General features: G+C 63.5%; 62 protein-coding genes and 3 pseudogenes (2 of these 65 only partly in view). 31 read left to right on the top strand and 34 right to left on the bottom strand.

The genetic code is table 11. The features are described 5' to 3' along the window. The 3 genes in view from ACFQMF_RS06155 to ACFQMF_RS06145 are tightly spaced (at most 32 nt apart) and all read right to left on the bottom strand, a layout consistent with a single transcriptional unit that may run on beyond the window. Positions 1–198: the beginning of a hypothetical protein gene (locus tag ACFQMF_RS06155; RefSeq protein WP_256408437.1), read on the bottom strand. The gene continues 579 nt to the left of window position 1, outside the view; only the first 198 of its 777 coding nucleotides appear in the window; the start codon lies at positions 196–198; its stop codon lies beyond the left edge, outside the window. Between the two features lie 32 nt (positions 199–230). Next, the gene (locus ACFQMF_RS06150; RefSeq protein ID WP_256408438.1) at positions 231–1,910 is read right to left on the bottom strand and encodes a DUF8186 domain-containing protein; all 1,680 of its coding nucleotides are present in this window, start codon (positions 1,908–1,910) and stop codon (positions 231–233) included. Further along, positions 1,904–2,269, bottom strand: a complete 366-nt coding sequence (locus tag ACFQMF_RS06145) for a hypothetical protein (RefSeq protein WP_379791705.1) — start codon at positions 2,267–2,269, stop codon at positions 1,904–1,906. Before ACFQMF_RS06145 ends, ACFQMF_RS06150 begins: the two co-directional genes overlap by 7 nt. Before the next feature lie 1,469 nt (positions 2,270–3,738). On the opposite strand from ACFQMF_RS06145, the gene ACFQMF_RS06140 reads away from it, so the two are divergent. After that, positions 3,739–5,055, top strand: coding sequence for a phage NrS-1 polymerase family protein (locus ACFQMF_RS06140; protein WP_256408440.1), 1,317 nt, complete (start codon positions 3,739–3,741; stop codon positions 5,053–5,055). 101 nt (positions 5,056–5,156) lie between these two features. Here the strand turns inward: ACFQMF_RS06140 and ACFQMF_RS06135 are convergent, their stop codons facing one another. Then, positions 5,157–5,501 (bottom strand): DUF7718 family protein, encoded by a 345-nt coding sequence (locus tag ACFQMF_RS06135; protein WP_256408441.1) that lies wholly within the window; start codon positions 5,499–5,501, stop codon positions 5,157–5,159. Positions 5,502–5,527: 26 nt separating this feature from the next. Further along, positions 5,528–9,202 carry a type IV secretory system conjugative DNA transfer family protein gene (locus ACFQMF_RS06130; RefSeq protein ID WP_256408442.1) on the bottom strand — a complete coding sequence of 1,225 codons (3,675 nt, stop codon included), beginning with the start codon at positions 9,200–9,202 and terminating at the stop codon, positions 5,528–5,530. Positions 9,203–9,388: 186 nt separating this feature from the next. Here ACFQMF_RS06130 and ACFQMF_RS06125 point away from each other — a divergent pair, with 186 nt between their 5' ends. The 3 genes from ACFQMF_RS06125 to ACFQMF_RS06115 all read left to right on the top strand — a co-directional run bounded on the left by ACFQMF_RS06125 (position 9,389) and on the right by ACFQMF_RS06115 (position 11,770). Next, the gene (locus tag ACFQMF_RS06125; RefSeq protein WP_256408443.1) at positions 9,389–10,324 is read left to right on the top strand and encodes an ArdC-like ssDNA-binding domain-containing protein; all 936 of its coding nucleotides are present in this window, start codon (positions 9,389–9,391) and stop codon (positions 10,322–10,324) included. 587 nt (positions 10,325–10,911) lie between these two features. Next, positions 10,912–11,514: a hypothetical protein gene (locus ACFQMF_RS06120; RefSeq protein WP_256408444.1), complete on the top strand. Its 603-nt coding sequence runs from the start codon at positions 10,912–10,914 to the stop codon at positions 11,512–11,514. Beyond that, the gene (locus ACFQMF_RS06115; RefSeq protein ID WP_256408445.1) at positions 11,492–11,770 is read left to right on the top strand and encodes a hypothetical protein; all 279 of its coding nucleotides are present in this window, start codon (positions 11,492–11,494) and stop codon (positions 11,768–11,770) included. The genes ACFQMF_RS06120 and ACFQMF_RS06115 overlap by 23 nt, the downstream gene beginning before the upstream one ends. On the opposite strand, the gene ACFQMF_RS06110 is transcribed toward ACFQMF_RS06115, so the two are convergent. Both ACFQMF_RS06110 and ACFQMF_RS06105 read right to left on the bottom strand, forming a co-directional pair. Beyond that, positions 11,767–12,162 carry a PIN domain-containing protein gene (locus ACFQMF_RS06110; protein WP_256408446.1) on the bottom strand — a complete coding sequence of 132 codons (396 nt, stop codon included), beginning with the start codon at positions 12,160–12,162 and terminating at the stop codon, positions 11,767–11,769. The two genes, ACFQMF_RS06115 and ACFQMF_RS06110, sit on opposite strands and share 4 nt — an antisense overlap. Continuing rightward, the gene (locus ACFQMF_RS06105) at positions 12,159–12,407 is read right to left on the bottom strand and encodes a hypothetical protein (protein ID WP_256408447.1); all 249 of its coding nucleotides are present in this window, start codon (positions 12,405–12,407) and stop codon (positions 12,159–12,161) included. Before ACFQMF_RS06105 ends, ACFQMF_RS06110 begins: the two co-directional genes overlap by 4 nt. Before the next feature lie 251 nt (positions 12,408–12,658). Between ACFQMF_RS06105 and ACFQMF_RS06100 the strand changes: the two genes are divergently transcribed. The 3 genes from ACFQMF_RS06100 to ACFQMF_RS06090 all read left to right on the top strand — a co-directional run bounded on the left by ACFQMF_RS06100 (position 12,659) and on the right by ACFQMF_RS06090 (position 15,474). After that, entirely contained in the window at positions 12,659–14,263 is a 1,605-nt protein-coding gene (locus ACFQMF_RS06100) for an ATP-binding protein (protein ID WP_379791715.1), read from the top strand. Positions 14,264–14,658: 395 nt separating this feature from the next. Then, on the top strand, positions 14,659–14,961 hold the full coding sequence (locus ACFQMF_RS06095; RefSeq protein WP_256408449.1) for a hypothetical protein: 303 nt from the start codon (positions 14,659–14,661) through the stop codon (positions 14,959–14,961). Beyond that, a complete protein-coding gene (locus ACFQMF_RS06090) occupies positions 14,962–15,474 on the top strand; it encodes a PIN domain-containing protein (protein ID WP_256408450.1) in 513 nt (170 codons plus the stop codon). Positions 15,475–15,549: 75 nt separating this feature from the next. Here ACFQMF_RS06090 and ACFQMF_RS06085 read toward each other — a convergent pair whose 3' ends face one another. Together ACFQMF_RS06085 and ACFQMF_RS06080 are read right to left on the bottom strand one after the other, a co-directional pair. Further along, positions 15,550–16,779, bottom strand: a complete 1,230-nt coding sequence (locus ACFQMF_RS06085; protein ID WP_256408451.1) for an RNA-guided endonuclease InsQ/TnpB family protein — start codon at positions 16,777–16,779, stop codon at positions 15,550–15,552. 3 nt (positions 16,780–16,782) lie between these two features. After that, positions 16,783–16,929 carry a DUF2080 family transposase-associated protein gene (locus tag ACFQMF_RS06080; RefSeq protein WP_379791700.1) on the bottom strand — a complete coding sequence of 49 codons (147 nt, stop codon included), beginning with the start codon at positions 16,927–16,929 and terminating at the stop codon, positions 16,783–16,785. 281 nt (positions 16,930–17,210) lie between these two features. Here ACFQMF_RS06080 and ACFQMF_RS06075 point away from each other — a divergent pair, with 281 nt between their 5' ends. Then, positions 17,211–17,783 carry a hypothetical protein gene (locus tag ACFQMF_RS06075; protein ID WP_256408453.1) on the top strand — a complete coding sequence of 191 codons (573 nt, stop codon included), beginning with the start codon at positions 17,211–17,213 and terminating at the stop codon, positions 17,781–17,783. A 186-nt stretch (positions 17,784–17,969) separates the two neighbouring features. Beyond that, positions 17,970–18,143 (top strand): AbrB/MazE/SpoVT family DNA-binding domain-containing protein, encoded by a 174-nt coding sequence (locus tag ACFQMF_RS06070; RefSeq protein ID WP_256408454.1) that lies wholly within the window; start codon positions 17,970–17,972, stop codon positions 18,141–18,143. Positions 18,144–18,233: 90 nt separating this feature from the next. Here the strand turns inward: ACFQMF_RS06070 and ACFQMF_RS06065 are convergent, their stop codons facing one another. Then, the gene (locus ACFQMF_RS06065; protein ID WP_256408455.1) at positions 18,234–18,467 is read right to left on the bottom strand and encodes a winged helix-turn-helix transcriptional regulator; all 234 of its coding nucleotides are present in this window, start codon (positions 18,465–18,467) and stop codon (positions 18,234–18,236) included. 91 nt (positions 18,468–18,558) lie between these two features. Here ACFQMF_RS06065 and ACFQMF_RS06060 point away from each other — a divergent pair, with 91 nt between their 5' ends. The 3 genes from ACFQMF_RS06060 to ACFQMF_RS06050 all read left to right on the top strand — a co-directional run bounded on the left by ACFQMF_RS06060 (position 18,559) and on the right by ACFQMF_RS06050 (position 22,076). Further along, positions 18,559–19,980 carry a transposase gene (locus ACFQMF_RS06060; protein ID WP_256408456.1) on the top strand — a complete coding sequence of 474 codons (1,422 nt, stop codon included), beginning with the start codon at positions 18,559–18,561 and terminating at the stop codon, positions 19,978–19,980. Then, positions 19,981–20,328 (top strand): type II toxin-antitoxin system VapC family toxin, encoded by a 348-nt coding sequence (locus tag ACFQMF_RS06055; protein ID WP_379791713.1) that lies wholly within the window; start codon positions 19,981–19,983, stop codon positions 20,326–20,328. A gap of 869 nt (positions 20,329–21,197) precedes the next feature. Next, positions 21,198–22,076 carry a DNA-binding protein gene (locus ACFQMF_RS06050; RefSeq protein ID WP_256408457.1) on the top strand — a complete coding sequence of 293 codons (879 nt, stop codon included), beginning with the start codon at positions 21,198–21,200 and terminating at the stop codon, positions 22,074–22,076. Positions 22,077–22,485: 409 nt separating this feature from the next. Here the strand turns inward: ACFQMF_RS06050 and ACFQMF_RS06045 are convergent, their stop codons facing one another. The 3 genes from ACFQMF_RS06045 to ACFQMF_RS06035 are packed head-to-tail and all read right to left on the bottom strand — an operon-like array spanning position 22,486 to position 23,959. Further along, the gene (locus ACFQMF_RS06045) at positions 22,486–22,947 is read right to left on the bottom strand and encodes a GDP-mannose mannosyl hydrolase (protein WP_256408458.1); all 462 of its coding nucleotides are present in this window, start codon (positions 22,945–22,947) and stop codon (positions 22,486–22,488) included. A 50-nt stretch (positions 22,948–22,997) separates the two neighbouring features. Then, positions 22,998–23,423: a toxin-antitoxin system TumE family protein gene (locus tag ACFQMF_RS06040; protein ID WP_256408459.1), complete on the bottom strand. Its 426-nt coding sequence runs from the start codon at positions 23,421–23,423 to the stop codon at positions 22,998–23,000. A 2-nt stretch (positions 23,424–23,425) separates the two neighbouring features. Beyond that, positions 23,426–23,959, bottom strand: coding sequence for a DUF7342 family protein (locus tag ACFQMF_RS06035; RefSeq protein WP_256408460.1), 534 nt, complete (start codon positions 23,957–23,959; stop codon positions 23,426–23,428). 204 nt (positions 23,960–24,163) lie between these two features. Here ACFQMF_RS06035 and ACFQMF_RS06030 point away from each other — a divergent pair, with 204 nt between their 5' ends. Continuing rightward, positions 24,164–24,754 (top strand): hypothetical protein, encoded by a 591-nt coding sequence (locus ACFQMF_RS06030; RefSeq protein ID WP_256408461.1) that lies wholly within the window; start codon positions 24,164–24,166, stop codon positions 24,752–24,754. 81 nt (positions 24,755–24,835) lie between these two features. Further along, a complete protein-coding gene (locus ACFQMF_RS06025; protein ID WP_256408462.1) occupies positions 24,836–25,132 on the top strand; it encodes a hypothetical protein in 297 nt (98 codons plus the stop codon). Positions 25,133–25,159: 27 nt separating this feature from the next. Here the strand turns inward: ACFQMF_RS06025 and ACFQMF_RS06020 are convergent, their stop codons facing one another. Next, positions 25,160–25,606: a type II toxin-antitoxin system VapC family toxin gene (locus ACFQMF_RS06020; RefSeq protein WP_256408463.1), complete on the bottom strand. Its 447-nt coding sequence runs from the start codon at positions 25,604–25,606 to the stop codon at positions 25,160–25,162. Further along, positions 25,607–25,879, bottom strand: coding sequence for an AbrB/MazE/SpoVT family DNA-binding domain-containing protein (locus ACFQMF_RS06015; RefSeq protein WP_256408464.1), 273 nt, complete (start codon positions 25,877–25,879; stop codon positions 25,607–25,609). A gap of 160 nt (positions 25,880–26,039) precedes the next feature. Between ACFQMF_RS06015 and ACFQMF_RS06010 the strand changes: the two genes are divergently transcribed. After that, the gene (locus tag ACFQMF_RS06010; RefSeq protein WP_256408465.1) at positions 26,040–26,951 is read left to right on the top strand and encodes an NAD-dependent epimerase/dehydratase family protein; all 912 of its coding nucleotides are present in this window, start codon (positions 26,040–26,042) and stop codon (positions 26,949–26,951) included. A gap of 1 nt (position 26,952) precedes the next feature. On the opposite strand, the gene ACFQMF_RS06005 is transcribed toward ACFQMF_RS06010, so the two are convergent. From ACFQMF_RS06005 to ACFQMF_RS05975, 7 genes are all read right to left on the bottom strand, one after another. After that, a complete protein-coding gene (locus ACFQMF_RS06005) occupies positions 26,953–27,279 on the bottom strand; it encodes a DUF5615 family PIN-like protein (protein ID WP_256408466.1) in 327 nt (108 codons plus the stop codon). Beyond that, entirely contained in the window at positions 27,279–27,554 is a 276-nt protein-coding gene (locus ACFQMF_RS06000) for a DUF433 domain-containing protein (protein WP_256408467.1), read from the bottom strand. Before ACFQMF_RS06000 ends, ACFQMF_RS06005 begins: the two co-directional genes overlap by 1 nt. Before the next feature lie 244 nt (positions 27,555–27,798). Then, positions 27,799–29,034 carry an RNA-guided endonuclease InsQ/TnpB family protein gene (locus tag ACFQMF_RS05995; RefSeq protein ID WP_256408468.1) on the bottom strand — a complete coding sequence of 412 codons (1,236 nt, stop codon included), beginning with the start codon at positions 29,032–29,034 and terminating at the stop codon, positions 27,799–27,801. Positions 29,035–29,354: 320 nt separating this feature from the next. Next, entirely contained in the window at positions 29,355–29,723 is a 369-nt protein-coding gene (locus ACFQMF_RS05990) for a plasmid pRiA4b ORF-3 family protein (protein ID WP_256408469.1), read from the bottom strand. Between the two features lie 51 nt (positions 29,724–29,774). After that, positions 29,775–29,984, bottom strand: a complete 210-nt coding sequence (locus tag ACFQMF_RS05985) for a hypothetical protein (RefSeq protein WP_256408470.1) — start codon at positions 29,982–29,984, stop codon at positions 29,775–29,777. After that, entirely contained in the window at positions 29,977–30,240 is a 264-nt protein-coding gene (locus ACFQMF_RS05980; RefSeq protein WP_256408471.1) for a hypothetical protein, read from the bottom strand. Before ACFQMF_RS05980 ends, ACFQMF_RS05985 begins: the two co-directional genes overlap by 8 nt. Before the next feature lie 91 nt (positions 30,241–30,331). Beyond that, entirely contained in the window at positions 30,332–30,631 is a 300-nt protein-coding gene (locus ACFQMF_RS05975) for an amphi-Trp domain-containing protein (RefSeq protein ID WP_256408472.1), read from the bottom strand. A 298-nt stretch (positions 30,632–30,929) separates the two neighbouring features. Here ACFQMF_RS05975 and tnpA point away from each other — a divergent pair, with 298 nt between their 5' ends. Together tnpA and ACFQMF_RS05965 are read left to right on the top strand one after the other, a co-directional pair. Then, on the top strand, positions 30,930–31,319 hold the full coding sequence (gene tnpA, locus ACFQMF_RS05970; RefSeq protein ID WP_256408473.1) for an IS200/IS605 family transposase: 390 nt from the start codon (positions 30,930–30,932) through the stop codon (positions 31,317–31,319). Positions 31,320–31,321: 2 nt separating this feature from the next. Continuing rightward, positions 31,322–32,491 carry a transposase gene (locus ACFQMF_RS05965; RefSeq protein WP_256408474.1) on the top strand — a complete coding sequence of 390 codons (1,170 nt, stop codon included), beginning with the start codon at positions 31,322–31,324 and terminating at the stop codon, positions 32,489–32,491. 12 nt (positions 32,492–32,503) lie between these two features. On the opposite strand, the gene ACFQMF_RS05960 is transcribed toward ACFQMF_RS05965, so the two are convergent. Beyond that, positions 32,504–33,475, bottom strand: coding sequence for a phosphoadenosine phosphosulfate reductase family protein (locus tag ACFQMF_RS05960; protein WP_256408475.1), 972 nt, complete (start codon positions 33,473–33,475; stop codon positions 32,504–32,506). A gap of 125 nt (positions 33,476–33,600) precedes the next feature. On the opposite strand from ACFQMF_RS05960, the gene ACFQMF_RS05955 reads away from it, so the two are divergent. Then, positions 33,601–34,947 (top strand): alkaline phosphatase family protein, encoded by a 1,347-nt coding sequence (locus ACFQMF_RS05955; RefSeq protein ID WP_256408476.1) that lies wholly within the window; start codon positions 33,601–33,603, stop codon positions 34,945–34,947. A 15-nt stretch (positions 34,948–34,962) separates the two neighbouring features. Here ACFQMF_RS05955 and ACFQMF_RS05950 read toward each other — a convergent pair whose 3' ends face one another. After that, positions 34,963–35,730, bottom strand: coding sequence for a hypothetical protein (locus ACFQMF_RS05950; protein ID WP_256408477.1), 768 nt, complete (start codon positions 35,728–35,730; stop codon positions 34,963–34,965). A 129-nt stretch (positions 35,731–35,859) separates the two neighbouring features. Between ACFQMF_RS05950 and ACFQMF_RS05945 the strand changes: the two genes are divergently transcribed. Together ACFQMF_RS05945 and ACFQMF_RS05940 are read left to right on the top strand one after the other, a co-directional pair. Further along, positions 35,860–36,429, top strand: coding sequence for a TIGR04206 family protein (locus ACFQMF_RS05945; RefSeq protein WP_256408478.1), 570 nt, complete (start codon positions 35,860–35,862; stop codon positions 36,427–36,429). A gap of 96 nt (positions 36,430–36,525) precedes the next feature. Then, positions 36,526–37,449: a ZIP family metal transporter gene (locus tag ACFQMF_RS05940; RefSeq protein ID WP_256408479.1), complete on the top strand. Its 924-nt coding sequence runs from the start codon at positions 36,526–36,528 to the stop codon at positions 37,447–37,449. Between the two features lie 203 nt (positions 37,450–37,652). On the opposite strand, the pseudogene ACFQMF_RS05935 reads toward ACFQMF_RS05940, so the two are convergent. Then, positions 37,653–38,234 (bottom strand): annotated as a pseudogene (locus ACFQMF_RS05935) (zinc ribbon domain-containing protein); the annotation flags it as partial. Between ACFQMF_RS05935 and ACFQMF_RS05930 the strand changes: the two are divergent. Then, positions 38,229–38,450 carry a hypothetical protein gene (locus ACFQMF_RS05930; protein WP_256408480.1) on the top strand — a complete coding sequence of 74 codons (222 nt, stop codon included), beginning with the start codon at positions 38,229–38,231 and terminating at the stop codon, positions 38,448–38,450. The pseudogene ACFQMF_RS05935 and the gene ACFQMF_RS05930 sit on opposite strands and share 6 nt — an antisense overlap. On the opposite strand, the gene ACFQMF_RS05925 is transcribed toward ACFQMF_RS05930, so the two are convergent. Both ACFQMF_RS05925 and ACFQMF_RS16290 read right to left on the bottom strand, forming a co-directional pair. Continuing rightward, positions 38,429–39,709, bottom strand: coding sequence for an RNA-guided endonuclease InsQ/TnpB family protein (locus tag ACFQMF_RS05925; RefSeq protein WP_256408481.1), 1,281 nt, complete (start codon positions 39,707–39,709; stop codon positions 38,429–38,431). The two genes, ACFQMF_RS05930 and ACFQMF_RS05925, sit on opposite strands and share 22 nt — an antisense overlap. Positions 39,710–40,143: 434 nt before the next feature. Continuing rightward, a complete protein-coding gene (locus tag ACFQMF_RS16290) occupies positions 40,144–40,290 on the bottom strand; it encodes a hypothetical protein (RefSeq protein WP_256408482.1) in 147 nt (48 codons plus the stop codon). 405 nt (positions 40,291–40,695) lie between these two features. Between ACFQMF_RS16290 and ACFQMF_RS05915 the strand changes: the two genes are divergently transcribed. From ACFQMF_RS05915 to ACFQMF_RS05905, 3 genes are all read left to right on the top strand, one after another. Next, positions 40,696–41,211 (top strand): transposase, encoded by a 516-nt coding sequence (locus ACFQMF_RS05915; protein ID WP_256408483.1) that lies wholly within the window; start codon positions 40,696–40,698, stop codon positions 41,209–41,211. Between the two features lie 387 nt (positions 41,212–41,598). Further along, the gene (locus ACFQMF_RS05910; protein ID WP_256408484.1) at positions 41,599–41,850 is read left to right on the top strand and encodes a hypothetical protein; all 252 of its coding nucleotides are present in this window, start codon (positions 41,599–41,601) and stop codon (positions 41,848–41,850) included. Continuing rightward, on the top strand, positions 41,847–42,077 hold the full coding sequence (locus ACFQMF_RS05905) for a PIN domain-containing protein (RefSeq protein ID WP_256408485.1): 231 nt from the start codon (positions 41,847–41,849) through the stop codon (positions 42,075–42,077). The genes ACFQMF_RS05910 and ACFQMF_RS05905 overlap by 4 nt, the downstream gene beginning before the upstream one ends. Positions 42,078–42,121: 44 nt before the next feature. Here ACFQMF_RS05905 and ACFQMF_RS05900 read toward each other — a convergent pair whose 3' ends face one another. Continuing rightward, the gene (locus tag ACFQMF_RS05900; protein ID WP_256408486.1) at positions 42,122–43,366 is read right to left on the bottom strand and encodes an RNA-guided endonuclease InsQ/TnpB family protein; all 1,245 of its coding nucleotides are present in this window, start codon (positions 43,364–43,366) and stop codon (positions 42,122–42,124) included. 295 nt (positions 43,367–43,661) lie between these two features. Here ACFQMF_RS05900 and ACFQMF_RS16285 point away from each other — a divergent pair. After that, positions 43,662–43,862, top strand: a pseudogene (locus tag ACFQMF_RS16285) (nucleic acid-binding protein); the annotation flags it as partial. 47 nt (positions 43,863–43,909) lie between these two features. Here ACFQMF_RS16285 and aroC read toward each other — a convergent pair. Both aroC and ACFQMF_RS05890 read right to left on the bottom strand, forming a co-directional pair. Further along, the gene (gene aroC / locus ACFQMF_RS05895) at positions 43,910–45,097 is read right to left on the bottom strand and encodes a chorismate synthase (RefSeq protein WP_256408487.1); all 1,188 of its coding nucleotides are present in this window, start codon (positions 45,095–45,097) and stop codon (positions 43,910–43,912) included. Positions 45,098–45,202: 105 nt separating this feature from the next. After that, the gene (locus ACFQMF_RS05890) at positions 45,203–46,336 is read right to left on the bottom strand and encodes a S1C family serine protease (RefSeq protein WP_256408488.1); all 1,134 of its coding nucleotides are present in this window, start codon (positions 46,334–46,336) and stop codon (positions 45,203–45,205) included. Positions 46,337–46,417: 81 nt separating this feature from the next. On the opposite strand from ACFQMF_RS05890, the gene ACFQMF_RS05885 reads away from it, so the two are divergent. The 5 genes from ACFQMF_RS05885 (at position 46,418) to ACFQMF_RS05865 (ending at position 50,544) form a co-directional block, all read left to right on the top strand. After that, complete coding sequence (locus ACFQMF_RS05885) at positions 46,418–46,639, top strand: hypothetical protein (RefSeq protein WP_256408489.1); 222 nt, start codon at positions 46,418–46,420, stop codon at positions 46,637–46,639. 77 nt (positions 46,640–46,716) lie between these two features. After that, complete coding sequence (locus ACFQMF_RS05880; RefSeq protein WP_256408490.1) at positions 46,717–47,493, top strand: enoyl-CoA hydratase/isomerase family protein; 777 nt, start codon at positions 46,717–46,719, stop codon at positions 47,491–47,493. Between the two features lie 508 nt (positions 47,494–48,001). After that, positions 48,002–48,571 (top strand): hypoxanthine/guanine phosphoribosyltransferase, encoded by a 570-nt coding sequence (hpt, locus tag ACFQMF_RS05875; protein ID WP_256408491.1) that lies wholly within the window; start codon positions 48,002–48,004, stop codon positions 48,569–48,571. Between the two features lie 411 nt (positions 48,572–48,982). After that, positions 48,983–49,660: a type 1 glutamine amidotransferase domain-containing protein gene (locus ACFQMF_RS05870; RefSeq protein WP_256408492.1), complete on the top strand. Its 678-nt coding sequence runs from the start codon at positions 48,983–48,985 to the stop codon at positions 49,658–49,660. A 50-nt stretch (positions 49,661–49,710) separates the two neighbouring features. Continuing rightward, a complete protein-coding gene (locus tag ACFQMF_RS05865) occupies positions 49,711–50,544 on the top strand; it encodes an SRA domain-containing endonuclease (RefSeq protein WP_379791690.1) in 834 nt (277 codons plus the stop codon). Positions 50,545–50,549: 5 nt separating this feature from the next. On the opposite strand, the gene ACFQMF_RS05860 is transcribed toward ACFQMF_RS05865, so the two are convergent. The 4 genes and pseudogenes from ACFQMF_RS05860 to ACFQMF_RS05845 form a co-directional block, all read right to left on the bottom strand. Then, positions 50,550–50,849 (bottom strand): transcriptional regulator, encoded by a 300-nt coding sequence (locus ACFQMF_RS05860; RefSeq protein WP_256408493.1) that lies wholly within the window; start codon positions 50,847–50,849, stop codon positions 50,550–50,552. Between the two features lie 57 nt (positions 50,850–50,906). After that, positions 50,907–51,215, bottom strand: a pseudogene (locus tag ACFQMF_RS05855) (cupin domain-containing protein); the annotation flags it as partial. Between the two features lie 117 nt (positions 51,216–51,332). Then, positions 51,333–52,220: a VOC family protein gene (locus ACFQMF_RS05850; protein WP_256408495.1), complete on the bottom strand. Its 888-nt coding sequence runs from the start codon at positions 52,218–52,220 to the stop codon at positions 51,333–51,335. A gap of 74 nt (positions 52,221–52,294) precedes the next feature. Continuing rightward, positions 52,295–52,657: a DUF5658 family protein gene (locus ACFQMF_RS05845; protein ID WP_256408496.1), complete on the bottom strand. Its 363-nt coding sequence runs from the start codon at positions 52,655–52,657 to the stop codon at positions 52,295–52,297. A gap of 101 nt (positions 52,658–52,758) precedes the next feature. On the opposite strand from ACFQMF_RS05845, the gene nth reads away from it, so the two are divergent. Next, positions 52,759–53,277 carry the 5' portion of an endonuclease III gene (gene nth / locus ACFQMF_RS05840; RefSeq protein ID WP_256408497.1) on the top strand. It continues 165 nt past the right edge of the window, so 519 of the gene's 684 nt are visible here — the first part of the coding sequence; it begins with the start codon at positions 52,759–52,761; the stop codon falls past the right edge of the window.

The following is a 53,277-nucleotide window of genomic DNA, read 5'->3' as shown; positions in this document are numbered from 1 at the left end:
TGCGCGTTCGGCAAACGGCTCACCCGACGGCCCAATCACCGCGAGCTGGGTGGCGTCCGTACCGGGCTCATACTCAACGACTAGCTCGGTTCCTTCAACGGTGACCGTCGAGAGCGCGCCCGATCTGGGCTCATCCGTTCGACTGTTAGCACAGCCGGCGGTCGTGAGGACGCTGCCGGTTGCGATCGCTGTCAGCACAGTGCGTCGAGTCGATGGTGGAGGGGTGTGGCTCATGTACGTGACTCACCGGAAATGAGGTGTGCAATCTGCCGGCCAGCGATCCAGGCGACAGCGATCGGAACGCCGACCCAGAACGCCGTCTCAAGCAGCTGGACCCAGCCAGCGAGGGTACCGAGCGGGTGCCAGCGAACGGTATCGCTGGCGGCGGTGTATGCAGGCGATGTCGTACGCCATGATGCCGGCTCGAAGCGGACCGTGTACAGCCCCGGCTCGGAAACGGTTCGTGTAGCGGTGCCGTCCGGACCGAGCGTGACGGGCTCGCCGTTGATCGACAGAGTTCCGTCCGGCCCGTCGGCGACGATCGGCTTGGGTGCCGCTGATTCGGTCACACGGAGGGGTGCGCCCGTCTGCGAATCCCGGACGGTAATACGAAGTGTCGCCGCCGAACCCGAGGAGTCGATCAGACGGACCGACAGATTCGGTTCCCGGATCGGACGTGCAGTTCGGGTGACCTCACTGAGCGGCGCCGAGACACCGCGAACGATACCATGCACCTGAACGTGCTCAGGATCGAGCGTCTCGTTTCGTACGGCCAGCCCGTACGACCGGGTGTACTCGTCGGTGACCACCCCGACAGAGACGTTCGGTGGGAGCCGGGTCGCCGGCGACCGGGTGGTGACGCCCCACACGGCAGTGACGGTGGGACCGTCACGGACGGGCACGGCGCGCGGGCCAATCTGAGCGGGGAACGCCGCCACCCGTAACGGCCGTACTGCCGACGGTCGCGTCGTAGTCGTGGTGGCCCGGCTAAATATTAGGTGGTCCCATCGCGGATCGCGAGCCGTGTAATAGCGCCAGACGCCACGGACGCGATCGGTGGCGTCGCCCGACAGCGTGAGGCTATGCCATGGGTTTCCCTGATAGACGGCGAGGCCACCCTGGCCATCAGGGTACTGGACGGTGTACGCCTCCGGGGTGAGTCGATACACCCACACGGACCGTGTGTCGCTGACGGTGACCGTCTGTGTGAACGTGGTTGTACGGGAGCCGGTCACGGTGATCGACACCGCGATCTCGGCGGTGACGGTGAGCGGCTGTTCGCCAGTCTGGGTCGTGTTGTACGACAGCGTCGGCGTCTGTGTCCCGGTCGTTGACGCCACCTGCTCGGTGCCGATATCGAGCGTGACAGTTCGCACCCTGTGGCTGCGCACCGACCGGTTCGGACCGAGATTGTCTCGGACGCGGTAATCGACGAGCGCCCGCACCGTCCCGGTGGGCGCAATATACTGCCGGGTGGTCGTTGGGTCGAGATGCACCCGCGTCGCGGGATAGACCGCAAACACAGTGGCGTGTGCGTCGGCAATCGCGCCCGCAGACACAGGGTCGGCGTGCGGTGGATAGACGCTAGTATCGGCGCTACCGGGCTCTAACGCCGGAAACGCCGCAGTCGTCATGCGGGCAGCATGGGCGGGCGGCGCGGCGTACGTCAGGTCGGTACACGTCGCGAGCTGTTGGGTCGGAGTCGGGGACTGGCCGTACGTGGCGTTGTACGCGGCCGGCGTCAGACACGGATCCGTGTCGCGGGCGTCAACCGTCCGGGTTGCGTTGGCCGGTGGTGGATCTGCGGCTGTCGATCCCGCGGTGACCGCCAGCACTGCCGTCAGCGCCACCACCCCGATCGCAAGCCGGTGGCCCCGGTTGACTGTAACCCGCATCGTCTGGGCTACCACGGGATTAGGTCAACACACTCCGCGAGCGGGAGGTTCATTACGCTGCCGGCGACGGTGTACAGCGGCCCCAATATGACCAAAATCACGGTTGAGCGCAAGGCCGTCCGCTTGTGGCGCTTGAGCCCCTCACGCTGTTCGGGTCGGAGCGTAAACAGCTCGATCAACGAGTCGGCCTGCCAGACGACGACGAGGCCCAACAGACCGATCGCGGTCGTAAGCTGAAAGAATCCGGAGATCATGCCGGGAAGCCGGTCAACCTCACAGACAGCACTCTCTTGAGCAGCCGCTGGCTCAACCGCGACGAGGGTGATGAACAGACAGCCTACTGCAACGCGGCGACAGGCCGCGCGGACCGGCACACGAACAGGAAGTCCTGAAGAGGTACCAGCAAGCATTGGCGGGGAGCGTGTGTGATGCTTGGTATCACTGCACATGGTAACAATTCAGACACACAGTAATAAATTTTGTCCAGCGTCAGCTGGTGAATAGCCGTCTTAACCAACAACAGTGTGAATTCCACGGGTTTTGTTGGTTAATATAGGGCGGCTAGAGATGTCGTCGTCCAACAGAGCACCGCGGAGAGGATATTAAGAGCCGGCACAGGAGTTAACTCGTCGATTTGACCTCCTCCCACGGCTTCTGCCGTGGGATTCCACACGCGGTGGGCATCCCGGTGATGCCGTACCCGGTGGCAAATTTTCCCTCGTGGGTACTCCGGTTTGCGGGACTCTGGTTTGGCCCCATACGGGGTCTGACGTGTTCGCCCTCACAGGCCGTATCGACTCCCAGCGACCGTAGTCTCTCGGTTCGCCCGAGACCGCGGGCCAGGCCATCGACCCGACGCACCGCCACGCGGCGTGGCGGAGCGTCCCCAGTCGGCGCAGGGTTGCTTTTTGACTGCCCTTGCGGGCCACGGAGACGCCCTCGCGGGAACGGTGTGGTAGCCTTTCGTCCGGCGGGCAGACCCCAACCCAACTGCCAGTTTTTCGCCGTCTTGTCTCTTCTTCGTACGGTTCCTGGTAGATTAAGCGTTGGGGATGCAGACAGCCATCGGCAGTGGACTGGCGGGCCGTGCTGTCGCTCGGACCCACCCGTGAACGGGTGGGCTTCCGCTCGCTACGTGTCACTTCGGACGAGGTTGCTGTCGAGTTTCACGGATGCTCCCCGCCGCAGTAGAATGCCGATTAGACGCGTGAAAGCGAGTGTACCGGGCGGTCGACAGACCCGCGAATCAGATCGCCGTCGGTAACGCATCACACGCACAGGCGGCGTGGATACGCGAACGAAGGCCGACACCGCCCGATGAGCCTATCACCCACTTGGGCTCTCTGTGTTGGCCCCACCTGTACACAGTATGTTTGGACGTTGATACCCGATCGTCGTACTGCCGGATCACCCCGGACACCATGGGGGTGGTACCGAGGATCTCATATATCGACATCAAAAGATGTCCGACGCGAAGGCGGATGTGGTCGCTCACCACGGGCGCGCCAGCAGCCCAGTTGACCCGTTGCCGTCCGGCGATTTGGCGAGCCGCCGAGCGGGTGAACGCGACAGCACCCGTCGGCATCTCCACGCTGCAGGGAGTTGATGCATTCCGTGGACGTGTTTCACCCGTTTTCACGGGGGATAGTGCGGCGGGGGCGCCTGTCTGTCGATCGGCCGATTTCCCCAATTTCTGGCGATCTCGCGGGGGAAATTCTTGACGGCTACGCTGTGGGTTGTGCTGCTACTCAAAACGGGCGGGAACGGTCCGTGCGACCCGACTGGTCGCCCGAGCAGCACAGACTATTTGGATGTTGCGTGTGATCAGTACACATGATCTGCGATGGGAGTTCCACCCACGGCCGACACGCTCCCCGACGCGCTCGTTGACCGTGACCAGTGGGTCTGCTGGCGCTCACATGAGCGCGATGGCAAACCAACCAAGGCACCGATCATCCCCGGGACGACACAGTTTGCGTCGACGACCGATTCTGACTCCTGGCGGAGCTTCGCGACGGCGCGAGAGGCTGTGACCACCACCAGTGTGGCGGGGCTCGGCTTCGTGTTCACCGCTGACGATCCGCTCATCGGGATCGATCTCGACGACTGCCGGGATCCAGCGACAGGTGAGCCCACGGCGTGGGCCAACCGAATCATTGGTGCGCTCGACTCGTATACCGAAGTGAGTCCTTCCGAGACGGGGTATCACATTCTCGTATCTGGGACGCTCCCTGCGGGGCGGAACCGTGCCGGCGATCTCGAGTTGTACGACCGGTCGCGGTTTTTTACCGTCACTGGCGATCACGTCAGCGGGACACCCACAACAATTACACAGCGCACAGCTGCCGTCGAGACGCTCCACACCACAGAAATAGCAGACACGGCTGAGGATGCAGCAACCACCTCAGAGGAGAGACGTACAGAGCAGACAGCTGCGAACGCATCATCGGATGCAGATGCTGCTGCGACCGGAGTGGCTGCGCTTTCAGATGAGGAACTGCTGTCACGTGCCACCAGCGCCGCCAACGGCGAGAAGTTCACGCGGCTCTGGAACGGCACTACAAGCGGCTACGAGAGCCACTCGGAGGCCGACATGGCGCTGTGTCGGCTGCTCGCCTTCTGGACCGGCTGTGATGCGGCCCGGATCGACCGGCTGTTTCGCCGGTCGGGTCTCTCCCGCGAGAAGTGGGATGAGGTCCATTACGCCGACGGCAGCACCTACGGCGAGAAAACGATCGACCGCGCAATCAGCCACACTGACGACGTCTATACGCCACCCGAAACGAAGGCAGCCGAGCCGTCGACCACTACTACGGCAGCGTCCACCGGAGCCACCGAACAGCCACCGTCACCGTCCGAGCCGGTCGACGACGATACTCACTCGCCGACGGCGACAGAATCCGGATCGACTGCAGTAACAGATCCGAACACGGGAGCAGCCGAATCACCTGTGGACGAGCCGCTTCCGGCCGGCCACCCACAGCGGATGCAAGCACGGCGTGAACGGATCGAAGAACTCACCGACCGCGTGGAGACGCTGTTGGCGGAGAACGAACGCCTCCGGGCAGAGCTGCAGACAGAACGGGAGCGGCGTCAGGAACTCGAAACAGCCATCGAAGAGTCGAGTGCGGATAGCTGGTGGCAGCTGTGGCGGCGTTAACTCTCGCTCTATAATTTGTAGTCGCAGTCAACGTGTTCGTTTTGGGCCCCATCCAGTCACCAAAAACCAGTCTTAGGCGTCGGAGTCGTCCGTTTCCTGTTCTACCAGGTCGCGTACGCGGTCGAAGTGGCTGTTGATGTGCTCAGGCATTGACTCGAACTCTTCGTCGCCCACAGGTCGCGCCCGTCTTTCACTCCGTGCCATTGTTCGAGCCTCTTGACGAATTTTTCGACGTTCTCACGTAAATCCTCTTCGGCGGCATCGAAACCTTCGTTCGCCGGGAGCGACGGCGAGACATCCTCCGACCGGATTTTCTCGCCATCGCGGTAGACGTCTCGATGCAGGCCTTCCTCGGTGATGTCGTGGCCACCGGCTGCGGCGCGGTCATGATCGTAGCGGACGACCTCACGCCAGTCGCCCTCCAGCCAGTATTCCAGTTGGATCATGAAGCGCGTAACCCCGTTCAGTCAAGCTAGTCGTCACTCAGATGTGTATCCCGCATTGATTGGAACGTGTATACGTCGGTGAGGCCCGGCTGATCAACTGTGAATGCTGCGGGCCGAGTCTGTTTGCCGTAGGTTTTTGTCACCCGGGGGTCCCCATCAGGCGGCGTGTTGAGCGCTTCAATAACATCGTGGGCCGCCTCTCGATTTTTGACAATCCAGATGGCAGCCTCCGGGTCTTGGGCAGCGAGTTTGTCGTAATCCTCGGGGATGGCCCGGCTGGCGTCGTTGTTGATCCGCTCGGCTTCGAGGGCGGCGACCACCCCACCCGTCTCATCGACGGCGGCCGCATCGAGTCGCCCCTCGGCGACCTCGAAGTACTGCTCGACATCGACGGCCGGTGAGTCCGGATTCTCGACGTACTCGGCGGTGAGAAACTGCGTCCCGACCTCAACCATTGCGACGTGAAGACTCGACTCACTGAGGTCGCCAGCCCCGGCGCCGTGAGCGACCCCTTCGCGGTGGCGCACGCCGATCGCGTCACGCCCATCGGGAGTCACCGTGTACAGCGTATGAGGATACCGACAGTCACGGCTAATGAGACCTGCTTCGCGGAGCTCATCGAGTTCGTCGGCGGCGATGCCGACGTACTCACGGAGCCGGCGCATGCTGTCGCGGGTGATGTCGTATTCGAGGTCGGGATCGTACCGGCCCTGGTGAGCGGAGTACACCGCTTGGAGAAAACGGAGTCCGGCATCGCTGACTGGGCTCTGTTGGCGTTCCGCGTAGGTGAGCTTGAGCGGTAGATCACAGATGGGACAGTCGTCGCGATCAACCGAGTCAGGATCGTGACAGCAGCCGATCGCTGCCCGGAGTCCGTCCGGTGAGGGATCGTACCGCGTCTCACAGGCGACACAGACGAGCGCGTGCCGCTGGTCGTCGTAGGTGACCGGATCGGGGAGCCGCTCCGTGTACGGCAGCGCGGAGTCGATCCGCGGTGACGCCGCAGTGGTGGGTTCTGGCTCTGTCTCGGCCTCGGTATCGGGCACATTGTCACCAGTTCCTGTCGTCGCTGTCGTCGTCGTCAGATCGAGGCCATGCGTCTGGCGCGTCCGATCCCGACACGTCTCGATCCGGGCAGTGACTGCGGTTTCACGCGCCGGCCGGAACCCGTCCCCCTCCGGATGCCCCGGCGGCAGCGGCGCACTCGCGATTAGAAACGGATAGGGCGGCGCTGTGTTGAACGGCGCCGGAAGTCGCACCAGCCACTCGCCGCGGCTGAGCGCGCGCAACCGATTCCCGATCGCCGTTGGATCGTGTTCGGCCGTCGCGAGCCGCTTCGTGAGTGCGTCATCGACCGGTACGCTCCCCGTGACAATCGTGGAGACGTTGTTGAGCAGCTCGACGTACGCCGTCTCATTCCGAACGCGCAGCTGGCCAGGGAACTGTGTGGCGAGGGTGACACTACAGCCGAACGACCGCCCCTGGGCGAGTAGCTCATCGACGATGCCGGAGGTGACGAGTTGCGCCGCCTCCTCAAGATACAGGTTGACCAGCGGTCGATCGTCCGAGCCCGTGGTCTGAGCACGGCGCTGGAGCGCGGTCCACAGCTTCGAGAGCACCGTCCGTGTGAGCGCCTGCTGGCTGGCATCCCGCAGGCTCCCCGTGTCGATAATAACGACCGCGTTTTCGTCGATCACGTCTCGGAGATCAAAATACGGATCGTCGGCGTCCGGAACGTGGTTGAACAGCTGGCTGAGCCGATCATCAAGCGGGATCTTCTCGATGCGGTTGTGAACACCCTGAAGCAGCTCGTCGAACGTCTGCTGGCTGTTGGCGGCGACATTGTATAGCATTGACTGGAGCTCGTCGTCCACCACTGGCGGCGGCTCGCCTGTTTCGTGGAACCGGGCGGCGGCCTGCTGGAGCTCCCGATGGGCGAACGCGTCGCTCCCATGCACTGGGTCGAACAGCGCCTTCACGAGCAGGCGGATAATGTCGGGCGAGCGGACCGCCTGGTGGAACCGCTCGGGCCCCATGATCCCTTCGAGAATCTCGATGTAGTGATCCGTGAGATCCTCAACGGCCGTTGTCCGGTCGATCCCGGCCGTGAGCTGATCACGAATATCGAACACCGAGAGGGCGGGCAGCGTCTCCCCACAGTCGAAGTAGTAGACGTTCTCAAGGGTGTTGTACTCGGCGTAGTGGGCGCGGCAGTAGGCCGTCGCCATGTCGTCGCCTTTCGGCGTGACAAGAATGTCGGCGCCGTCCGTGGCCGCGTGGTTCGCGAGCAGTCCTGTAAGCAGGCTGGTCGATTTCCCCGAGCCAGTCTTGCCGAACCACGCCACGTGAAACGGTTGGAGGGCGGGTGGAACAGCAATCGGCTCACTGGTGGGCTCACCATCTTGATCGAGCGGCTGGCCGAGCGTGAGTCCGGGTGTCTGATAGCGGTCGAGTTGGCTGGCGGGCGGCGGCGGGAGTGCTGTCCGGTCGGCAGCGGCCGGGTCCATGGCGCGGTCCCCACCCGTGGTGAGTGCGGGGCCGTCCAACAGACAGGCGGCTGGCGCGGTCGCAGCATCCATCACCAGCCCACGGCTGCGGTTCGCCGTCCACGGGAGTGTCGTTCGCGCCGTCTCGTAGGTCGGCTCGTGAACCGTTCGTTCGCGGATGGCGTCGGTGACCGGCGCGACCGCCTCCCCTGTCCGTATCCGGCCGTCGATGGTGTAGTAGTCGCCGCTGAGTGTTTCGAGGGCGGTCGCCAGCCGGCGGGCGAGCGACCGTGCGTCGGGGCCGGCGATCACACACCGGGCGTTCACGCAAAACGCGTGTTGGGGGTCAGCTGCGGCGATTGACTCCTGCCGGCCGGCCGTGGCTGGATCGGGCCGGTTGGGGGTGGCTGTGGCCGCCCGCTCTCGGGCGTTTGTAGCTAGCACGTCACCGACCAGATCATCAACAAGCCGGCTCCCCATGGTGTCACGGCCTTCATCGAGTTGGCGCTGTCGGTCGCGAGCGTCGCCACGCCAGTCGCGATAGCGCCGGCAGACGACCTGGTAGATGACGGCAGCGGTCGTGTCGGCGAGCGTCTCTGCAATCACCGCTAGCGGCGGCCGCGTGTCATCCGCATCTTGAAACGCAGTCAGAGGGGTGAGCCGCGTCTGCCAGTCGTCACGCCGCTCGGCGTCACCCACCCACTCGACGGCAGCCAATTCGGCGCTCGGGTCTGCGTCGTCGTCGGCTGAGGCTGTCTCCTCCGAGGGTGAGTCACCGACATCTGGGTCTGTGGTCTCATCAGTGGGAGCGGAATCATCGCCGATGATGGTCTCATCGGCGTCTGGATCTGTGGCTTCAGCGGGCGACTCCGTCAGCGAGTCCACCGGGTCGGGCGTGGCCGGCGTGAGTTCGTACTCGTTCGGGCAGGCGGTGCGTAACCCTTCTCGGAGTGGTTCGACGGGTGCGTCCTCGATCCCGGCGTACAGCATGAGATCGGCGTCGGTGCCTGGGGGACGCTGGAGGCGAAACTCGATGGTTGGTGGGGCCGGCCCACTGAGCCGACTCAGCCAACTACCGGTGCCGGTGTCCGCGTCGATGCTGTGGAGACGACAGAACCCCTGTTCGACGGCGTCAGGCGACAGCTGCGTGTCGGTCGGTCGGAGGCGGAGGTGCGTGGCGTCCTGCGGCGGGGTGGGGTCTTGGTGATCCCCCATGCGGTGTAAAATGTGATTTCAAAGTTGTTAATCTTATGCCAATATTGGTAGTATCGGCGTTGCTGTCACCCTCAGAGAGCCAGTATGGCGTATCCTGGGGAGGTGTCGCCTCCACGTGTGTCGTCTCGGCTGGCTGGCGAGTGGAATTGTCGGTGTTTGTGGCGCTCCCGAGGGGCGGGAGCGCACATGGCCGAATCCCACCCCGCGAGCGGGCCCGTCACGTTCGGTGACGCCGACGCCCGCGCCGACCAGATGCATCAGGCGATCGATCAGTGGCTCCACGAACTCGTCAATAGCGTTGACGAGGCGCGTGCGAGTGAGGCGTTCCAGCGGTGGCTCGACGTCCAGAGTCAGTTCCACGACTACTCGCACCGAAACACGCTGCTCATCACCCTGCAGTGTCCGGAGGCAACGAAGGTTGCCGGCTATCGAACCTGGCAGGAGGAGTTTAACCGGCAGGTGAAAGAAGGCGAATCCGCAATCTGGATTTGGGCGCCGCTGATCTCACGTCAGTGTCCCGACTGTGGGAACAGTCCTTCTTATCACGCGGACAGCGACTGCGCGTACGATGAGACACCACCCGATGAGTGGGATGAGGGCGTGGTCGGGTTCAAACCCGTTCCCGTCTTCGATATTTCACAGACCCAGGGGGAACCCCTGCCCGAGCTGGAGACGGCGGCTCAAGGCGAGGCCGATGAGCTGCTAGCTGGACTGCTCGCGGCAGCCGACGCACTCGGTGTGACGGTCGATGTGGTGAGTGCTGGTGCGTGGCCGCACGGCGACGCCGACGGCGTCTGTCGGCATGTCGACGACACACCCCACATTCAGGTGCAGGAGGCAGATCCTGCAGCCGTCGCGGGGACGCTCCTCCATGAGTACGCCCACGCGCTGTTGCATGACCCATCGGATACGGCCGATCACGAGGCACGCGAACTGGAAGCCGAGGCGGTCGCGTACGTCGTCGGGCGCCATTTCGGGCTGGAGATGGACGGATCGGCGCTGTATCTTGCCGCGTGGAGCGATGATGACGCAGATCGGCTCCTCGAGCGGTGTGAACGGATTCGAGCGACAAGCACGACAGTGATCGAGGCGATTGCCGAACAGCGCGATCACACTCACTAACAAGCGCCTGCGCGACAGCCAGCATTGGTGGCGGCCAGACGATTTGTAGAGACTAGAAGGCGAATACACCCGCGTTTAGGCGGGTGATGAAGCCGACATGGTGGGCAGCAATTCACCAGCCGAACGTCTGTCCCGAGTTTCACATACCGAGGTGTAATTGAGAAGCCACTCTATGCGGAGGTAGGAGTCGGTCGGAACGGAGCGGATTCCGAACCGTCCTTTGGAGGCGGCCTGTCCGCCCACGTAACGAGGCAGTATCCGAAAGGGCAGTCGGTGAACGCCACATCCTTGAAGGGTGTGTCGCTGCCGACTGCTCAAAGCGCGCGACACGATACCCCCAACTCCGTTGATTCCTGCCAGCGTCCCCGTGGCACAAACAACACTGGGACGCCGTACACGGTCGAGGATAGGGGCAACGGCCATTTGGCATGGCCAGCAGTCCACCAGTCCGATACTGTGGGACCAACCGTGCCCGAAAGGACTGGGAGTCTGGTGATTGGACTGCGAACCTGAAACTCCCACCGCTCGGGATCCCTCCGCGTTAGCGCGGAGGAGGATGTCAATCGGTCTCCGGAGAACACATACCCATGAGTGGAATCGAGCTTCGAGATAACACACTCGTTGTCAGACGCGAGCCGAACCAACTTGACGAGCTCGCAATTGCGTTCTCAGAGCTCCTCGATCAGATCGGCATCACACACGTGTACATCACTGGGTACGTGTCGATTCTCGCAGGGCGTGCACGCTCAACCGAGGCTGTCGACGTGCTCATCGAGCCGATCGATGAGTCAACGGCGGAAGAGCTTGCGACAATGCTCGAAACGGAAGGATACTGGGGACCAGTGATGCCGCTCACGTCGATGTACGAGATGCTTGCGAACGGCGATCCGATCTGGGTCGCCCCAACGGGTCAGGTGACTCCGCATCTTGAACTGAAGATCGTCGGCGATGAGTTCGACCGCGCATCGCTCTCTCACGCGATTACCGCGCAGATTGATGGCAAATCGATCCCGATCGGCCCGCTTGAGCTCCAGATCGCGTACAAATTGTCGCTTGGCGCCCAGAAGGATATCGAAGACGCAGTCCACCTGTACACCCTCTTTGAGGAAACGCTTAGTGGGTCGCGGCTTGAAACGTGGGTACACCGACTCGATGTCGACGCCGAATATGACCGACTCAGAGACGCCTGATCAGCTCGATGCGAAACACGACCGCAATCGTGAGCAACGCATCGCGGCGATCAAACGCTGGGTGTCGTACATTCAATCGGAGCCGCCCGAGGTGTGGGGGCCACAGCAGAACGCGGTGGTCAACGGTCAACTGACTGCCGCTCAACACGCGGCGACCTCAGCAGCGCATCAGCAACACGTGGCCGATGTTGCCCAAGATATTCTTGCGATCCAAGACGAGGACAGCGACACGACAGACTTGAGGACAGATCGTTAGTACGTTTCAACCGGGACACCGAGTCGGTTGAAGTCCTCGACGTTGGCTGTGAGGACTGCGTCATTGAGGACATCAGCCATCGCGGCGATGTAGCCGTCGTTCGCCCCGACACCCGCGTTTTCACCGGCGCGGTCGTCTGCCGCCGCGAGGAGTTCACCAGCTCGCCGCGCGATCTCGTCGTCAACCTCGATACGCGGATATCCGAGCAGCCGATTGCGCAGCGCCTGTTCGGTGGTGGTGCTGCGGGCTGTCGCGACCCCATAGTAGGCCTCCGCGACGACTGGCGTCGGTAACCACTGCATCTCGCCGGTTTCGACGAGTTCTGCCCCCTTCGAGAACGCATTCGGATCTTCCGCCATGAGGTCGAAGAGGTACGACGAGTCGATGATCATTCGGTGGTTTCGCTGGCGTCAAAGGCGGCCTGGGCAGCATTCAATCGGTCGCGGTCACGTCTGCGCAGATCCGTCACCGCTTCTTTGGCTGTGTCGGCCTCGTCCTCAGTTAGGAGTCCGGCGACATCGCCCGGGTGCGGACCACGCGTCATGCGACGAAGCGTTTCTTCCATCGTTTCGTCACCCTCCTTGTGTGCAGTCAGCCACTCGTGGTATTCCTCCGATACTCGAATGGTTTTGACCATGAAATATATAGGGATATATGTGTTTAAGAAGGTTGTGACGTAGATTGCATTAATTTTATTTCAGAATTTATATGTATACTTTCCACCGATCCCACCGCCTTAACACAGGGAGTAGTGCTCTCGGAGTCTGCTGGCTGGTTCGGCGTCCAGTAGGGTTTGTATGGTGCTCCGAGGGGGTGGACACCATGTCCAACCAGTCATCGTCCCCAGAGCGATCTGGGACCGAGACGCGGGGTACCGAGACGGTTGAGATGACCACGGCCGATGAGGTCGCCCAGTATCTGATCGAAGACCAGATGGCGGATCTCACGGATGCGGTTCGTGAGGCCGTCCAGAACGGGGTTGACAGTCCCGGGTCGTCGCGGGTGCTCGTGAGCGTCACGCCCGAGCGCACGGTTGTGTGTGATGACGGGACGGGCGTCGATCTGGGGAGCGAGAAGGGGACGCGGGACCTCTCCGTGCTTGGCGCGGGGACGAAAGAGCGAGCAGACGACACCACCCTCGGCGAGTGGGGGATCGGGACAGGTGCGATCATCGCGAAAGGCGCCGTGCGCATCTGGAGCGGGCGACACGCGCTGTGTTTCGACTATCAGGGTCAGCGGACGACAGAGCCGTTCGCAGCGGTGGCTGGCCGTGAGGGTGTCGTTGTTGAGACGGAGCACGCGTTCGACGGTGTCTGCGTGACCATCGATCACTACACGGGTGAGGTGCCCAATCCGGAGAGCTACCGATGGCGCCGGATCGTCGAGCGCCTCCGTGAGCGGTTCGCGTATCTCACCTTCCGGACCGACGTTACGGTCGTTGTCAACGGTGAGCCCGTCGATCGCGGGCATCCGTTTGCGGCCGTCGCTGACAGTCGGGTGTCCGTAACGCGTGAGACCGACGACGCGTATCTGGCGATCGAACATGCGCCTGAGGACGGATTGGACGTGTACAGCAACGGCCTCTTGGTGACCACCGATCACGACGTCGGCGTGGGTGGTGTCGTCGTCTCAAAGGGGAACCTGACGCTCAACTTCGGCCGCACAGCGGTTCAGTCGGGGTGTGAGCGGTGGGACCGGATCCAGGATGCGATCGCCGACGCCCGGATCGTGCTGTACGACCAGGTGGGCGATGACGCGCTCGACGGTCAGACGCGCGATACAATGGCCGAACTGCTCGTAAGTGATGCGACACTCCGCGAGCGCTGGCAGGATCGGGATCTCTTCCAGCTGGTGACCGACACCCCGGTGAGTCTCACCCGGATTCAGGCGGCTCCTCAGATTGCGTTTCAGGAGGGCGCCAGCCACGGCGGGGATGCACTCGTCGAGCGGGGTGCCATTATCCTCGATACGACCGATCCGGCCACCAAGCGGTTAGCGGCGGCGGCCACAGAGAGCGACGCCGAGATTGCGCTGCCGTCGCGGTTCGACGTCGCGACACGTGCTGAGGAGGCGGGCGTCTGGCAGGGGTACAGTCGGCTGGCGGACACTGAGCTCGCAACACGGCAGGCGCGATACCTCTTGTTCGCGCGGGCGCTGGCCGACACAATCGGGATCGATCGGACGATTTACTGGGGTGAGGCGACCGCCGATGCGTGGACAGACGGGCACACCCGGATCGTGCTGACAGATTCGGCAGTGACGAGCTCGAAACGCGCCGTGTGGACTCACGATCTCTTCCTCACCCTGTGCCACGAGGCGGCCCATGACCGATCGGACAAGCGCCGAACAGCCCACGGGCGACGGTTCGAGAGTCGGTTTCGCGAGCTCGTCGAGGATCCCGCGGTGCGGACGGCGTACACCGAACTGGTGACGGCAGTCCACGAGCGAGGGTTCCAGCCGGTGTTCCGCGAGCGGGGCGTCTCGCTCGGATAACGGTGCGGTTTGTGTGGCTCCCAACGGGTGGGAGCCATGTTCACCCACATAGTATCGATCGGTATCGGTCGCATCGCTCGCTTACTCGATCAGCCGCCGTGGGGATCGTGTTCACAGCCACCGAGAACACGAGCACAGTTCCCACACCACGGAGACGACTCGTCGTCTGTGAGCGCTGTAGACGGATTCAACCGGGGAGTTGGTGATGGCGACCTATGAAGCGTGTCCACGCTGTGGGGCGCCGGTCGCGATCGTCGTTGTGCGTGGTCCACAGACCGCAATCTGTCGTCCGTGTGGGCATCGGGTGTTGCCGCCTCGGGGTGAGTAGCACCGATGCAACGCTCACATTGTACACACAAAAAGAACTATGCATACTGGCTCACAACGTACACATAATGAGTAGCGATAAGAAGCGCGTCCAGTTTCGGGCGCCCCACCGCCTGATTGATCGCACTGACGCGCTCGCAGCTGTCCTTGGCGAGGATCGCACAGACATCCTCGTGACCGCCCTCCGCGAGTATCTTCAGGAAGCAACCCATGATGACGCACTCATCCAGGAGATCGCAGCCGCCTACTACGATGAGCAGATCTCGTTTGAAGAACTCAAAGCACTGGTTGGCGCCGAAGAAGCGGCGAACCTCCGCGTGTTGAAACAGCAGCTGGATGAGGACTTCATCGACGAGATCGCCGACGCCTAGATGTCCCGGCTTGTCGCCGACGCCTCCGCGCTCGTCTCTCTCGGGATCGTCGCTGATACCGATCCTGACCCACTCGCGCTCGCTCTCTCCCAATACGAGGTTATTGTGCCAACCGCGGTCATCGCGGAGCTCGAAGAGGTTGCCTCGTACGAGGATGTCCATGGCGGTGCTGCAACCGCTGTCCTCGACCGCACTGCGCAGTTTGAACGACAGTCTGTGGTACTCGACGCTGGCTTCCCACTCGATGATGGGGAGAACGCTGCTGTCTCCCTTGCAAACGACCTCGACGCCGCGCTGTTGCTCTGTGATGAATTCACCCAGATCGGGCTCATCCATGCGTCGCTCGCTGATACCCGGCTTGTCACGACACCGACATTGTTGTCGATTCTCGTTCGCACCGGTCAGCTGTCAGCCGCCGATGCACGCACGCTTCTCGACAACATGAGCGACGCCCGCAGCTGGGACGCGAACAGCTATGTCCAACGGGCCCGCTCATTGCTCGAAGAGTCGTGATTAGCGTCGTTTTTTGTCTCTACTACGATGCAACATCCGGCTGAACAGCCGCCTTACTCTGTGAACTACCCCACCCTACTCGCTCACGGCTGACGCGGTTCGCTCCTTGAGGGTGGGGCTTCCTGTTTCCACGACGCGCTTTGCAGACACAACGGTGTCCACAGGGAGCGCAGTCTCCACAGGCGTTGATTCGGAGTGAACCACTCCTATTTCTTCGAGGCCGCGAGAAAGAATATTACACGCCGCGTTCGCATCTCTGTCCGCTTCAAATCCACAGGCGGGACACGAGTGTTCGCGCACCCACAGCGGTTTATCTGTCTTGACACCACAGGACGCGCACTCTTTGGTCGTATCTTTCGGATCAACCGAGACCAAGTGCGTTCCCTCACGCTCGCATTTGTATTCGAGCATCCGAAGGAACGCCCCCCACGCCGCGCCTGCTCGATTCCGTGAGTTGCCGGGGAGTTCGATCAACCCTTTCACATCCAAGTCCTCGACGGCCACAAGGTCGTATTCTCTCGCGTAGTGGTTCGATAACTTGTGAAGGAAGTCGCGTCGCTTTCGCTTGAGATCGGCGTGTCGCTCGGCCACAACTCGGCGCTGTTTCTCCCAATTCGCAGAGCCGTGTTCCTTCCGTGAGAGTTCGCGTTGGGCGCGTTCGAGTCGTTCGCGTTCGTTGCTGAAGTCGGGGCTGTCAATGGCGTACCCATCGGTATCGTGGGCGTACTTGAGAATCCCCACGTCGATGCCAACGACCTTCTCGGGCATCTCTGGTTTTTCAGGCGTGACTTCCCCCACATCGATGCCGAAGGTTGCGAACCACTCTCCCGTGGGTTCTCGTTTGACCGTGACCTGTTTGATAGTCGCGTTCCCGGGCATGTCGCGGTGGAGGTGAATAGGAATCTCACCGATTTTGCTCAACCACAGCGTAGGCCGACCACTCGTATTCTTGAGTTCGAAGCCGGACTGGTTATAGGTGAGCGAACGGTACTCTCGGGGCGGTTTCCACTTGAGCATCCCCACAGCGCGTCCGTTCTCTTTCTGCGCTTTGAGTGTGGAGAGGTTGTCGTAGACGCGCTTGACGACCATCTGTAGGACTTTCGAGTGAACGTCCCCGAGGCCGTCCCACCGCGATTTGAGGTCGGGGAGCTGCCCCTGTACCTCGTAGCGGGCCGGAATGTCATCTTCCTCGTTGAGCAGGTAGAGGACGTGGTTGTAGAGTTGCCTACAAGTATCGACGTGGGACAGAAGCGTCTCGGTGAGGGCTTCCGGCGGGTCAAGTCGATACTTGTAATTATATTGCATGGTTTATTCGCCTGGGTCGGGTTCGGAGACGCGGACGACTTTCACGTCGGCCCCCCGCCAGCGTTTCGGGACGATGACATGGGCACTATTCCCCGACGGTTTTGCCGTTCCATCGAGGATTTCCTCGCCTTCGATTTCAAATCTATCCATCATCTGTGTATAGACTTTGGATAGACATAAACGGAATGGTGGGCCTGTGGGCCGCGAGTGTCGCGGGTGTATGAGAACCGTGCGGCGCTGTATCCCCTCCCTACTGCGCTACTCGGTCGCTTCGCTCCCTGCGTTGCTCCTTGAGGGAGGGGACTTAGCGCCTAATTCCAGTTAATTCTCACAGCTCCCCACGTGGGGACACCTACTAACAGCTCGCGTCGCTCGTGGTGTTTGTGTCTCGCCGCGATGGGTGCCGGCGAGACAACCGCCGGCGTGATTCGATGTCGACCCGCTGTCAACTCCGGTTCGTTCGGACCCTCGACGATGGCCGGACAACCGATCCGACCGCGCCAGTTGCACAGGTGTACACTCATTCTGACGGGTATCCAGCAGGCATCCTCGGACAACTCCACCAACTCAAACAGTTGTTGGAGGCGACGACCAGCGTGCGGGGGCCGGGGTACGCGGCCGCCCAGTACGTGTTCCTCGACATGCTCACGACGCTGCCGCTGTATCTCGATCCAACGCGAGATGCTGATCGACGTGTTGACGCGCAGTCGCCCGTCGACGTCTGTGATCCGGCTCGGATGCAACATCTCTCCCAGCCACTGTTTCTGCTCGGCCACGGGATTGAGGATCCCCAAGCGGGCATCCATGGGGATGAGGAGTATCTGTACATCGTCGCGATCCCGCCCTACGAGCTGGCACAGGTGGAGCCGCCCGCGTGGCAGGTGGCCGTGAGCGAGCCGTGCGGTTTCCCGCGGTGGGACGATCAGACGAGCGACGCGTTCACCGAGGCCACGTGGCAGTTCGAGGGATCGCTCACGGACGCGATCAACTCCTTCTGTGATTAACCTACACTGGTAGCGATCTGCGGGGTCTGTTGGATAACAATCCGCGGCTGTGACCAGTTGCTGATCGAGACTTCACCGGTTCTCTTTCCCCACCACATGTGGCGCAACATGTATTTTATGCGAGCGTATACCGCTGCGTATGGCAACTGACGACCCCCCGAGGAAACCACGGTCAGCGACCGGGGGATGGTAACAATCCCGGCAGCCATCCGTCGGCGTCTTGACATTGAGCCTGGCGACAAGCTTCGGTGGACGACTGACGACGAGGGGACCCTCTTTGTGGAGGTCGTCAAGCAGCGCTACGGCGCGTTCGATGACTTCGAGCCAGTCCCGATGGGGGGTGGTGGATCTGACACGTAGCGAGCGGAAGCCCACCCCTTTCAGGGATGGGTGCAAGCGATAGGCACAGAGAACCAGTCCACAGCCGACACTCTTGCCGTGATTCCCGCGTCATGATTGTTCGGTGGGCCACCAGACGACAGCGCGACTGCCAACTTTCCATCGCTCTACTTGACCTTTCTCTTCCAACTCTCGAAGCCGCCGAAGAACGGTCCGTTTCGGCGCATTCACCACGTCTGCTAACAATCCGGCAGTTGCCACTGGCTTGTCTATCTGGTTGAATCCATCTAACACTGTTTTGCCTGTCAGCGTTCGTGGCCGACCACCGCTCGATTCCTCACTCATGTACTAGCGTTGTACGGCATCAGTCAAAAACACTGGACATACTCGAAATCGTAGCCTTTACACTATTGTCGTACGTGAGACAAAATAGACGATGGCGGCCACAACCGGTGAAAAGCGAACGCGAACTAACATCTTCACTCTCGCTCCCCGCGAGGAGTGGAAGAAGGTGTGCCTCATCGAGTTGCTAGACTCGGCAACCGCCCTTGTCAACATTGTCACCTACCACCGCTGCCAAGCTCACTTCGACGACAATCAGACGCGAAGCGACGTGTGGAATGCCATCACGAAAACCGAGATACGAAACCGCTTCCGTCCAGTCCTCGGTCGGGCGATCACTGATAAGATGCTCGACAAATGTGATGAACAGTGGAATGCATTTTTCGAGCAACTCGACAACTACTACGACGGTGAACGCGACGACAAACCCGGCGTCCCCGGCTACTGGAAAGACGACGACAAGCGCGTACTGAAAGCGTGCATCCGTAACGACGCCTACACTGTCGAGTGGGGCGAACACAGCCGGATCGAACTCGCACTCGGCAGCGAGTTAAAAGAGAAGTACGGCATTCCACTCAACAAACGCATTCGCGTTCCGATAAAGGGCAATCCACAGTACGACGGTCACGGTGGGCGCTTGGAGTTGGTGTACGACCGATCCGCCGAATCATTCACGGCAAAGCAGCCAGTCACATTTCTGCATGACACAACACGGGCCACGGATTCCAGCGACAAGGGATGCGTGGCCGCCGTGGATGTCGGTGCGAACAACTTCGTCGCCGTCACCACCACCAACGGCCACCAGCGCGTCTTTCACGCCCGTCCACTATTCGACCGCTTCCACCACTACACCGAACGAATCGGTGAGTTACAGTCTCAGCTTCCTGCACAGACGGATAGCAGTCGGTTGGTAGAGAAACTGTATGCGAAGCGCACGAGACACCGCAATCACGCTCAAGATGCGCTCGTTCGCCACCTCACACGTCTCTTCTCAGAGTGGGGTGTTGAGAAAGTATTTGTCGGGAAGTTAGATGATGTCCGTGAGAAACACTGGTCAGCGACAGTCAATGAGAAGACGGATCTGTTCTGGGCGCACGGTCGCTTCCGTCGCAGAATGCAGACCGTCCTAGAGGGGCAGTGTGGCATCAGTGTCGAAGAAAAGTCAGGGGCAGGTACATCCAGTCACTGCCCACGCTGCGATGAAGAGGCGCACGTCTCGCGCAACGGCGACGTGTTCCAATGTGGCGGATGTGGTTTTGAAGGCCACAGTGATGTGGTGGGAAGCGAGAATTTCCTGCAAAGCATGGTGGATGGCGATGTTGATTTCACCGGAAGAAGGCCGATGGCACGGCCTGTGGACTCAGGTCGGAACGGGCCTGAGAGGGGACACCAGACAGTGCCCCGCCTCGAGTGGGACGATCACTGCTGGCGACAGCGTGGTCACGCGACCAAAAAGGAGCCCACAAACCAGAGTACCCGCAAGGGGAATCTTGCCTCAGAGTTAGGACCGGCCTGAATCACCCACCGAGGAATCCCACGGCTTCAGCCGTGGGAGGATGTCAAGAACTACATCGCCCTCGAAACGCTCAACTGGATACACAATCGGAAGCGACACGAGACGGCCGTCGAGACATATGAGCGGCTAAATCAGTCTGCTGGGTTTGAACTGCTCCACGCGGCCCAGAAGGATTTCACCACCGCTGTAACTCTCTTCCAGACCGATGAGGGCCTATCTTTCGGCGACGCGACCATTGCTGCATATATGGAGCGAGAAGAGATTGAGTACCTCTATTCGTTTGATGGCGACTTCGACACAATCCAGGGTATCACCCGGCTAGAGACGCCAGACAATCCCTTCCAGTGAAGGATGGTGTCGGATTCAGTCTGATCCCGCATGTCAAGTATTTCCTTGTCTCTCTGTGTTATCACATCGTTTGGGAATACACGGCAGCCATCGCAGACCGACTACAGATTTCGTAATGATGGGTGCCGACGAGTGTAGGTAAATTAACCAACACTGGCAGTGATCTGTTGGTTAAGCAGAGGCCCCCCGCAGCGGCCTCTGTTCACCGCCGAAACGAGAGATTATACCTTCCGCTTTTCTGGATCATACATTCTCTGTTAAGTGTCATCTGAACTGAGTTTCAATGTGGGTGCAGTGTTGCCGGCCGGGATCGCGGGGACATCAACAATGACAGTACTCGGTGTGGCTATCGCCTTCATTCCCAGATTAACAATCACGTGTGTTATTCGGCCCGCCATCTAACGATCAAGGTGGCCTCACTCGTTCTGCATCTACTTGGGCAGTGGCTGGACCCAGTGTCGCGGTCGGCTGGACAGGTGTGTCCGTACCGGCCCGCCCCGCTCGCCGCTGCCGCCCTCCGCGTCGCTCGCGACCGACCATTCCGGGCGGGCTTCCGCTCCGGTAGGTGCGGTTCCTGCCGGGCTAAAGTGCATGTGCCCTCGACGCCAGCGGGAAAGAGCGGGGGGCTGCGCGGCGTGGCTGCTCACCCCCCACGCTTTCTCCGCTGGCCGCTCGCTCCGGGCGGGTCGGCGCGCGGTGCTGGGTGGGGCCACCTCATGCAGGCGCGCTCTCGCTCGCGCCTTCGCGAGCGCCCTACCGGGCGCGAGCGAGAGCGCGCAGATGGTTCTGTCGGTCGTTGTCGTCGGAAAACCGCGATGTTGGAGCATCGCGGAGTCGGCGCGCGAGCGCCTTCGGATCGGTGAGATCCAATGTCTAGTAACAACTCGAGTCGCAAGGTCGTTACGGTGGATGAACAGGCATTCGAACGACCCGAAGACGCCGGCGTCGACGAGGACGGCTTCGAGGTCGTCGACGACAAGCCAGCGTTCCGGGCGACGGTCCAGCAGGAAACGCAGGCGACGGTGGATGCAAACCACCCTGACGCGGGGGTTGACAGACTCTCGCTCGCAGCCGAGGAGCGAGCAATGGCGCGCGAGGCCGAGAAAGCACGCACCCGCGCACGGTGGGATCGTCGACAGACAGCTGACAGAGAAGCCCGGACGCGGCAGGTCGCAGCTGAGGGATGTCGCCAGCGGCGCGAGACGTTCGCCGAGCGGCGTGCCGCCGTGGACCCGTGGGCAGATCCGGCGCGGGCGGATCCTCGCGAGTCGCTCACCCAAGAAAAGCTTGCGCAAGTGAACAAGACCGCCAGACGGATCGCTACCAATCGGACAGGGTGGACGGCTGCGGCGGTGAGCAGGCGGCTCGCCACACAGGTCGCTGACGGACAGGATCTACCGACGGCAACCGTGCGGGTCGCTGAGCAGGTGCGGACGGCGCCCGGGACCGTCATTCCGATCGACGCGGTCGGCGACGTTAATCGCTCTACGGTGAGCATCACCGGCGAGTGGGTCGAAGACTGGGAACCGACAAGTCCGGCCATTAGCCAAGTCGGGTTGCTTGCGGATGACACCGGTCAGATCAAGGTAACCGTCTGGACAAAGTCAGATCAACCACGCATCGACGAGGGCGAGCGTATCCGGATCTTCAATGCCAAGACGAGCTGGTACGAGGGCCGGGTGTCGGTGGCGCTGACGCGGCGCTCACAGCTTGGCTTCCCCGAGCGCGACCGGTGGTGGGAAAGGTAGGCCAACGTCTCCCCTTTTTGCCGGAGGATCGGCATGGTGAAGCATCAATTGTCACGCCGGCGGGCCCGCTGATCGGTGTGGACGCACCAGCCAGCCACACCCCACCACCCCGCCCACCGCTCCGTGCTCGCTCCCTGTGGTCGCTGCGCGCGCAGCCACAACCTCGCTACAGTTGGGAGGCTCAAACGGATATTGTTGGACGAACAAGAACGAATCAAGTGCCGACTCAGGGGTGCGATCGGGGCATCGCGCCGACCGGCTACACCGCAGACAGCGGCTTCACCTCAATTCCGATCCGCGAAGTAGTGATTGGGATACGACTATAACCATCCACTCTGTCGAGGTCGTCGACGATCACACACGTACGACAGGGGAGTTGATACCAACTCTCTGACTATCGGATCGGTACTCAAAACCAGCCGTTCACCGTTTCGGCCGCCTCGACATAGGCTCGGACGTACTCGTGACACGGGTCAGGCGGCGATCGGAACACCCGAAACGCGTCGTGCTGGTCGTCCGGTTCTGGCTCACCGTCGATGACATCGACCACGTACCCGTTCGCCAGGTAGTGTTTCGACTCGACGCCCGGCACGTCCGACGTGTCGTACAGGTGTTCGAACGCCCCGAGCGACTCGACGATCTCGACTTCGATCCCGAGTTCCTCGGCGGCGACCCGGCCAACTGCCTCGCGTCGCGTCTCGCCTTTCAGCACGCGCCCGCCGGGGATGAACCAGTACCCCTTCGCCGGCTCGTTCGTCCGGCATCCGAGCACCACACCGCCGTCGCGCCTGATCACCAGATCGACGGAGACGATCGGCGCGTTGGCGACGATCGTCCGCCAGTCGTCGGCGGGGATCCAGTCGTCGTCCATACGTGACGGAACGCGCGTAGAGCCAAGAGTGTGTTTTCTCGGAGCACCGATCAGCGCCAGAGCGTTCCGAGTCGGTTCTGAACCCACGGGAGGACCGTCGTTTCCAGAACACGCGTGAGGTCTGTCGGATAGGTCCGGTCGACTGCCGCGTCCGTCCGGGCATCGGGAAGGGGATGGAAGTGATCGCGTGCGTTATATGGCTGGTCGTGTCTGTCCCAGCGACACCGACGCCGGTCGCCCGCGAACGCCTCGAGATACGAGACATGGAACTCGCCGTTCGTGTAGGCACGGATTTCGAGGGATATCTCGTCGATGTCAGCCGGGTACCCCTCCGTGTCGAGCCGAACGACCAGCGTCTCGGGTTGGGTGGCCGGAAACAGCGATGTCGCGTCGACGGCGTCTTGACGCCCGAGTAGTCGGCCGATGTATCGGAGCGTCGCCTCGTCGACGGTGCGAGACCCGTCCGTATCGCTCACGGTTACGCCGGTTCCTCTTCGAACGACGAGTCGCCGGCACGCTCCTGTCGAACCGCTTCCAGTCGTTCGATCCGTCTCCGAACCGTTCGCCACTCGCTCAACGCGAGCCAGACATCTTCGACATCGTCGTAGTCGGCGTGATCGAGCGCGTCGACCGCACTCGGGTCATCCACGCCGAACTGCTCTCGGAACGCCCGCTCTTCGGCGGTGAGCTCACCGAGCGTTTCACGCAGGTCGCTCATCGACCGCTCCCCGAGGCGATCGCGGAGACGCCACTCGAAGTACGATTCGTTCCGCACGTACGTGGCCGGTGTGTTGGAGACGAGGTCGACGACGCCGATATCGGCGAGTCGGCTGAGGTGTCGGCGGGCGGTGTCCGGTGCACAGGACGCGCGCTCCGCGATCTCCGGGACGCCAGCGGGATCGTACAGTTGGAGCGCGACGCGGTACACCCGCTCGTCGGCCGGGGCGGCTGTGAGCTCCTCGCTGAACCCCGACGCAAGTTTGAGGTTCGCGGGTGGATCGCCGGCGGTCATGGCTGTATACTCGCGATCAAACGAAATAAATCTGCTGTAGACTATTCAATTAGCGTCGAATACAAATCACGGTCCTCTCTGCGCGTGCTGAACGTGCTCGCTTTCGGATGGAAGCTTCGGGAACGGGAGTCGTCTCTCAGAGATGTCGAGACGCGATTGCGACTGGTCGGCAGTTCCAACAACACGGACCACCACCGACCGACTATGACGCTCGATCCGGACGCGGTTGCAGACGACTTCGCCACGGGCGACACCGCCGAGACGAATCGGATCATCGACGCGATCGACGACCTCGAAACGAGCGAGCGCTACCGGCTGTACGACGACCTGCTTGACGCGTGCCAGCCCGTGTTCGCGGACGCGGAGGACGGCTACGTCCGCCAGTCGGTCGTCCGCGCGCTCCGCGAGGCGTATCCGGGCGTCGAGCGGACCCCCGGCGGCGTCGACGAGCTCAATGTCGAAGACGCGTCCCGGACCGATGTCGCCGCTCAGCGCGGCCGGCACGTGACGTTCCTCCTCGACGCACTCGACGATCCCGACGGCCGCGTCCGAGTCACGGCCGCCGACGCGTTCGACCTGCTCGCCGTCGGGCTCGGCATGGCGGGTCTGGCCGACGAGCGTGATCGGATCGCGGCGGATCTTAAGTCGCTCGCGGCGAACCAGCCCGAAGAGAAACGGAAACACACCGAACAGGCGCGCGAGGCGCTGGAGCAGCTCGGCGTCGCTGGGATGCTCGCCGACGCGCTGTCAGAAGGAAACGACGAGGGGGTGGACGACGCGAGCGTCGACGGCTAACCCCACGGGCCACCTCGGACTGCGTGACCACCACGATAATCGGTATGAAGATTGAGTACGTTGCGGACACAACTAACTCGCATGTCAACGGCGGTGCAAGTGGACGAAGACGCGAAATCCAAACTCGAGGAACTCCAAGCGGAGATCAAATTGAAAACTGGAAAGAAGGTCACACAGCAGGAGATCCTCACACAGTTGATCGAGTCGGCTGTGGAGTCCGAGACGGAGTTTGTCGACTCGTTTCGCGACGGAGCCCGGAGTTTGAGTGAGAAGGAAATCGAAGCGCTCAATCAAGGACGATTCGCGTCCGGTGTGGAGACGGACGAGGAGGATATCGACGACATACTCTACGGGCAGGGATCACGTACGAGAGATTGACGGAGGAACTTCCTTGTCACCCGTGGGTCAGACCGCGTGGAACTCTTCGAGCACCGATTCCGGAACGGGATTGGTGTACGAGAACGGCTCGTCAGTACACAGTGCCTCGAAGTCACGATCGGTCGTCACCAACCGATCGGCGTCGGCTTCGCGTGCGAGCGCGATGTAGAAGCAGTCGTACACGTCGTGGTTTTTCTCCACGCTGATGTCGTACGCGTTGAGAACGGTGTCTGGTGAGACGTCGATTGATTCTGTCGGATGCTGAAGGAGCGACCGAACGGCATTTCGAGCATCGACCGTGGACAGCCCAAGGTCTCCGAGCACCCATTGGACGCGGAGCGGGGGATAGCCGAACAACAGGAGCGTGTCGGTTCCCTCCAGCGCGGGAACGAGATGATCGGCGATGTAGGGATGTCCGGGGTGATCATCGATCAGCTGAATCGCGAGGGCGTTAATATCCGGAAGGATCCGCATTTACTCCTCCCCGAACGTTGCGCGTCCGACGTCGCGGAACGCGTCGTCGCCCCACTCGTCTCGCGAGCGACCCGTCGACACCGTCTGAAGTTCGGGGAGCTGGCGGACGAGCCGAATCGTATTTCCTCCACGGACGACAGTGAACGCCGTTCCGCCCTCGATCCCGAGGTCGTCCCTGAGCGGCTTGGGGATCGTCAGCCGCCCTCGATCGTTTATCTCGGCTTCGCCGTACTCCTCGCCGCCGTTAGTGTCGGCGTCGTCTGGTGTGCTCATCGAATCATCTCGTCGGATCTACGTGATTCGATCAACATAACATGTGATGATTTATTTAATCGGATCGTACCTGTTACACAGACGCTGTCTGATACTTCAAAACGAACGGCAAGCAGAGAGAACCGAAGCGCTAAACCGACATCTCCGAGGAGACGTACGTATGAACGACAAACGCGTCCTCGTCACGGGCGGCGCGGGCTTCATCGGCTCGAACCTCGCGAACCGCCTCGCCGCCGACAACGACGTGATCGCCGTCGACGACACGTACCTCGGCACGCCCGAGAACCTCGACCCCGAGGTCGAGTTCGTCGAGGCCTCCGTGCTCGACAGCGACTACCCCGCCGACGTCGACGTCCTCTTCCACCTCGCCGCGCTCTCCTCGCGGAACATGCACGAGGAGGACCCCCGGCGCGGCTGCCGTGTCAACGTCGAGGGATTCGTCAACGCGGTCGAACGCGCCCGAAAAGAAGGTTGCGAAACGGTCGTCTACGCCTCCACCTCCTCGATCTACGGCAGCCGCACCGAGCCCTCGCCCGTCGACATGGACGTGGAGGCCCACACCGCCTACGAGGCCTCCAAGCTCGCCCGCGAGCGCTATGGGGAGTACTACGCCAACCACCACGAGATGAACGTCGCCGGGCTTCGGTTCTTCTCCGTCTACCAGGGCTTCGGCGGCAACGAGAAGCACAAGGGCGAGTACGCGAACACGGTCGCGCAGTTCGCGGACGCCATCGCGAACGGTGAGGCCCCCGAGCTGTTCGGCGACGGCAGCCAGACCCGCGACTTCACCCACGTCTCGGACGTGGCTCGCGCCTGCGAACTCGCCGCGGATCACGAGCTGACGGGCGTCTACAACGTCGGCACCGAGGAGGCGTACACGTTCAACGAGATGGTCGCGATGATCAACGACGCGCTCGGCACCGATATCGACCCCGAGTATATCGAGTGCCCCTTCGACGGCTACGTCCACGACACGATGGCCGACTACTCGCAGTTCCACGCGGCGACCGGCTGGGAGCCACAGATCAGCTTCGAGGAGGGCGTCGAGCTGGTGTGTGAGCCGTACAAGTAGGTTAGATCCACCCGTTCGGAACGACCTCAACGATCTCAGTTCGGTCGGAATACGCCTCGCCGATCCGTCGGATCGCAGTCAGAACGTCGCCCACGGGCGGCTGGTCGAGCTGGTGGAAGTACAGGCACCCGCATCGCTCTGAGAGTTCAAAGAAGTCATCGTCCGCGGTCAACACGACGTACCCGTTCTCGCGGGCGTACGCCGCGATGTCGGGATCGGTCGCACGCGGATCGAGCGCGTCGCGAACGGTGACTGCTTGAAGATCGGGCACTTCGATACAGGCATCGACATAACGGCGTGCGACGTTCTGGTCGCAAAGTAGCCGCATTACTGCGGTGCGCGACTCAGGTCCTCTAATCGCTCACGCATCTCCGTCTCCTCTTCGGCGATCGCCTCCATCTCGTCGGGATTCGACTCGTAGTACTCGAGGGCGGCATCGATCTCGTCGGCCGTCAGATCGAACTCCTCGGCGACGGCCGCCGTCGACCAATCGTGCCCGCGAACGAGAGATCCTACCTGATACACGCCGACGCGTGTCCCCTCTATCCGCGGTTTCCCGCCGAGCACGTTCGGCGTCGAGACCACGGGGATGGTCACGCTCATATCCGTAGTTTCTCCGGGAAGCGTCATAACGTTTTGGCGGAACTCTCGTTCGGTCTGCACCGTCGCTCTGTCGCTACAGTTCTGCACCGACATCCCCATGCGTCTCCGGATCGGGCACGTGTTGTTCTGTTACGTCTGCTGGCTGGTGCCCTGACCAAGCCCCCCGCCCCGCCGCGCTCGCTGGCGACGTGTGAATGCTCGTCCGCCGGTCCACTGTCGTCGATTTCCTTCAGGATCGCGTGAACTACCCCACCCTACCGCTCGGGCTGACGCCCTCGCGCTTGAGGGTGGGGCTTCCTGTTTCCACGACGCGCTTTGCATCCACAACCGAGGACACAGGGAGCGCAGTCTCCACAGGCGTTGATTCGGAGCGTCCCGCTCCTAACCGCTTCTTCACACCGCGAGAAAGAATGTTCCGCGCCGCGTTCTCGTCTCTGTCCGCCTCGAACCCACACGCCGGGCAGGAGTGTTCGCGCATCCACAACGGTTTCTCGGTCGAAACGCCGCAGGATGCACACTCTTTCGTCGTTCCGCGCGGATTCACAGCAACGAAGTGCGTTCCTTCGCGTTCGCACTTGTATTTGAGCATCCGCAGGAACGTCCTCCACGCCGCACCTGCCCGGTTCCGCGAGTTGCCCGGTAGTTCGACCAACCCCTTCGCGTCCAAATCCTCGACGGCCACGAAGTCGTACTCCCGAGCGTAGTAGTTCGAGAGCTTGTGTAAGAAGTCGCGGCGCTTGTTCTTCAACTCGGCGTGGCGTTCTGCCACGATCCGACGCTGTTTCTCCCAATTGTCCGACCCGTGCTGTTTCCGCGAGAGGTCGCGCTGTGCGCGTTCCAAACGCTCGCGTTCGTCGGACAGGTCGAGGGATTCGACGGCGGTTCCGTCGGTGTCGTGGGCGTACTTGAGAATCCCCACGTCGATACCGACGTAGTTCTCGGGATTCTCCGGCTTCTCCGGCGGGTCGTCGGCTGTCTCGATGCTGAGAATGGCGTACCACTTCCCGGTAGGTTCTTGCTTGACCGTGACGGTCTTAATGTCGGCGTCGTCGGGGAGGTCGCGGTGGAAAGTGAGCGGGATTTCTCCGAGTTTTGAGAGCCACAGTCGCGTCCGACCGCCCGTGTTCTTGAGCTTGAAGCCGGATTGACTGTAGGTGAAGCTGCGGTACTCGCCCGGTGCCTTCCACTTGAGCGTCCCGACGCGGTAGCCGTTCTCTTTGCGCTCTCGTAGTGTCGAGAGGTTGTCGTACAGCCGTTGTACGACCTTCTGTAGTACCTTCGAATGAACGCCTTTCAGGTCGCTCCACCACTTCTTGAGACTCGGCAGGAGCTTCTGCTCGGAGTATGCCGAGGTGTCGTCGGTGCGGTTGAGTCGGTGGAGAAAGTGGTTGTAGACCTGTCTACAGGTATCGACAGTCCACGCTAACTGTTCTTCGAGAGCGTCGGACGGTCGGAGTCGATACCTGTAGTTGTAGTTCACGAGCGTTCTTCGATGAGTTCGTCAAGTTGTCCGCGAACGAACGACGAGAGGTTAAGATGGTTCTCCTCGACCCACTCGGCTTGGTCTTCGCGGATGGTGATGTTCTTCCGCCTCACTATATACGCATTATGCGTATCTATGCGCATAGTTGTTTCGATTGCGTGGGCCTGTGGGCCGAGCGTCGAACGTGTTTGAGAACCGTGCGGCGTTGACGAGACGCTTCGCGTCTCGTCCGCGCACGAGGGCTTTCTCTCGTGAACGCTGTATCCCCTCCCTACTCACTCGCTTCGCTCGTTCGTTGAGGAAGCGCCCTTAGCGCCTCAATTCAGGTAAAACCGCCACTCGTCGCCGTAGTCGTACAGGTAGCAGACGCGGTCGCGCTCGTCGAGATCCAGTCGATCGACCATCTCGTCGACGGTCGTCTCGCCGGCGTCGTACGCCGTCTCGTCGACGCCGAATGCGGTCGGCTCGCCTGACTCGTCGAACTCCCGTGGCGACTGAAATTTGATCTCGCTGTTCCAGTACGCCTCGCCCGCGCCGATGAACCAGAGGTGCCCGCGGTCGAGCCCCATCGCGTCGTTAACCGTCCGTTGAAACTCGGTGAGCGCGCGGTTCCCCCTGACGACAACGTCTCGCCAGAGGCCGGTCGAGTCCGGATCGTGCTTCACGCGGAATCGGTAGGTGGTCACGGTCGGCTCGATAGCTTAGTACGCGGTGATAAAACGACGCGTTCGGAACGCTCAGTGCCCCTCGACCGCGCTGCCGGCCGCGATGAGGAACCCGGTGATCGCGGTGATCAGCGCGACCGTCCCGATCGCGACGGCGCCGATCCGGAACGTGTCGCCCGACAGCCGGTCCGCGATCAGGAACAGGAAGACGGTGGTCACGAAGCCGATGAGGACGAGCGTCCGCCCGAACCGGGCGGCGTCGATGCCGGGTTCGCTAGACACGGTTGAGGAGCTCCTTGAGGACGCCCTGGTACTCATCTTCCGTCGCGGCGTTGCCGAGCGAGTGGATCGACTGGCAGATCCACAGCCCGGCGGTGAAGTTGATGAACGCCGCCATCGAGACGATACCCAGCTGGCCCTCGACGAACAGGCCCGAGACGACCGCCCCGACGAACCCCAGCGCCATGAGGGCGTGCGTGACGAGCGAGCGGGTGCCGAAGTCGGCCAGCTGTAACGACAGACGAGTGCCAACGGCCATACCGATCGGTTGTGGCTCGGGGTGTAAAGAGGTAGCGAGTCGCGGGGTCGTACCGGCGGTCGCCGCGAACGACGCGGACGCGGCCGGTCGGTCACTCGACGTCGGGCGCCGTCTCGTCGCTCCGACCGGGGAGCTCCAGCTCGATCTCGAGCTCCGGCTCGCCGACCCCCTCGAAGTCGATCTCGAGTCCGACCGGCTCCCCGAACGCGAACGGGAGCTCCCACTCGTCGGCGACGATCGTCAGCTCGTCGTCGTCGCGGAGCTGCTCGCCGAGCCCGATCAGGAACTCGCCCGCCTCGCTCGCGTCGAGCCGGTACTCCTGCTCGAAGTCGCGGCCGGTTCGAATGACTGTGCGCTCTGTCTCGTCGGCGGTGGGTTCGGTGTCTGTCATCGCGGTGGTGGTACTCGGCGGTCACGGCGTGTCCGGTCCGCCCGCTCGGGCCCCCTCGATTTGGTGGGCCGCGGGAGACGCTCGAAACGCGGGCGAACCGCGTGACCTTCGGCGGTGGCTACGCGCGTTCGAATCAAAAGGGACGCGGTCCCTCGCGGGCGCTACATGAGAGAGGGGAACGCCCACAACTTCAGTTGTGGGATGAATCCGGTTATATATGACACAATCCATCCTCAATAGCCGACTAAGAGTTGATAAAGCCATAACATCTAATATGAAATGGTATTTATCTGGTGGTATGCCACGGGGGTATAGTCGAGAACGAACGTCGGTTCACGGTCTCCACTATCACTTCGTGTGGTGTCCGAAGTACCGCAAGCCGGTACTAACGGACGAGGTTGTCGACCGTCTCAAACAACTCATCGAAGAGAAGGCCGACGAACTCGACCTCGACATCCTTCGATTGGCAATCCAGCCCGATTACGTACATCTGTTCATCACGGGCAACCCGAAACTCACTCCGAACAAAATCATCCAGCAGATCAAAGGCTACACTTCACGAAACCTCCGTGAGGAGTTCGACTTCGGACTCCCCTCGCTGCGGACACGCTCGTACTTCGTCTCCTCAGCGGCCGAAGTGTCAATTCAAACCATCGAGGAGTATATTGAAGCACAGACTGGACAATAACGATGCGCCGAGAGGTCACTACTACAGTACGGGTCAAGCTCCATTCGCTGACCGAGCGGAAAGCCCGACTCGTCGAACGTGAATACGGTGCGTTTCAAGATGCCGTTCACGGTGACGACGTGAATCTCTACTCCGCCACCAAGCAACAGGCGGGCAAAGTCCGGTCGAATAAGAACCCACGAAACGACACCGAGCAACCAATTGTCCTTCGGAACGACTGCATCACCATCGAACACGATGAGGATACGGTTCTCTCGTCGTGGTGGTTCAAACTCCCTGTCTATAACCCCGAGAAAGAACGCGGGGATAGCATCTGGGTGCCCGTTCACGTCCCAGAGAAAGACACGCACCTCCTCGAAGACAAGTGCATCTGCGACTCGGAGCTTGTCTATCGGGACGATGAATGGTACGTTCACCTCGTCTGCAACCGGTCTGTGGCCGTCGCAGACGAGTATGACGACGTACTTGCCGTCGATATGGGAGCGAAGTGGATAGCCGTTAGCACATTCCTCTCCGACCGCGATACACAGTTCCACGGCGCGGAAGTGCGTCGTGTCCGCGAGCACTACAAACAACTTCGCAAGAGCATCGGGAAGGCGAAGGTCCGCTCAGGGGCACGGGTCATCAAGCGCCTTGGAGACAAGGAATCCCGGACAGTCGAACATGAACTGCATCAAGTAGCGAACGAACTCATTACCCGCGCGCGTGAACGTAACGCAATCATTGTGTTCGGTGATATGACCGGGTTGCACTTCGACATCGACGAGGGACGGTATGTGAACGACAAGATCCACAAGATGCCGTACGCGAAGATGGCGAACATTCTCACGTACAAAGCCCATCTTGACGGGCGTGAGTGCGTTCCAATCAAAGAGTACGATACGTCTGTGACGTGCTGGCGGTGCGGGTCGCAGCACACGAGTCGGGAGGTACAGGGTCGTGTCGAGTGTCACGACTGTGGATTGGACGACAACGCCGACAAGAATGGTGCGACGAATATCGGTAAACGAGCCGTCGGTAAGAACATTCAGAGTCCGCTATCGACGGCAGGGGCTGTTGTGGCTCAGCCCGAAACGCAGGTCGTACTCAAGGGAACCAACGATGAGATGGAACCTGCGAACTCCCCAGACGACGTGGAGCTAACCCTCAGTGAGGGAAATCCACGACGTTAGTCGCGGGAGAAGTCACATGTAGCCGAGGTCGCGCAGCCGCTCCATCAGGTCCTCCTTGTCCTGCGCGCGGCCGGCGCGCTCGGTCGTCCCCTCCAGGTCCTGGAGCCAGGCGGGTTCCTCGGTCGTCTTGTCGGTCGAGACCTCGCTGCCGAGCGAGCGGAACCCGGCGAAGTACTTCGGCGAGATCGGCACGTCGGCCTGCGTGACGCCCTCGGGGAGGTCCTCGGCCGACTCCGGGACGTACCCCTCGTCCGGGAAGGCGTCGACCGTGTCGGGGACGACGTAGTCCCAGAACGCCTCCCACACGTCGGCCTCGGCGAACTGCAGGATGGGCTGGATCCGGTCGTGCGGCGGGAACAGGTCGGGGTCGTGGCGCGGCGAGAAGAACGTCTCGTCCGCGCGGGCCTCCTGCTCGTCCCACCGGACCCCCGAGATCACGCCGTCGATGTCGTGCTCTTCGAGGGCGTCGTTGAGCGCGACCGTCTTCAGCAGGTGGTTCCCGACGTAGGTGTCCAGCAGGAACGGGAACGTCTCCTCCTCGTACTCCAGGATCTCGCGGACGTGATGTTGGTTGTGCTCCGAGAGCGCGTCGACGGGGATGTCGTCGCCCGGCTCCAGCCCGTGTTCCTCAACGTACGCGCCGACGTCGTCGTTGCGGGCGTACACGAGGTCGATCTCCCACTCGTCGGCCCAGCGCTCGACGAAGTCGGTGATCGAGTCGAAGTGCTGGAAGTGGTCGATGAAGACCGCGGTCGGCTTCTCGTAGCCGTACTCCTCGGCCACCTGGTTGATGAAGTACAGCGTCAGCGTGGAGTCCTTCCCGCCGGTCCACATCACCGCGGGGTTGTCGTACTGTTCGAGCCCCTGCCGGGTGACCTCGATCGCCTTCTCGATCTTGTGCTGGATCGACGGGTAGTCCGCTGGGTTCTCGCCCTCGCCGTCGGCGTAGTCGACGTCGACGCTCGCCGGGAAATCATCGCTCATACGGGCGAAGTGTCCATGCGGATCAAAATAGGCCTTCTGAAATCCCCGGCGACCACCAGTCGCCCCATGTTCCGACTGAACGCCGGAACACAAGGGATATGTCGGCGGACGCGAACGCTCAAATAATGGGCCTGTTCGACCGGCTGCGCGGCGGCGACGACGAGCGCGTCGTCTTCCTCGGCATCGACGGCGTACCGTACGACCTCGTCCAAGACCACCCCGACGTCTTCGAGACCCTCACCGACATCGCCAAGACCGGGTCGGCCGGGCGCTTGGAGAGCATCGTCCCGCCCGAGTCGAGCGCGTGCTGGCCGAGCCTCACCACCGGCGTCAACCCCGGCGAGACCGGCGTCTACGGCTTCCAGGACCGCGAGGTCGACTCCTACGAGACGTACGTCCCGATGGGACGCCACGTGAAGGCGACGCGGCTGTGGGACCGCGTCACCGACGCGGGCCGGGACGCGACCGTGCTCAACGTCCCCGTCACGTTCCCGCCGTCGACGCGGATCCAGCGCCAGGTCTCCGGCTTCCTCTCGCCCGGGCTCGACGCGGCCGCGAGCGACGACGCGGTCCGACAGGTGCTCGAAGACCGCGACTACCGGATCGACGTGAACGCGAAGCTCGGCCACGACGACGACAAGCGCGAGTTCGTCGAGAACGCCCATGCTACCCTCGACGCCCGCCGAGACGTGTTCGCCCACTACCTCGACCAGGACGACTGGGACCTCTTCTTCGGCGTCTTCATGAGCACCGACCGCGTCAACCACTTCCTGTTCGGCGACTACGCGACCGACGGCGAGTACGAGGAAGAGTTCCTCGACTTCTACCGCAAACTCGACGGCTACGTCGGGGAGATCCGCGACTCGCTCGACGACGACACCACGCTGATCGTCGCCTCCGACCACGGGTTCACCCGACTGGAGTGGGAGGCCAACTGCAACCAGTTCCTCGCCGACGAGGGGTGGCTCTCCTACGAGGCCGACGACCACGACTCGCTGGCGGACATCGACGACGACACCAGGGCCTACTCGCTCATCCCCGGCCGCTTCTATCTCAACCTGGAGGGCCGAGAGCCCGAGGGCGTCGTCCCCGAGTCGGAGTACGAGGCGGTCCGCGACGAGCTCCGCGCCGACCTCGAATCGCTCACCGGCCCCGACGGGCGACGGGTGTGCAAGCGGATCGTGGACGGGGAAGACGCCTTCGACGGCGCGCACGACGAGATCGCGCCCGACCTCGTCGTCATCCCGGCCGACGGCTTCGACCTGAAGTCCGGCTTCGGCGGGAAGGAGGCCGTCTTCACCGAAGGGCCCCGGAACGGGATGCACAAGTTCGAGAACTCGCTTTTGTACACGACCGACCCCGACGTCGACGTCGCGGGGGCGAACCTCTTCGACGTGGCCCCGACGATCCTCGACCTGATGGACGTCGACGTCGACGCCGACTTCGACGGCGAGAGCCTGCTCGGGGACTGAGGGGAGACCGGCTCTTCAAATCCGTTCGGTCGGCGTCGAACACCGCATACAGAGCACGCCGGTGCCGGCCCAGTTGACGTCGTTCGACCCGCAGTTCGGACAGCGGTGCGTCTCGTTGCCGTACTCCGTCGTCCCTCGCGGCGCCGCGAGGTGGCCGTCCGCGACCGCCGTCTCGACGAGCCCCGCGAACCGCTGCTTCTTGAAGCGAGCGCGGTGCGCGAGGAAGTCGCCCGCCCGCGATGGGTCCGGACCGTGCAGGTCCGCCCACTCGATCGCGATCTCGCCGTTCGCCTGCCCGCGGGCGACCTGCTTGATCGTCGCGGCCGCGGCGCCGAACAGCGGGGTCGTCGCGAGCGCCTGCGGCGAGTCGATCGCGTCGGCGGCGGCCGCGTACCGCTCCGCGGCGTCGTCGTAGGCCGCGTCGGCGCCGTCGAGCCCGCCGACGACCCGGAAGTCGGCGACGAACTCCGCGAGACAGGCGCCCTGTCCGGGCGCGTCGAGGACCCGTTCGAAGTCACGCGTCGCGGCGATCCCCTCGACCGCGCGCTGGGTCGCGCGGGCGTCGACGCCCGCCACGCGGTAGGCGACCGTCGCCGCGCACAGCTGTTGGAGCCCCTGCCCGATCCACCCCTTCTCGTCGGGGGCGAACGGGTCGAGCCCCTCGCGCGGGTCGGCGAGGACCCGTCGTCCGCCCCGCGTGTATCGGTTCCCGGCCGTCTCGTACTCGCGGGCCGCGAGCGCGTCGACCGCCGCGTCGTGGTGGCCGCCGTCCTGCGTGTTCACACCGGTCCTGCGGGCGCCATCGGATTATCGGTGACGGTCATCGAGGCGCGGCGACCGGGTGACTGCCGCGCGGCTTCCGGACTCGCCGCGTCCGGACGTTTCTTCCCGACGCGCCCCCGAGACGCCGCCATGTCCGGGGAGCCGTCGAGGGAGTCCGCCGTCGACCGAGCCGACGCCGACCGGTCTGTCGACGACTCCGAGTCGGGGGCGCACGGTCCCGTCTCGCGGGCGGGGTGGGCGCTCGTCCTCGCGCTGCTCGCGGTGCCGATGGCCGTCATCCCGGCCGCCGGCGACCTCACGGTCGTGAGCCTCTGGGGGTTCCTCAACGCGGCCGCCCCCGGGTCGGGGGCGGCGGTCGGCGGCTACCCGGTCTGGGACTACTTCCTCGACCAGTCGCGGTCGTTCGCGGCCCTCCCGGCGTCGATCCGCGCGTGGCCGCTCGCGATCGGCTTCCACGTCCTGGCGGCGTCTAGCGCGGCGAGCGGCGTCGTGGTCGGACGGGAGGACCGCCGGGTCACCGGCGGACTCCTCGTGCTGGCGGCGACCGCGAGCCTGTGGGTCTCCGTGGGGCTCGCGACGCGGTTCGGGGTCGGGATCACGGCCGGCCCGCTCGCCGTGCTCCCGGTGGGCGCGGTCGCGACGCTCGCGGTGGCCGTCGTCGCGTACGGCGGCGACCTCCGCGCGATCGTCACGCGGTAGGTCTCCGTCACCGGTCCGACCGGCGGCGGCGACGTCGCGACGCCGCGCTCGGGCGCACCGCACGCCTTTATCAACGCAGCCCCGAAACCGGGGGGCATGACGACGCTGACGAACCTCGTCGCCGTCTCCGGGATCGCGGGGGTCGTGACCGGGCTCGGCGCGCTCCCCGTGTTCTTCCGGGCGCGGGTGACGCACCGCGTCTACGACGCCGCGCTCGGTCTCGCCGCGGGACTGATGGTCGCCGCCAGCGTCTTCGGGCTGATCCTCCCCGGCACGGAGGAGGGGACCCTCGCCGCGGTGATGGCGGGCGTGCTCCTCGGTGGGGCCGTACTCCTCGGCGGGAACTACGCGATTCCGCACCTCCACGCGCAGTACCGCGAGTGGCTCCCCGAGGGCGGCGCGACCGGCGACGACGTCGCGGCGATGCCGACGAGCGACGGCGCGCTGGCGATGACCGCGGACGACCCGCCCGGGGCGTCCCCGGTCGCGCCCGGTGCGACCGACCCCGCGTCGGCGCCATCGGAGAACGCGGGAACGGACGCGGCGGCGGACGAGGCCGCCCGCGAGGTGACCCTCCGGAAGGCGCTGCTGATCGGCGGGGCGATCACCCTTCACAACGCGCCGGAGGGGCTGGCGATCGGCGTCGCCTTCGCGTCCGGGTTGGAGGAGGTCGCGCTGCTGCTCGCGGTCGTGATCGGCCTCCAGAACGTCCCCGACGGGTTCGCGTTCGCGGTGCCGATGGCGGACACCGGGATGTCGAACCTGCGGGTGCTCTGGTACACCACCCTCTCCGGGCTCGTCCCGCAGGTCGTCGCCTCAGTGTTCGGCTTCCTGCTCGTCGGGCTCGCGGCCGGCCTCTTCCCGGTCGCCGCCGGCTTCGCCGCGGGCGCGATGCTCGCGGTCGTCTTCCGGGAGCTGATCCCCTCCTCGCACGGGCACGGCCACGCCGACGCCGCGACCGGGGCGTTCATCGTCGGGTTCGTGCTGCTCGTCGCCGTCGACGCCGTCGTCGTGGTCTGAACCCTCGCCGACAGACATTAGCGGGTCGCCGCTTTCGGAGCGCTAACTTCACCTCATCCTGTTTCCGGCCAAATCGGCCGCGGCGGCGGGCGATAATGGCGACGGAGGCGATCCCGGCGTCGGCGTGTACGCTCACGCGGAGGCGTCGAACTTGACATCCTCCCACGGCTGAAACCGTGGGATTCCTCCGGTGGGGATGTTGGCTATGCCGTCCCCACGAAGGCAAGTTTCCCGTCGCCGGTACTTCGGTTTGTGCGCTCCTCGCTGGGACTTGCCCTCTCGGGAGAGTGTAGTATCTCCGACCAGTTATGGTCGTCCCATGTGAGGCGCACGGGCCGTGCCATCGACCCGACATTGTTGCCAGCCTGTCGTTCGAGGAACGTCCGCGACGCGTGGAGGTCAGCGTGACCTTCGTATCCACACGAACACCGGAACACGTCGCCCTCCCGTTCTGTATCATCACGTTCGCCACACTGCGGGCACGCCGCCGTCGTGTATGCTTCTGACCCGACTTCGACCGTGATTCCATACTCTTCAGCGGTCGTGGCGAGACGGGCGATGAACAAGCGATACACCCAGAACTGGTGCGTTTTCTCGTTCAGCTCTGCCGACCAGTGTTCCGACAAGACATCGGTGAGGTCGCCCGCGTATACGGTTGCCACGTCCTCGTCGTACAGCCGTTCCAGCAGGTCGCGGACGAGCGCGTCCTGTGCGTGGTCGCGTCGTCGCGTCCGCGGGACCGCGAAACGCTTTCGACGGTCCGACGCGTGGTTGCGGCCATGTCGACCACGACCGTCACCGCGCCCGACGCCGACGAGACGTGCGCGTACTGCGGCTCGCGCATCTTCGAGCACGACCCGATCTGCGTCCGCGACTGCGAGGCGGACTGCGGCTCGCCCGCCTACTTCTTTGACATCCTCCCCGCGCTGAAGCGCGAGGATTCCCACGGAACCGCACCGCTGAGTTGGGATATTGTGGTTTACGACGTAACCCGTTCTTGAGGTGCAAACCCACCAGTCTCCTTGTCAAACAGGAACGTCGATGGCTGTGCCAACCAGCCGTTACTCCTATCACCGCCATCCGTGGCGGGACTCGGAGATACTTTCTGTCGGATATTCTCGGCCCCGTTCACATCAGCATTCGCTACCGTCTCACAGTCGTCACACACGTACAACCCACGTTCAACACGGTTCGCGTCACGCTTGCGACCACAGCACGAGCACGACTTCGACGTGCCCACCTCAGGGACTTCTTCGACGACAATACTCTCTATCTCCGCCTTGTATTCGAGGAGGTCCGTGAACCGGTCAAACGCCCACGAGTGCAAGTCGAGGTTCCCGTGTTTCCCCCAGTTTTTCGACTCGTCAGAGTCATCCTCTTCGCGGATTCCCGAGGGATCTCCCACTACAATCGTTCCAACGCCTTCCTCAACACACCGTTCAACAATGTGTTTCGAAAGCGTATGGAAATAGTGAGTGCGACGAGCCGACTTCTTGTGGTTCAGCCGGGTAGCCTGCTCGGAGTTCGAGTCATCACACCGGGCAATCCGCTTGCTGAAGTAGTAGTCGTCCTGCTTCAGAGAGTTCAGCGGATACAGCTCGCTGTGGCCGTCTTCATAGGCGAGCGCGGCGAAGTTGTTGATCCCGAGATCAACACCTACCGTCCTCTCACCGGGGGCTTCAGACATCTCTACTTCAACCTTACAGACGAAGTGTAGTTCCCATTCCTCACCCGTCCAAACTGTTCGAACCTGTTGGACGTTCTCGACGGTCGAAAGATCAACGTCGGGGCGAGTCTGGAACTCACAGAGGATGAAGTCCGACCAATACTCCTTGAGATTCGACCCCTTTGAGAGTCGAACGCGGTTGTACTGAGTGTCGAGTTTGAAGCCAGCGGCTTTGAACGTCACCGTCGAGCGCGGGTGCTCGTCACCGTGTTTGCGGTAGCCGGGCGGGTTCGCTCTCGTATCTCCGTTGCGTCGTTTACCGTACCAACCGTTGAACGCTTCAGCGAGTTCTTGAAGGACTCGCTGACTTGACTGCGAGTGCAGGTCATCATAGCGTTCGTGCGTTTTGAGGTACGTGGTGAGCTCGTTGTGGTTCGGGATATGATCGATTTCAGCCCAGATCCGACTGCACGTCCACCGTCCGACGTTCCAGAGCTTCGAGGCAGCGAACCCGAGCGAATCAAGGTCGTCTTGCACCCGAGACTGGTTCTGTATGGACGCAGTGTGGGTGCGGGTGACGACCTGTTTCGCCATACATAACCTATGTAGACAAGCTAATTTGAGGATTTGGATTGGAGTAGCGTGGAATATCCAGCCGTGCCATCGAACGGTGGACTGTGAAGAGTAGTGTCGGATTCATCCCCGCGCTAAACAGTAGTTGCCGAACCTGACTGAGACTCTTCACGCTGGGCTGTGTTGGTCAATAGATGGTCCAGACAGCTGAGGCGAAACAGGTCTGCCGTGCTGCGTCAACGGTGCTGTTCCCAGAGCTCGAATTCGGCGTGAAACCGTGTGGAAAGTACACGAGAGAGGATTTCCAAGAAATCCTCTCTCGGATTGCTTTTGATCAGGAGTTCGCAAATACGGGTGGGAAAACGCTCCAGCTTGATCGTGACGAGCACGTCGATATCACCGCTACGGCTCGAAATTCACTCGCTAAATCGCTGCTGTATCACTTGCGCAATCTCTCAGCAGACGCCATCATCGACCAGTTCGATGGCGTCCGGGATCGACTGTTCGAAGTCCTCCGGTCTCAGCGCCGACTTCCCGCGTTCGTCGATGTTGCCATCGATCTCCACGAGTGGCGCTTCTACGGGTCTGACGACACTGACCACGTCCTAACCACGTATCCAGATCTCGGAACGAACAAAGCATTCTGCTTCGCAACACTGTGTATCGTCGCTCCTCGCACGCGATTTACGCTTGCGGTAGTCCCGATAGACGCGAACGGCTTTCGCGCTTGGCGCGAAAGCCGTTCGTTCCTTGCTCGAAACAGCCAAACAGTACGTCTCCATTCGACACGTCTACCTCGACCGTGGATTCTACCAAGTCCACGTCGTCGCAGAGTTAGAACAGCATCGAGTTTATTCTGCGTGCGCGTCCGAGTAGTGGAATGAAAGACCGTCTCAGCGCCGGCGCTGAGACGGTTGCTGACGAGTATGCTCTGTTGAATCCACAGGAGGCGGTGGGATCGGATTACTCTATAGCCGTCTCAGGAACTCTGTCGAGGGAATTCTAAAATGGAGTCTCGGCAGGGATGTAGAGGATCAAGATCACTGGGTAGATCGATTCACCTCTTTGACGACAAAGAGCGAGATAATCACATCTTCAGAGATCGTGATCCCCGTGCAGTCATCGGATTCAACAGAGCAGACGAGTACACGATGCAGCGAAAGCGCAAACCAACAGCGTCGGTAGATGTCACAGTCTTCGCGGTTCCGCACCGCACAAGCGAAGATGAGCACGTCCGGTTCGTGACGAATTTAGATGTGGACTCATCGACAGCAAGAGCATACGCGGCGGCATTCCGCCGCCGCTGGGGGATCGAAACGTCATATCGACAGCTCGGCGATTTCCTCCCGAGAACGTCATCGCCGACGTTCTCGGTAAGACTGTTCTACTTTCTGTTCGCGGTGACGTTGTACAATCTGTGGGTGTTAGCCAACGTGTTAGCTTCAGCTGAAACAGTTCCAGAGACACCGCAGATATCAACACGGATCTTCCGTAGGTTCGTTCTCTCAACAGACTACGGCTGAGTTCACACTCGACTCTGACCGGGATGATCGGTGAGTACGCCTCATTGCGGAGAAGCATCGCCCGGAAACGCCGCTAAGCGGCGTTCCCTCGCTCTCTCACTGAGTCTGTCACAGCAAAAAATCCGCTACGATCGTGAAATGTGCGAACCCAACAGCTCGGTTAGTACGGAACGAGATTTGATTCGGCAACTACTGTAAAGCGCGAGGCTTTCTCCTCGATTCTCCGTAACTACGCCTGCCTCGCGGCGCACGTCGACGAAGAGGATCTCACCGCGGGGAACGCCTGCGAGTGGTCGCCGGGAGGGTAGATCGGGCGGACTCGAGAGGGATCGCGTGCTCTCCTCGCGCGAACATGCATTTAAGAACGTTGCCGAGCAACTCTCGATCATGGCCGCAGAGATATCCGATCGGGTCCGAGAGATCGCGGAGGCGAACGATCTTCCGGAGTCCGAAGTGTTCGAACGGGCACTCGAACGCGGTCTCGAGACCCTGTGGGAGGATATCGTTCTGAAACAGTACCTCGGCGAAGAGATCGATCGCGAGGAAGCAATCGAACAGGTCGGGCGAGCGAAAGTCGAACGCGCGGAACGGGAACAGCGGGTCGTGGAAGAGGACATCGACTGGGGCCTGAACGCGTGACGCTCGCGGCCGTCTCCGACTCCGGACCACTCATTCGCCTCGCTGAGATCGACTCACTCGGGCTCCTTTTCGTGTTTGACGAGTTCTTCGTGCCGGAGACAGTCTACGCCGAGATCGAGGCGGGCGGCGTTCCGACCGGACTGGACGACTTGTCGTACGAACTCGTCGAGGCCGACGTGGACACAAAGGAAACGAGCGATCTGGATGCAGGTAAAGCGCGGCGATAACGGTCGCAAGAGAACGTGAAATAACTCTGGTGAACTACCCTACCCTACTCGCTCATGGCTGACGCCGTTCGCTCCTTGAGGGTAGGGCTTCCTGCTTCCACGACGCGCTTTGCAGACACAACCGCAGTGTCCGCAGGGAGCGCAGTCTCCACAGGCGTTGATTCGGAGTGTCCCACTCCTACTTCATCGAGACCGCGAGAAAGGATGTTCCACGCCGCGTTCGCGTCCCTGTCCGCCTCAAAACCGCAGGCGGGACAGGAGTGTTCACGGACCCACAACGGCTTGTCCGTCGAGACGCCACAGGACGCGCACTCCTTGGTCGTCCCTCTCGGGTTGACCGCGACGAAGTGCGTCCCCTCTCGTTCGCACTTGTATTCGAGCATCCGGAGGAACGTCCGCCACGCGGCAGACGCCGTGTTGCGGCTGTTCGACGGACTTTCCATCATCCCCTTCACGTTCAGGTCTTCGACCGCCACGAGGTCGTACTCCCGAGCGTAGTACGCCGAGAGTTTGTGCAGGAAGTCGCGGCGCTTCCGTCGGAGATCGGCGTGACACTCCGCGACGCGCCGCCGTTGCTTCTCGTAGTTGTTCGACCCGTGTTCTTTCCGTGAGAGCTTCCGTTGTTCGCGTTCCAAGCGGTTGCGCTCGCCGGAGAGGTCGAGCGACCCGACTGCCGTACCGTCGGTGTCGTGGGCGTACTTGAGTATCCCCACGTCGATGCCGACGCATTTCTCGGGATTCTCAGGCGGTTCGGGCGGTTCACGGTCCATTTTGACGCCGAAGGTGGCGAACCACTCGCCCGTCGGTTCCTTCTTGACCGTGACCTGTTTGAGCTTCGCGTCGTCGGGGATGGCGCGGTGGAGCCGAATCGGTATGTCCGCGAGTTTCGAGAGTGACAGGACAGTCTGACCGCCCTTCTTGTCGAGCTTGAAGCCAGACTGACTGTACGTGAAACTGCGGAACTCCCGTGGCGGCTTCCACTTGAGTTGACCGACGCCGTAGCCGTTCTCCTTGAGTTTGGAGAGTCCTTTGAGGTTGTCGAACAGCCGTTCTACGACGGTTTGGAGAACTTTCGAGTACACATCGGAGAGGTCGTCCCACCACGTTTTGAGGTCGGGTAGTTCCGACCGTAGGGTGGTCATGGACGGCAGTTCGCCGTGTTCGTCTTGGTACTCGTTGAGCCGATAGAGCGTGTGGTTGTACAGTTGCCGACAAATATCTCGGTGGCGGTCCAACTCCTCGCGGTGGGTGTCGGACGGTTTGAGACGGTATTTGTAGGCGTAGTACATCCGTTACTCTCGTTCCTCAATTAGCTCGTCCAACTGCTCTCGGACGAACGACGAGAGGTTGAGGTGTTGGTCCTCAATCCACTCGTCTTGGTCCTCTCGGATGGTGATTGTCTTCCGTTTCACCGTAATGCACACTATGCACATTATACTATAATAGTTTTGATGGAACGTTGGCCTGTGGGCCGAGCGTCGAACGTGTTTGAGGACTGTGCGGCGCTGTATCCCCTCCCTGCTCGCTCCTGTTGGTCGCTCGCTGAGGAAGGGGGATTAGCGCCTCAATCAGCTAACGGACGATCTTGCAGCCCGTAGGTCGGCGTCTGACGACAGAATCGATGTACACGGGTCGGTCGGTGTCATCGCTCTTGCACACGGTCAGGGCCGACTCGATGCCGACGAGGCCGCTAGGCGTATGCGAGCGCTTCAGCGAGACACGAGTCTGTTTATCACTGATGCAGTGATCGAGAGCGGTATCGAACTGTTGGACGAAACGGGATAACCCGACGAGAAAGCGATCGGGTCCTGCGCTCTACGATCCGGCCGTCGCTACTCGTTTCGCGGACTGCTCGGGTGGTAATCGGTGTCGTACTGCCCCGGGTTGCCGTCCACGCGGTCGGGGTTGATCCGGCCGGCAAGCAGCATGAAGTCGAGGACGGTGCAGTACAGCATCGCCTCGACGACGGGGACGGCGCGCGGCGGGAGCACGGGGTCGTGGCGGCCGACGACCTGGACCTCCTTCTCCTCGCCGGTCTCCCAGTCGGCGGAGCGCTGCTTCTTCGGGATGGAGGTTGGGGCGTGCCACGTCGCTTCGCCGTAGATCGGCTCGCCGGTCGTGATCCCACCCTGGAGGCCGCCGTGGTCGTTGCCGACCGGGACGGGGTCGCCCGCCTCGCTCTCGACGTGGTCGAACGACTCGCCGTCGTCGAACGTCCAGTCCTCGTTGCGGTCGCTGCCGGCGACGCGCACGGCGTCCTTCCCGAGTCCGTACTCGACGCCGGTCGTCGCGGGGATCGAGAACATCGCCTGCCCGAGTCGCGCGGGGAAGCTGTCGAATCGGGGCGCGCCGAGCCCGCGGGGAACGCCGCGGCACTCGAAGTAGATCGAGCCGCCGATGGAGTCGCCGCGCTCCTGGTACTCCTCGATCAGCTCCTGCATCTCGGCGGCCGCCTCGGGGTCGGCGCAGCGCACGTCGTTCTCCTCGCTGCGGTCGAGGAGCTGTTCGAAGCTCACCGGGTCCGCCTCCACGTCGCCGATGCGGTTGACGTGGGCCTTGATCTCGACGTCGTACTCGGAGGCGTCGAGCACCTGCTCGGCGACCGCGCCCGCGGCGACCCAGTTCACCGTCTCGCGCGCGGAGGAGCGCCCGCCCCCGCCCCAGTTGCGCGTGCCGAACTTCGCCGAGTAGGTGTAGTCGCCGTGCGAGGGGCGCGGCGCCGTGACGTACGGCTCGTACTTGCCGGAGCGCGCGTCCTTGTTCTGGATCACCATCCCGATCGGCGTCCCGGTGGTGTAGCCGTCCTGCACGCCGGAGTTGACGACGACCTCGTCGGGCTCGCCGCGCGAGGTCGTGATCATCGACTGGCCCGGCTTGCGTCGGTCGAGCTGCGCCTGGATCGCCTCCTCGTCGAGCTCGACCCCCGCGGGGACGCCCGAGACCGTCACGCCCATCGCGTCGCCGTGGCTCTCGCCGTACGTCGTCACCTGGAAGAGCCGCCCGAACCGGTTCCCGTTCATACCCGACCGTACGGCCGAGGGCATATAGGGGTTGCAATCCGCGCAACCGGTCCCCCGGTCCTCGGCGGGCCGAGCGCCGCGGTCGACGCGGCCCGTCGACCCCGTTCAGGGCTCGGGCCGCGAGCCGAGCGTCACGTCGACGGTCTCCTCGGCTCCGTCGCGCACGACCGTGACCGCGACCGCGTCGCCGGGGCGCGTCTCCAAGGCGAGGTACTGCGCGAGGTCGGCGCGCTCGGCGATCGGCGCGCCGTCGAGCGCGACGACCGTGTCGCCGCCGGTCGGCACCGTCGCGCCCTCGACCGTCGTCTCGCCGTCGGCGCCGCGGAGCGCGCCGTCGGCCGGGCCGCCGTCCGCGACGTCGACGACGTAGACGCCGCGCGCCTCGGCGAGGCCGTTGCCCGCCGCCAGCAGCGGGTCGACCGGGAGCACGCTCACGCCGAGGTAGGAGTGCTCGTAGCTCCCGGTCTCGATCAGCCGGGGGACCACTCGATTCACGAGCCGGGCGGAGACGCCGAACCCGAGGTTCACCCCTCGCGTCGCGGTCGCGACCCCGATCACGGTGCCGTCGAGGGTGACGATCGGGCCGCCGCTGTTGCCCGGGTTCAGCGCGGCGTCGGTCTGGATCGCGTCGGCGATCGAGAAGCGGCCCCGCGCCGTCGACGAGGCGGGGATCGTCCGGTTCCGACCGCTGACGATCCCCTGCGTCGCGGAGCCCTCCAAGCCGAGCGGCGCGCCGACGACGAGCACCTCGGTGCCGATGGGCGGGAGGTCGGTCGCCACCGGGAGCGGGTCGCCGGGGAGCTCGCCGTCCAGCTCGACGACCGCGAGGTCGCTGTACGGGTCCCGACCGACGACCGTCGCGTCGAGCCACGTCTCGTCGGCCGCCTGCACGCGGATCGTGTCCGGGTCACCGATGACGTGGTCGTTCGTGATCAGGTGGTCGGCGTCGTACAGGAAGCCCGAGCCCTGGCCGGCCGGGCCGCCCTCCGTCGGGCCGAAGACGGTGTCGCGGCGCTCCACGTACGTGCGGACCCGCGCCACGGAGGGCGCGACCGCGTCGTACACCTCGTCGTAGCCGGCCGCGTCGGCGTCGTCGAGCGGCGGCTCGACCTGCGGCCGCGCCGCGGAGACCGCGTCGCCGGGCGGCGACGCGTCGTCGGTCGCTCCGAGACAGCCGGCCGTCGCACCGAAGAGGGTCACTGCGCCCCCGCAGAGGACCTCGCGTCGGGTACGGTTCATGACCGGAGCTACGATCCGAACCGGATTAAGCGGCCTGCCGCGTCCGACGGGCGTTTATAACCCGACGCCGTTGGTGGGAGCGTGCGCGATCGTCTCACTTCCGATCTGGGCGTGTACGCCCTCTCGGGCCTGTTCTCGCTGGTCGTCTTCGCCGTGGCGCTGGGGATCCTCTCGCGGACGCTTCCCGACGGGCTCGGCTCCCGCCAGCTCGTCGGGCTCGTGGTCGGCTACCTGCTGTTCATCGGCGCGTACACCACGGCGTGGTTCATCTACTCCGAGATCGATAGCCGCGAGGAGATCTGAGCGCGGCGGAGCGCCCCGTGGGCGGGGCGCGGTTCCGCCTGCCGAACGGTTTTCACCCCGCCGCGCGAGGGGGCGGTATGACGTGGGACACGATCGCGCTCAACGTCGACGCCGACGGCGTCGCGACGCTCACCGTCGACCGCCCGGCACAGCTCAACGCGCTCACCGTCGACACGCTCGAAGCGATCGAGGCGGCGCTCGACGAGGCCGAGGCGGCCGACGCCCGCGCGCTGGTACTGGCCGGCGCGGGCGACGAGGCGTTCGTCGCGGGCGCGGACATCTCCTACATGGTCGAGCTGTCGACGCCCGAGGCGCAGGCGTACGCGGAGCTCGGCCACCGGGTCGCCGACGCGATCGAGACGTTCCCGGCGCCGACGGTCGCGGCGGTCGACGGCTACGCGTTCGGCGGGGGCTGCGAGCTGGCGCTGGCCTGTGACCTCCGGGTCGCCGCCGAGAGCGCGATCCTCGGCCAGACCGAGATCGACCTCGGGATCATCCCGGGCTGGGGCGGCACGCAGCGCCTCTCGCGGCTCGTGGGCGACGAGACCGCGAAGCGGCTGGTCTTCCTCGGCGAGCGGATCGACGCGGGCGAGGCGGCCGAACTCGGCCTCGTCGGAGAAGTGGTCGCCGACGACGCGTTCGGTGACCGGATCGACGAACTGGCCGGCGAGTTGGCCGCCAAGCCCGCCTTCGCCACCCGCGCCGCGAAGGAGGCGCTCAACGCGGTCCACGACGGGACGCAGCGCGGCGGGCTCGCGCTGGAGCGTCGGGCGTGGTCCGGGCTGTTCGGTACCCATGACCAGCGCGAGGGCATGCGGGCGTTCTTAGAGAAGCGCGAGCCGGAGTTCGAGTAGAGACGGGCGGTGACCGGACCGATAGGGTAGTGTGGCGGCGCGTGCCGATGAGCGGCCGACAGGCCGCGAATCGCACGCGCGAGGGAGCCCGCGGCCGCCGCTGGCGGCCGCGGCGAGGTTGGGGAGGGGTGAGGTGCTGTGCGGTGCGGTCGGGTGGGACTCAAAGGGGCGGCCGCGAGGCGGGCACAGGCGACGTAAGCACCGCAGGGAGCGAGTACCGCGAGCGACCGAGGAGCGCAGCGAGCGTGCGCCCGCCTCGCGGCTGGGGCTTTGGAGGTGTTCACTGCGGGTCTGTCAGTACGCGCTTATAACCGAGCGGCTGGGGCGTTGGAGCCGGTCACCACAGTAGCAGCTATTCATAAGCGATCGGCCGGAGTTTCTGCGACAGTCACGGTCTGCGTCGGTTCCGAAACGGAATCAGCGACCATCGCGGAGTCGTCCTGTGCCATCGGCCCGCATCGGGCGACGTAACCGCCACGCTTTATTAATCCGCCCGAGTACCGGCGACATGGACCAGTTGCGGCAGTCGCTCCTCGACGCGCCGATCATCGAGAAAGGCGAGTACCAGTACTTCGTCCACCCGATCAGCGACGGTGTCCCCATGCTCGAACCGGAGCTGCTCCGGGAGATCGTCATCCGGATCATCCGGAAGGCGGAGCTGGAGAACGTCGACAAGATCGTCACCCCCGCGGCGATGGGGATCCACATCTCCACCGCGCTCTCCCTGATGACCGACATTCCCCTCGTGGTCATCCGCAAGCGTCAGTACGGGCTCGACGGCGAGGTCCCGCTGTTCCAGGAGACGGGCTACTCCGAGTCGGAGATGTACATCAACGACGTGGAGGCGGGCGACCGCGTGCTCGTGCTCGACGACGTGCTCTCGACAGGGGGTACAATGAAGGCCATCCTCGACGCGCTGACGAACGAGGTCGGCGCCGAGGTCGTCGACGTCGTCGCCGTGATCAAGAAGGCCGGCGACAACGAGCTCGACGGCACCGACTACAACGTGAAGACGCTGATCAACGTCACCGTCGAGGACGGCGAGGTCGTGATCGTGGACGCGCAGGGCGACGACTAGATCCGATTCGGGATTTTCGAACAGCCAGTCGCTCGCCTATAAATAGTTGGTAGTGGACCGACGGTGAGCACATCCAAAGCCCCAGTCGCGAGGCGGGCGCACGCTCGCTGCGGTCCTCAGTCGCTCGCGTTGCTCGCTCCTTGCGGTCCATACGTCGCCTACGCCCGCCTCGCGACTGCCCCTTCGAGTCCCGCCCGTCCGCACCGCACAGCACCTCACACCTCCCCAGCCTCGCGGTTCGCGCTCTCCGAGCGCTCACCGCGTCCCTCGCGCGTGCTGCTCGGCCGCGAGGCGGCCTCGCAGGCACGCGCCGACCGCACCTGCCGCACCCTTTTATAAAACTCGCGTCCCCCCGCGACGCTGCCGGGCGCGGGCGCCTTTTATGCAAGGGTCGTGAATGACGGGGTACACATGAGCAGCGCGCTGTTCGTCGTGAGTGAGGAGGGGTACTGGGCCGAGGAGTGCATCGAGCCGCTGACGACGCTCGAATCCGAGGGCGTCGACGTGACGATCGCGACGCCGTCCGGGTCGCCGCCGGTCGTCGACGAGCGGTCGCTCGACCCCGAGGCGGCGGGCGGCGAGGAGCGCGTCGCGGAGTTCCGCGAGGTCGACGAGGAGCACCCTGGGCTCAACGATCCGGAACCGATCGCGACGGTCGAGGCCGACGGCTACGACGCGGTCGTCTTCCCCGGCGGCCACGGCACCGTCTGGGACGTGAACCAGGACCGGCACGCCCGGCAGCTCCTGCTCGACGCGGTCGCGGGCGACGAGGGCGTCGCCCTGGTCGTCTGCCACGCGGTCGGCATCCTCGCGTTCACCCGCGAGGCCGACGGGACGCCCCTCGTCGAGGGGCGCTCCGTCACCGGCTTCCCGAACGACTGGGAGGACGGCATCGTCGACGACGAGGACGTGATGCCGGACGGCCGCAAGCTCCCGTACTGGGTGGAAGACGAGGTCGTCCTCGCGGGCGCCGACTGGGACGCCGAGCTCGACGCCGACACCAGCGTCGCGGTCGACGGCGACCTGATAACCGCGCGCGGTCCGGGCTCGTCGGCCGAGGCGGCGGCGACGCTGTTAGAGGAGCTGTAATCCTGTCACGTACACATCAGCTATTTTTATTTCGGCCGTGAGTCCATGGCGTGAGACTCTCAGATATCGATCTGGAGGTCGGTGAGACCTACAGCTCTGACGGGCTCCAGTCAGTTTTTGATCGTGGTTTGACCGGGAGAGGGATCGAGATTTGCTACGACTCGGAGGATCGAAGATATCTTCGGCTGTTCGCACGCGGCGATGGACCGTATGCCGATATCCTCGGCGGAAACGAATTTACATACATCGGGGAGGGTCAGAGTGGGGATCAAGAATTAACGGCAGGCAATCGGTATCTCGCAGAGGCGGAGACAGCACCCCTTCCGATATTCTTCTTTTATAAGTCGGCTGATGCTGACGGTTGGGAATACCGCGGGCAAGTCGAGGTACTGGATTACGAACGAGTTCGGCGAAATGGTCGACGCGTGTTTGAATTTACTCTGACATACCAGACCAGGGATAGGGTGGATCAGTCCTCACACGCTTCGGACATTTCGCCCCCAAGACGAATTGAAACGCGTCGATCACGAGTTGTCCGCGACACACAGCTATCGGCGCAATTAAAGGAAGAATACGACTGTGAGTGTCAGATATGCGGAGACGTTCGGCAGCGATCACCCGGAGAGAGATACGCCGAAGCTCACCACATTCGACCGCTTGGCTCCCCGCACGACGGTCCAGATATTCGGTCGAATCTCATTGTATTATGTCCCAACCATCACGCTGATTTTGACTACGGAGTGCTCTCGGTCGATCCTGATACCGGCCGAGTCGCGCATGCGTATGACCAGACCGTCGATGGGACTACACTCATGACCCGACAGGATCACGAAATCGATCCGGAGTATCTACGTTACCATAACCGTGAGATCGCCGATTTCTAGGACAGTTATCGGATCACGAACGCCGGCTCCTCGATCCGCTCGCTCTTGCACTCGGGACACCGCGACGGCTCGTTGACCGGGTCGTCGAAACCGTCGAACCCGCACTCGCGGCAGGTCGGCGGCGCGACGAGGAACTCCTCGTCCGCGTCGCTGCCGCCGGCGTTCCCCTCTCGGACCGACCGCGAGACGTGGTGGAGGTGGTCGTACACGACCGGCGTCGGCAGCGACAGCGACTCGCCGAGGTCGCTCGCGGTCGCCGGCCCCTCGCGGAGCGTCTCGGCGATCCGCTGGCGCGTCGTCTCCATGGCGATGGGTTCGCGGGCGGTGGATAAAACGGCGACGGGAAGGTGCTCGCCCGCCCCTCACTCGTCGGAGCGCGGCGCCAACACCACGAGCGCGACGGCGTCCTCGACCGCGGTCGGCTCGACCGTCGACTCGCCCTCGAACCGGAGGAGCTCCCCGGCCTCGACGCGGTGGGGGTCGCCGTCGAGGGCGACGTCGATCGCGCCTTCCAACGCGTGGAACAGCACGGTCCGGTCGGGGTGCTCGTGTTCGGGCACGCGCTCGCCCGCCTCCAGCGACAGCCGGATCGTCTTCGGCTCCCGCCCGGGGAAGGCATCCGCGTGCGGTTCGCCGTCGAGGTCGGCGATTCGGACCCGATCGGCCGCGGCGGCGTCGAGGTCGGACATGGACGGCGGATCCGCCGCGAGCGCCATGTGCGGTGTCGCGAACGCGTTCGGTCCCGGGCCACCGGCCCGCCCTCCCCCCGCGGCGTCCGGGCGTCGGGTTCACCCGGGCGTCGACTCCGGGCCGTCGCCGTCGACGAGCGCCGCGATCCGGTCGCCGATCCGCGCCATCGTCGCGTCGGAGAGCCCGTGGCCGTCCCCCTCGTCGATCCGGAGGTCGACGGCGGCGCCGCCGCGCTCGAACGCGTCGGCGGTCGCGCGCACGCGCTCGACCGGGACGTACGGATCGCCCGCGCTGCTGTCGAGCGCGACGGGCGTGCCGGCGAGCGGCCCCGACGCCGCCCCCTCGTCGTCGGTGTCTGGGTCGACGACCTCGGACCCCGCGAGGTCCGCGCCCGGCAGCGCCGCCGAGACGACGAACGCGCCGCCGTAGCGCCGCGGGCGCCGCCGGAGGAACTCGCCGGCCACGCTCCCGCCCTGCGAGACCCCGACGAGGACGACCCGCTCCGGGCCGATACCGACGTCGCCGGCGACCCGACAGGCGGCGGCGACGCAGTCGACGGCCGAGGTGAGCGCCGGCTCGTTGGCCGCGACCGGCGCGTCGTGACGGGCGGGGAACCAGTTCGACCGGACCGCGCCCGGCGCGAGGAAGGTCACGCCCGGGCGGTAGAACTCGTCGGCGAGCCGGACGAGCCCTTCGGGAGTCCCGCCGCGGCCGTGGACGAGCACGACCGCGACCTCGGCCGCGGCGGCCGGCGCGCCCCCGGTGACCAGCGTGGCGTCGGCGTGCGGGTCCGGGAAGACGGTGAAGACGGACCCGGGCGTCCCGGTCGCGTCGCCGAAGTAGAGGTGGTACTGGAGGACGTCCTCGTAGTTCACCGTCCGGCGCAGCAGCCGGAGCCCGAGGAGGTCCCCGTAGAACCCGGCGGCCGCCTCCGCGTCGCCGACGATCCCCGTGACGTGGTGGAGCCCGGGCGTGTCGGGCAGCATGTGCTCACGGACGGGGGCGCGGCGCAAACCGGTGTCGGTCGGGGAAGCGGCGACGGCGACGTCCCCGCGACGGCTCAGGCCAGCCACAGCAGCCGGACGTTGCTCGCGGTGAGGGAGGCGCCGACGAGCGTCAGGAGCACGGGCGGGAAGTAGTAGAGGAACGCGTCGCCGTCGCGGGCGCCCGAGACGCTGATCCACAGCATGACGAGGTAGACGGCGATCTTCAGCGCCACGAGCCCGCCGAGGCCGAAGGCGTCGAGCGCGATCGCGACGACCGGGTTCGCCTCGTCGACCGTCGGGACGTACTCTAGGAAGGCGATCGTCGAGACGACGTCCCCGACGCCGTACGTCGCGGTCGCGGCGATCCACAGCCAGTAGAACTCCCGCGGTCGGCGGCTGTACGCCGGACGTCGCCGCCGATCAGAGGACCGAGACACGGCGTCACCTACGGGGCGCGCGTGGTGAATCTACCGGTCCGCGACGCTCGGACCGCCGCCGCTTCCGGATCGTTCAATGTCGACCGGCCGGAGGGATCCCCATGGGCACGCCACTGGAACCACGGGCGGCGCAGGTCGAGGAGGTCCTCGACCGGCTGTACGAGGAGTACCCGGACTCGACGATCTCGCTGAACTACTCGAACCGGCTGGAGTTGCTCATCGCCGTGATCCTCTCCGCGCAGTGCACAGACGAGCGCGTGAACGCGGTGTGTGCCGACCTCTTCGAGACGTACGAGACGCCCGAGGGGTACGCGAACGCGCCCCAGGAGGAGATGGCCGAGGCGATCGATTCGATCACCTACTACAACAACAAGGCGAAGTACATCCGCTCGGCGTGCGCGGACATCGCCGAGAAGCACGACGGCGAGGTGCCGGACACGATGTCGGAGCTGACGGACCTGGCGGGCGTCGGCCGCAAGACCGCCAACGTCGTGCTCCAGCACGGCCACGACGTCGTCGAGGGGATCGTCGTCGACACCCACGTCCAGCGGCTCACCCGGCGACTGGGGATCACCGAGGAGGAGCGTCCGGAGGCGATAGAGCGGGACCTGCTGGACATC

It is taken from the genome of Halorubrum rutilum (assembly GCF_042665015.1).
Classification (GTDB): domain Archaea; phylum Halobacteriota; class Halobacteria; order Halobacteriales; family Haloferacaceae; genus Halorubrum; species Halorubrum rutilum.
This window is presented reverse-complemented; position numbering and strand designations above follow the sequence as displayed.

Excerpts from the sequence above, each read along its gene's own strand:
- ACFQMF_RS05850 (WP_256408495.1), bottom strand. The coding sequence starts at position 52,220 with ATGCTGCCCGACACGCCCGGGCTCCACCACGTCACGGGGATCGTCGGC.
- tnpA (WP_256408473.1), top strand. The coding sequence starts at position 30,930 with ATGCCACGGGGGTATAGTCGAGAACGAACGTCGGTTCACGGTCTCCAC.
- ACFQMF_RS06015 (WP_256408464.1), bottom strand. The coding sequence starts at position 25,879 with ATGAGCACACCAGACGACGCCGACACTAACGGCGGCGAGGAGTACGGC.
- ACFQMF_RS05940 (WP_256408479.1), top strand. The coding sequence starts at position 36,526 with ATGACGACGCTGACGAACCTCGTCGCCGTCTCCGGGATCGCGGGGGTC.
- ACFQMF_RS05965 (WP_256408474.1), top strand. The coding sequence starts at position 31,322 with ATGCGCCGAGAGGTCACTACTACAGTACGGGTCAAGCTCCATTCGCTG.
- ACFQMF_RS06135 (WP_256408441.1), bottom strand. The coding sequence starts at position 5,501 with ATGATCCAACTGGAATACTGGCTGGAGGGCGACTGGCGTGAGGTCGTC.
- ACFQMF_RS06065 (WP_256408455.1), bottom strand. The coding sequence starts at position 18,467 with ATGAGTGAGGAATCGAGCGGTGGTCGGCCACGAACGCTGACAGGCAAA.
- hpt (WP_256408491.1), top strand. The coding sequence starts at position 48,002 with ATGGACCAGTTGCGGCAGTCGCTCCTCGACGCGCCGATCATCGAGAAA.
- ACFQMF_RS05980 (WP_256408471.1), bottom strand. The coding sequence starts at position 30,240 with ATGGCCGTTGGCACTCGTCTGTCGTTACAGCTGGCCGACTTCGGCACC.
- ACFQMF_RS06105 (WP_256408447.1), bottom strand. The coding sequence starts at position 12,407 with ATGGTCAAAACCATTCGAGTATCGGAGGAATACCACGAGTGGCTGACT.
- ACFQMF_RS06120 (WP_256408444.1), top strand. The coding sequence starts at position 10,912 with ATGAGTGGAATCGAGCTTCGAGATAACACACTCGTTGTCAGACGCGAG.
- ACFQMF_RS06125 (WP_256408443.1), top strand. The coding sequence starts at position 9,389 with ATGGCCGAATCCCACCCCGCGAGCGGGCCCGTCACGTTCGGTGACGCC.
- ACFQMF_RS05880 (WP_256408490.1), top strand. The coding sequence starts at position 46,717 with ATGACGTGGGACACGATCGCGCTCAACGTCGACGCCGACGGCGTCGCG.
- ACFQMF_RS05945 (WP_256408478.1), top strand. The coding sequence starts at position 35,860 with ATGTCCGGGGAGCCGTCGAGGGAGTCCGCCGTCGACCGAGCCGACGCC.
- ACFQMF_RS05900 (WP_256408486.1), bottom strand. The coding sequence starts at position 43,366 with ATGTACTACGCCTACAAATACCGTCTCAAACCGTCCGACACCCACCGC.
- ACFQMF_RS05860 (WP_256408493.1), bottom strand. The coding sequence starts at position 50,849 with ATGGAGACGACGCGCCAGCGGATCGCCGAGACGCTCCGCGAGGGGCCG.
- ACFQMF_RS06140 (WP_256408440.1), top strand. The coding sequence starts at position 3,739 with ATGGGAGTTCCACCCACGGCCGACACGCTCCCCGACGCGCTCGTTGAC.
- ACFQMF_RS06020 (WP_256408463.1), bottom strand. The coding sequence starts at position 25,606 with ATGCGGATCCTTCCGGATATTAACGCCCTCGCGATTCAGCTGATCGAT.
- ACFQMF_RS06075 (WP_256408453.1), top strand. The coding sequence starts at position 17,211 with ATGTCGACCCGCTGTCAACTCCGGTTCGTTCGGACCCTCGACGATGGC.
- ACFQMF_RS06095 (WP_256408449.1), top strand. The coding sequence starts at position 14,659 with ATGAGTAGCGATAAGAAGCGCGTCCAGTTTCGGGCGCCCCACCGCCTG.
- ACFQMF_RS06060 (WP_256408456.1), top strand. The coding sequence starts at position 18,559 with ATGGCGGCCACAACCGGTGAAAAGCGAACGCGAACTAACATCTTCACT.
- aroC (WP_256408487.1), bottom strand. The coding sequence starts at position 45,097 with ATGAACGGGAACCGGTTCGGGCGGCTCTTCCAGGTGACGACGTACGGC.
- ACFQMF_RS06025 (WP_256408462.1), top strand. The coding sequence starts at position 24,836 with ATGTCAACGGCGGTGCAAGTGGACGAAGACGCGAAATCCAAACTCGAG.
- ACFQMF_RS05955 (WP_256408476.1), top strand. The coding sequence starts at position 33,601 with ATGGGCCTGTTCGACCGGCTGCGCGGCGGCGACGACGAGCGCGTCGTC.
- ACFQMF_RS06005 (WP_256408466.1), bottom strand. The coding sequence starts at position 27,279 with ATGCGGCTACTTTGCGACCAGAACGTCGCACGCCGTTATGTCGATGCC.
- ACFQMF_RS06045 (WP_256408458.1), bottom strand. The coding sequence starts at position 22,947 with ATGGACGACGACTGGATCCCCGCCGACGACTGGCGGACGATCGTCGCC.
- ACFQMF_RS05915 (WP_256408483.1), top strand. The coding sequence starts at position 40,696 with ATGGAGTCTCGGCAGGGATGTAGAGGATCAAGATCACTGGGTAGATCG.
- ACFQMF_RS06115 (WP_256408445.1), top strand. The coding sequence starts at position 11,492 with ATGACCGACTCAGAGACGCCTGATCAGCTCGATGCGAAACACGACCGC.
- ACFQMF_RS05890 (WP_256408488.1), bottom strand. The coding sequence starts at position 46,336 with ATGAACCGTACCCGACGCGAGGTCCTCTGCGGGGGCGCAGTGACCCTC.
- ACFQMF_RS06085 (WP_256408451.1), bottom strand. The coding sequence starts at position 16,779 with ATGCAATATAATTACAAGTATCGACTTGACCCGCCGGAAGCCCTCACC.
- ACFQMF_RS05960 (WP_256408475.1), bottom strand. The coding sequence starts at position 33,475 with ATGAGCGATGATTTCCCGGCGAGCGTCGACGTCGACTACGCCGACGGC.
- ACFQMF_RS06010 (WP_256408465.1), top strand. The coding sequence starts at position 26,040 with ATGAACGACAAACGCGTCCTCGTCACGGGCGGCGCGGGCTTCATCGGC.
- ACFQMF_RS05870 (WP_256408492.1), top strand. The coding sequence starts at position 48,983 with ATGAGCAGCGCGCTGTTCGTCGTGAGTGAGGAGGGGTACTGGGCCGAG.
- ACFQMF_RS05975 (WP_256408472.1), bottom strand. The coding sequence starts at position 30,631 with ATGACAGACACCGAACCCACCGCCGACGAGACAGAGCGCACAGTCATT.
- ACFQMF_RS05930 (WP_256408480.1), top strand. The coding sequence starts at position 38,229 with ATGTCGACCACGACCGTCACCGCGCCCGACGCCGACGAGACGTGCGCG.
- ACFQMF_RS06070 (WP_256408454.1), top strand. The coding sequence starts at position 17,970 with ATGGTAACAATCCCGGCAGCCATCCGTCGGCGTCTTGACATTGAGCCT.
- ACFQMF_RS05910 (WP_256408484.1), top strand. The coding sequence starts at position 41,599 with ATGGCCGCAGAGATATCCGATCGGGTCCGAGAGATCGCGGAGGCGAAC.
- ACFQMF_RS06090 (WP_256408450.1), top strand. The coding sequence starts at position 14,962 with ATGTCCCGGCTTGTCGCCGACGCCTCCGCGCTCGTCTCTCTCGGGATC.
- ACFQMF_RS06080 (WP_379791700.1), bottom strand. The coding sequence starts at position 16,929 with ATGGATAGATTTGAAATCGAAGGCGAGGAAATCCTCGATGGAACGGCA.
- ACFQMF_RS06000 (WP_256408467.1), bottom strand. The coding sequence starts at position 27,554 with ATGAGCGTGACCATCCCCGTGGTCTCGACGCCGAACGTGCTCGGCGGG.
- ACFQMF_RS06130 (WP_256408442.1), bottom strand. The coding sequence starts at position 9,202 with ATGGGGGATCACCAAGACCCCACCCCGCCGCAGGACGCCACGCACCTC.
- ACFQMF_RS06050 (WP_256408457.1), top strand. The coding sequence starts at position 21,198 with ATGTCTAGTAACAACTCGAGTCGCAAGGTCGTTACGGTGGATGAACAG.
- ACFQMF_RS06035 (WP_256408460.1), bottom strand. The coding sequence starts at position 23,959 with ATGACCGCCGGCGATCCACCCGCGAACCTCAAACTTGCGTCGGGGTTC.
- ACFQMF_RS06030 (WP_256408461.1), top strand. The coding sequence starts at position 24,164 with ATGACGCTCGATCCGGACGCGGTTGCAGACGACTTCGCCACGGGCGAC.
- ACFQMF_RS06100 (WP_379791715.1), top strand. The coding sequence starts at position 12,659 with ATGACCACGGCCGATGAGGTCGCCCAGTATCTGATCGAAGACCAGATG.
- ACFQMF_RS05925 (WP_256408481.1), bottom strand. The coding sequence starts at position 39,709 with ATGGCGAAACAGGTCGTCACCCGCACCCACACTGCGTCCATACAGAAC.
- ACFQMF_RS06110 (WP_256408446.1), bottom strand. The coding sequence starts at position 12,162 with ATGATCATCGACTCGTCGTACCTCTTCGACCTCATGGCGGAAGATCCG.